At 66.0% G+C, this 55,319-nt stretch carries 55 protein-coding genes, 1 tRNA gene and 2 pseudogenes (2 of these 58 only partly in view); 33 read left to right on the top strand and 25 right to left on the bottom strand.

The window, feature by feature from the left end:
• Together IM776_RS04460 and groL are read left to right on the top strand one after the other, a co-directional pair.
• Window positions 1-429 carry the 3' portion of a LytR C-terminal domain-containing protein gene (locus tag IM776_RS04460; protein ID WP_228479908.1) on the top strand. The gene continues 129 nt to the left of window position 1, outside the view, so only the last 429 of its 558 coding nucleotides appear in the window; its start codon lies beyond the left edge, outside the window; it ends in the stop codon at window positions 427-429.
• A 112-nt stretch (window positions 430-541) separates the two neighbouring features.
• The gene (gene groL, locus IM776_RS04465) at window positions 542-2,161 is read left to right on the top strand and encodes a chaperonin GroEL (RefSeq protein WP_194421823.1); all 1,620 of its coding nucleotides are present in this window, start codon (window positions 542-544) and stop codon (window positions 2,159-2,161) included.
• 51 nt (window positions 2,162-2,212) lie between these two features.
• Here the strand turns inward: groL and IM776_RS04470 are convergent, their stop codons facing one another.
• From IM776_RS04470 to IM776_RS04495, 6 genes are all read right to left on the bottom strand, one after another.
• Window positions 2,213-2,503, bottom strand: a complete 291-nt coding sequence (locus IM776_RS04470) for a WXG100 family type VII secretion target (RefSeq protein ID WP_194421824.1) — start codon at window positions 2,501-2,503, stop codon at window positions 2,213-2,215.
• A 111-nt stretch (window positions 2,504-2,614) separates the two neighbouring features.
• Window positions 2,615-4,312, bottom strand: coding sequence for a sensor histidine kinase (locus tag IM776_RS04475; RefSeq protein ID WP_194421825.1), 1,698 nt, complete (start codon window positions 4,310-4,312; stop codon window positions 2,615-2,617).
• A gap of 18 nt (window positions 4,313-4,330) precedes the next feature.
• On the bottom strand, window positions 4,331-5,017 hold the full coding sequence (locus tag IM776_RS04480; protein WP_194421826.1) for a response regulator transcription factor: 687 nt from the start codon (window positions 5,015-5,017) through the stop codon (window positions 4,331-4,333).
• 74 nt (window positions 5,018-5,091) lie between these two features.
• Window positions 5,092-6,735: a DNA repair helicase XPB gene (locus IM776_RS04485; protein ID WP_194421827.1), complete on the bottom strand. Its 1,644-nt coding sequence runs from the start codon at window positions 6,733-6,735 to the stop codon at window positions 5,092-5,094.
• Window positions 6,736-6,756: 21 nt separating this feature from the next.
• Window positions 6,757-8,466, bottom strand: a complete 1,710-nt coding sequence (locus IM776_RS04490; RefSeq protein WP_194421828.1) for a helicase-associated domain-containing protein — start codon at window positions 8,464-8,466, stop codon at window positions 6,757-6,759.
• Between the two features lies 1 nt (window position 8,467).
• Window positions 8,468-8,743 (bottom strand): multidrug ABC transporter ATPase, encoded by a 276-nt coding sequence (locus IM776_RS04495; RefSeq protein WP_194421829.1) that lies wholly within the window; start codon window positions 8,741-8,743, stop codon window positions 8,468-8,470.
• A 94-nt stretch (window positions 8,744-8,837) separates the two neighbouring features.
• On the opposite strand from IM776_RS04495, the gene IM776_RS04500 reads away from it, so the two are divergent.
• Together IM776_RS04500 and IM776_RS04505 are read left to right on the top strand one after the other, a co-directional pair.
• A complete protein-coding gene (locus tag IM776_RS04500) occupies window positions 8,838-9,218 on the top strand; it encodes a cold-shock protein (RefSeq protein WP_194421830.1) in 381 nt (126 codons plus the stop codon).
• Window positions 9,202-9,786: a DUF3027 domain-containing protein gene (locus IM776_RS04505; RefSeq protein WP_194421831.1), complete on the top strand. Its 585-nt coding sequence runs from the start codon at window positions 9,202-9,204 to the stop codon at window positions 9,784-9,786. The genes IM776_RS04500 and IM776_RS04505 overlap by 17 nt, the downstream gene beginning before the upstream one ends.
• Before the next feature lie 86 nt (window positions 9,787-9,872).
• Here IM776_RS04505 and serC read toward each other — a convergent pair whose 3' ends face one another.
• Window positions 9,873-10,985 carry a phosphoserine transaminase gene (gene serC, locus IM776_RS04510; protein ID WP_194421832.1) on the bottom strand — a complete coding sequence of 371 codons (1,113 nt, stop codon included), beginning with the start codon at window positions 10,983-10,985 and terminating at the stop codon, window positions 9,873-9,875.
• Window positions 10,986-11,086: 101 nt separating this feature from the next.
• On the opposite strand from serC, the gene IM776_RS04515 reads away from it, so the two are divergent.
• The 4 genes from IM776_RS04515 (at window position 11,087) to IM776_RS04530 (ending at window position 13,793) form a co-directional block, all read left to right on the top strand.
• Window positions 11,087-11,788 carry an iron-dependent transcriptional repressor DtxR gene (locus IM776_RS04515; protein ID WP_194421833.1) on the top strand — a complete coding sequence of 234 codons (702 nt, stop codon included), beginning with the start codon at window positions 11,087-11,089 and terminating at the stop codon, window positions 11,786-11,788.
• Window positions 11,789-12,033: 245 nt separating this feature from the next.
• Window positions 12,034-12,855: a M23 family metallopeptidase gene (locus IM776_RS04520; protein ID WP_228479909.1), complete on the top strand. Its 822-nt coding sequence runs from the start codon at window positions 12,034-12,036 to the stop codon at window positions 12,853-12,855.
• Between the two features lie 317 nt (window positions 12,856-13,172).
• The gene (locus tag IM776_RS04525) at window positions 13,173-13,670 is read left to right on the top strand and encodes an HNH endonuclease (RefSeq protein WP_194421834.1); all 498 of its coding nucleotides are present in this window, start codon (window positions 13,173-13,175) and stop codon (window positions 13,668-13,670) included.
• A gap of 51 nt (window positions 13,671-13,721) precedes the next feature.
• Window positions 13,722-13,793 (top strand) — tRNA-Arg (locus tag IM776_RS04530).
• 189 nt (window positions 13,794-13,982) lie between these two features.
• On the opposite strand, the gene IM776_RS15855 is transcribed toward IM776_RS04530, so the two are convergent.
• Entirely contained in the window at window positions 13,983-14,357 is a 375-nt protein-coding gene (locus IM776_RS15855; protein WP_228479910.1) for a tyrosine-type recombinase/integrase, read from the bottom strand.
• A gap of 343 nt (window positions 14,358-14,700) precedes the next feature.
• Window positions 14,701-14,985 (bottom strand): annotated as a pseudogene (locus IM776_RS15940) (tyrosine-type recombinase/integrase); the annotation flags it as partial.
• Between the two features lie 848 nt (window positions 14,986-15,833).
• On the opposite strand from IM776_RS15940, the gene IM776_RS04540 reads away from it, so the two are divergent.
• From IM776_RS04540 to IM776_RS04565, 6 genes are all read left to right on the top strand, one after another.
• Window positions 15,834-16,100, top strand: coding sequence for a hypothetical protein (locus IM776_RS04540; protein WP_194421835.1), 267 nt, complete (start codon window positions 15,834-15,836; stop codon window positions 16,098-16,100).
• Between the two features lie 77 nt (window positions 16,101-16,177).
• Window positions 16,178-17,401 carry an IS256 family transposase gene (locus IM776_RS04545; RefSeq protein WP_194421519.1) on the top strand — a complete coding sequence of 408 codons (1,224 nt, stop codon included), beginning with the start codon at window positions 16,178-16,180 and terminating at the stop codon, window positions 17,399-17,401.
• Window positions 17,402-17,660: 259 nt separating this feature from the next.
• Window positions 17,661-18,071 carry a helix-turn-helix domain-containing protein gene (locus IM776_RS04550; protein WP_194421836.1) on the top strand — a complete coding sequence of 137 codons (411 nt, stop codon included), beginning with the start codon at window positions 17,661-17,663 and terminating at the stop codon, window positions 18,069-18,071.
• Window positions 18,071-18,508, top strand: coding sequence for a hypothetical protein (locus tag IM776_RS04555; protein WP_194421837.1), 438 nt, complete (start codon window positions 18,071-18,073; stop codon window positions 18,506-18,508). Before IM776_RS04550 ends, IM776_RS04555 begins: the two co-directional genes overlap by 1 nt.
• A 426-nt stretch (window positions 18,509-18,934) precedes the next feature.
• Entirely contained in the window at window positions 18,935-21,667 is a 2,733-nt protein-coding gene (locus IM776_RS04560; RefSeq protein WP_194421838.1) for an AAA family ATPase, read from the top strand.
• Window positions 21,668-21,795: 128 nt separating this feature from the next.
• Window positions 21,796-23,055, top strand: a complete 1,260-nt coding sequence (locus IM776_RS04565) for a Fic family protein (RefSeq protein ID WP_323741052.1) — start codon at window positions 21,796-21,798, stop codon at window positions 23,053-23,055.
• 278 nt (window positions 23,056-23,333) lie between these two features.
• Here IM776_RS04565 and IM776_RS04570 read toward each other — a convergent pair whose 3' ends face one another.
• Window positions 23,334-24,674, bottom strand: coding sequence for a ComEC/Rec2 family competence protein (locus IM776_RS04570; RefSeq protein WP_194421839.1), 1,341 nt, complete (start codon window positions 24,672-24,674; stop codon window positions 23,334-23,336).
• A 355-nt stretch (window positions 24,675-25,029) separates the two neighbouring features.
• On the opposite strand from IM776_RS04570, the gene IM776_RS04575 reads away from it, so the two are divergent.
• The 6 genes and pseudogenes from IM776_RS04575 to IM776_RS04595 all read left to right on the top strand — a co-directional run bounded on the left by IM776_RS04575 (window position 25,030) and on the right by IM776_RS04595 (window position 30,790).
• A complete protein-coding gene (locus IM776_RS04575) occupies window positions 25,030-26,340 on the top strand; it encodes a ComEC/Rec2 family competence protein (RefSeq protein ID WP_194421840.1) in 1,311 nt (436 codons plus the stop codon).
• A pseudogene (locus IM776_RS15945) lies at window positions 26,337-26,747 on the top strand (hypothetical protein); the annotation flags it as partial. The gene IM776_RS04575 and the pseudogene IM776_RS15945, both read left to right, overlap by 4 nt.
• A gap of 33 nt (window positions 26,748-26,780) precedes the next feature.
• Entirely contained in the window at window positions 26,781-28,772 is a 1,992-nt protein-coding gene (locus tag IM776_RS04580; protein ID WP_228479912.1) for a ThiF family adenylyltransferase, read from the top strand.
• Window positions 28,769-29,827 (top strand): patatin-like phospholipase family protein, encoded by a 1,059-nt coding sequence (locus IM776_RS04585; protein WP_228479913.1) that lies wholly within the window; start codon window positions 28,769-28,771, stop codon window positions 29,825-29,827. The genes IM776_RS04580 and IM776_RS04585 overlap by 4 nt, the downstream gene beginning before the upstream one ends.
• A 162-nt stretch (window positions 29,828-29,989) precedes the next feature.
• A complete protein-coding gene (locus IM776_RS04590; RefSeq protein ID WP_194421843.1) occupies window positions 29,990-30,307 on the top strand; it encodes a hypothetical protein in 318 nt (105 codons plus the stop codon).
• A 9-nt stretch (window positions 30,308-30,316) separates the two neighbouring features.
• The gene (locus IM776_RS04595) at window positions 30,317-30,790 is read left to right on the top strand and encodes a hypothetical protein (RefSeq protein WP_194421844.1); all 474 of its coding nucleotides are present in this window, start codon (window positions 30,317-30,319) and stop codon (window positions 30,788-30,790) included.
• A gap of 105 nt (window positions 30,791-30,895) precedes the next feature.
• Here the strand turns inward: IM776_RS04595 and IM776_RS04600 are convergent, their stop codons facing one another.
• Window positions 30,896-31,078: an excisionase family DNA-binding protein gene (locus tag IM776_RS04600; RefSeq protein WP_228479914.1), complete on the bottom strand. Its 183-nt coding sequence runs from the start codon at window positions 31,076-31,078 to the stop codon at window positions 30,896-30,898.
• A gap of 113 nt (window positions 31,079-31,191) precedes the next feature.
• Between IM776_RS04600 and IM776_RS04605 the strand changes: the two genes are divergently transcribed.
• Window positions 31,192-31,803, top strand: a complete 612-nt coding sequence (locus tag IM776_RS04605) for a hypothetical protein (RefSeq protein ID WP_194421845.1) — start codon at window positions 31,192-31,194, stop codon at window positions 31,801-31,803.
• Between the two features lie 459 nt (window positions 31,804-32,262).
• Here the strand turns inward: IM776_RS04605 and IM776_RS04610 are convergent, their stop codons facing one another.
• Window positions 32,263-32,838 (bottom strand): TetR/AcrR family transcriptional regulator, encoded by a 576-nt coding sequence (locus IM776_RS04610; RefSeq protein WP_194421846.1) that lies wholly within the window; start codon window positions 32,836-32,838, stop codon window positions 32,263-32,265.
• Window positions 32,839-32,882: 44 nt separating this feature from the next.
• Between IM776_RS04610 and IM776_RS04615 the strand changes: the two genes are divergently transcribed.
• Window positions 32,883-33,938, top strand: coding sequence for an NAD(P)-dependent alcohol dehydrogenase (locus tag IM776_RS04615; protein ID WP_194421847.1), 1,056 nt, complete (start codon window positions 32,883-32,885; stop codon window positions 33,936-33,938).
• 22 nt (window positions 33,939-33,960) lie between these two features.
• Here the strand turns inward: IM776_RS04615 and IM776_RS04620 are convergent, their stop codons facing one another.
• On the bottom strand, window positions 33,961-34,122 hold the full coding sequence (locus IM776_RS04620; RefSeq protein ID WP_194421848.1) for a hypothetical protein: 162 nt from the start codon (window positions 34,120-34,122) through the stop codon (window positions 33,961-33,963).
• A gap of 115 nt (window positions 34,123-34,237) precedes the next feature.
• Between IM776_RS04620 and IM776_RS04625 the strand changes: the two genes are divergently transcribed.
• A complete protein-coding gene (locus IM776_RS04625; protein WP_194421849.1) occupies window positions 34,238-34,510 on the top strand; it encodes a hypothetical protein in 273 nt (90 codons plus the stop codon).
• Between the two features lie 71 nt (window positions 34,511-34,581).
• Here IM776_RS04625 and IM776_RS04630 read toward each other — a convergent pair whose 3' ends face one another.
• On the bottom strand, window positions 34,582-35,880 hold the full coding sequence (locus IM776_RS04630; protein WP_194421850.1) for an FAD-dependent oxidoreductase: 1,299 nt from the start codon (window positions 35,878-35,880) through the stop codon (window positions 34,582-34,584).
• A gap of 83 nt (window positions 35,881-35,963) precedes the next feature.
• On the opposite strand from IM776_RS04630, the gene IM776_RS04635 reads away from it, so the two are divergent.
• Complete coding sequence (locus IM776_RS04635; protein WP_194421851.1) at window positions 35,964-36,302, top strand: ArsR/SmtB family transcription factor; 339 nt, start codon at window positions 35,964-35,966, stop codon at window positions 36,300-36,302.
• 33 nt (window positions 36,303-36,335) lie between these two features.
• Here the strand turns inward: IM776_RS04635 and IM776_RS04640 are convergent, their stop codons facing one another.
• From IM776_RS04640 to IM776_RS04650, 3 genes are read right to left on the bottom strand one after another with little or no spacing between them, the layout of a single operon-like run.
• Complete coding sequence (locus IM776_RS04640) at window positions 36,336-37,208, bottom strand: alpha/beta hydrolase (RefSeq protein WP_194421852.1); 873 nt, start codon at window positions 37,206-37,208, stop codon at window positions 36,336-36,338.
• A 6-nt stretch (window positions 37,209-37,214) separates the two neighbouring features.
• Complete coding sequence (locus IM776_RS04645; RefSeq protein ID WP_194421853.1) at window positions 37,215-37,454, bottom strand: hypothetical protein; 240 nt, start codon at window positions 37,452-37,454, stop codon at window positions 37,215-37,217.
• 27 nt (window positions 37,455-37,481) lie between these two features.
• Window positions 37,482-38,657 carry a zinc-dependent alcohol dehydrogenase gene (locus IM776_RS04650; protein ID WP_194421854.1) on the bottom strand — a complete coding sequence of 392 codons (1,176 nt, stop codon included), beginning with the start codon at window positions 38,655-38,657 and terminating at the stop codon, window positions 37,482-37,484.
• A 205-nt stretch (window positions 38,658-38,862) separates the two neighbouring features.
• Here IM776_RS04650 and IM776_RS04655 point away from each other — a divergent pair, with 205 nt between their 5' ends.
• Window positions 38,863-39,792, top strand: a complete 930-nt coding sequence (locus IM776_RS04655; protein WP_194421855.1) for a YihY/virulence factor BrkB family protein — start codon at window positions 38,863-38,865, stop codon at window positions 39,790-39,792.
• 55 nt (window positions 39,793-39,847) lie between these two features.
• Window positions 39,848-41,209 (top strand): APC family permease, encoded by a 1,362-nt coding sequence (locus IM776_RS04660; RefSeq protein WP_194421856.1) that lies wholly within the window; start codon window positions 39,848-39,850, stop codon window positions 41,207-41,209.
• Here the strand turns inward: IM776_RS04660 and IM776_RS04665 are convergent.
• The gene (locus IM776_RS04665) at window positions 41,160-42,137 is read right to left on the bottom strand and encodes a cation diffusion facilitator family transporter (RefSeq protein ID WP_422730934.1); all 978 of its coding nucleotides are present in this window, start codon (window positions 42,135-42,137) and stop codon (window positions 41,160-41,162) included. The genes IM776_RS04660 and IM776_RS04665 overlap by 50 nt on opposite strands.
• Entirely contained in the window at window positions 42,134-42,646 is a 513-nt protein-coding gene (locus IM776_RS04670) for a type 2 periplasmic-binding domain-containing protein (RefSeq protein ID WP_228479915.1), read from the bottom strand. The genes IM776_RS04665 and IM776_RS04670 overlap by 4 nt, the downstream gene beginning before the upstream one ends.
• Before the next feature lie 136 nt (window positions 42,647-42,782).
• Here IM776_RS04670 and IM776_RS04675 point away from each other — a divergent pair, with 136 nt between their 5' ends.
• Window positions 42,783-43,727 (top strand): helix-turn-helix transcriptional regulator, encoded by a 945-nt coding sequence (locus IM776_RS04675; RefSeq protein ID WP_228479916.1) that lies wholly within the window; start codon window positions 42,783-42,785, stop codon window positions 43,725-43,727.
• Between the two features lie 146 nt (window positions 43,728-43,873).
• On the top strand, window positions 43,874-44,188 hold the full coding sequence (locus tag IM776_RS04680; RefSeq protein ID WP_194421857.1) for a DUF7882 family protein: 315 nt from the start codon (window positions 43,874-43,876) through the stop codon (window positions 44,186-44,188).
• A 2-nt stretch (window positions 44,189-44,190) separates the two neighbouring features.
• Here IM776_RS04680 and IM776_RS04685 read toward each other — a convergent pair whose 3' ends face one another.
• Both IM776_RS04685 and IM776_RS04690 read right to left on the bottom strand, forming a co-directional pair.
• A complete protein-coding gene (locus tag IM776_RS04685; RefSeq protein WP_194421858.1) occupies window positions 44,191-44,412 on the bottom strand; it encodes a hypothetical protein in 222 nt (73 codons plus the stop codon).
• Window positions 44,413-44,432: 20 nt separating this feature from the next.
• Window positions 44,433-44,639 (bottom strand): hypothetical protein, encoded by a 207-nt coding sequence (locus tag IM776_RS04690; RefSeq protein ID WP_194421859.1) that lies wholly within the window; start codon window positions 44,637-44,639, stop codon window positions 44,433-44,435.
• A gap of 112 nt (window positions 44,640-44,751) precedes the next feature.
• Between IM776_RS04690 and IM776_RS04695 the strand changes: the two genes are divergently transcribed.
• Entirely contained in the window at window positions 44,752-45,132 is a 381-nt protein-coding gene (locus IM776_RS04695; protein WP_194421860.1) for a hypothetical protein, read from the top strand.
• Window positions 45,133-45,153: 21 nt separating this feature from the next.
• Here IM776_RS04695 and IM776_RS04700 read toward each other — a convergent pair whose 3' ends face one another.
• Window positions 45,154-47,325 (bottom strand): MMPL family transporter, encoded by a 2,172-nt coding sequence (locus IM776_RS04700; RefSeq protein ID WP_194421861.1) that lies wholly within the window; start codon window positions 47,323-47,325, stop codon window positions 45,154-45,156.
• A gap of 72 nt (window positions 47,326-47,397) precedes the next feature.
• On the opposite strand from IM776_RS04700, the gene IM776_RS04705 reads away from it, so the two are divergent.
• A complete protein-coding gene (locus IM776_RS04705; RefSeq protein ID WP_194421862.1) occupies window positions 47,398-48,006 on the top strand; it encodes a MarR family winged helix-turn-helix transcriptional regulator in 609 nt (202 codons plus the stop codon).
• Between the two features lie 6 nt (window positions 48,007-48,012).
• On the opposite strand, the gene IM776_RS04710 is transcribed toward IM776_RS04705, so the two are convergent.
• Window positions 48,013-48,354 carry a histone-like nucleoid-structuring protein Lsr2 gene (locus tag IM776_RS04710; protein ID WP_194421863.1) on the bottom strand — a complete coding sequence of 114 codons (342 nt, stop codon included), beginning with the start codon at window positions 48,352-48,354 and terminating at the stop codon, window positions 48,013-48,015.
• Window positions 48,355-48,439: 85 nt separating this feature from the next.
• Entirely contained in the window at window positions 48,440-49,258 is an 819-nt protein-coding gene (locus IM776_RS04715) for a LuxR C-terminal-related transcriptional regulator (RefSeq protein ID WP_422730935.1), read from the bottom strand.
• Between the two features lie 161 nt (window positions 49,259-49,419).
• Here IM776_RS04715 and IM776_RS04720 point away from each other — a divergent pair, with 161 nt between their 5' ends.
• Complete coding sequence (locus tag IM776_RS04720; protein WP_194421864.1) at window positions 49,420-49,767, top strand: DUF485 domain-containing protein; 348 nt, start codon at window positions 49,420-49,422, stop codon at window positions 49,765-49,767.
• Window positions 49,764-51,398 (top strand): solute symporter family protein, encoded by a 1,635-nt coding sequence (locus IM776_RS04725; RefSeq protein WP_194421865.1) that lies wholly within the window; start codon window positions 49,764-49,766, stop codon window positions 51,396-51,398. The genes IM776_RS04720 and IM776_RS04725 overlap by 4 nt, the downstream gene beginning before the upstream one ends.
• Before the next feature lie 77 nt (window positions 51,399-51,475).
• On the opposite strand, the gene IM776_RS04730 is transcribed toward IM776_RS04725, so the two are convergent.
• Window positions 51,476-52,012, bottom strand: a complete 537-nt coding sequence (locus IM776_RS04730) for a methylated-DNA--[protein]-cysteine S-methyltransferase (protein ID WP_194421866.1) — start codon at window positions 52,010-52,012, stop codon at window positions 51,476-51,478.
• Between the two features lie 211 nt (window positions 52,013-52,223).
• Here IM776_RS04730 and IM776_RS04735 point away from each other — a divergent pair, with 211 nt between their 5' ends.
• Window positions 52,224-55,319: the 5' portion of an AAA family ATPase gene (locus tag IM776_RS04735; protein WP_194421867.1), read on the top strand. The gene runs 567 nt beyond the window's last position; 3,096 of the gene's 3,663 nt are visible here — the first part of the coding sequence; it begins with the start codon at window positions 52,224-52,226; its stop codon lies beyond the right edge, outside the window.

The raw sequence follows: 55,319 nt of genomic DNA on the forward strand, positions 1-55,319 counted from the left end.
GTCCTCATCGTCGTCGGCATCTTCGTCGCTCTCGTGATGATGGGGCGCATCACTCTGTTCCCGGCGGCGGAAGAGGTGATCACTCCCGCTCCGGTGCAGACCGGCGTCGTCGACACCAGCTACTCGGTGCTCGTGCTCAACGCCACACCGGAGGAGGGGCTCGACGTCCAGCTGCGTGACACCCTGATCAACGCGCAGTGGCCCGCAGAGCTCATCAACTACGGCGATGCCGGATCCCAGAATTTCGCCGACACGACGGTGTACTACGTGTCGGACGCGGATCAGGATGCCGCGCTCGGACTGGCGAATCTGATCGGCGGAGCCCAGGTGGAGCAGAGCGATTTCTACGCGGACCCGAACGCCCCGGAGCAGAAGCAGCTCGTCGTCATCATCGGGCTCGATCGCGTGACCGCCGCACCCGCGGAATAGCCGTCATCCAGCGGCTTGCACTCGAAGGGGTCGAGTGCCAGAATGGGCGTTAGCACTCTCTTACTGTGAGTGCTAATCAGAACGTCTACGTCCAGGAGGGACGACAAAACTCATGGCAAAGATCATCGCTTTCGATGAGGAGGCCCGCCGCGGCCTCGAGCGTGGCCTGAACATCCTCGCCGACGCTGTCAAGGTGACCCTCGGCCCGCGCGGTCGCAACGTTGTGCTCGAGAAGAAGTGGGGCGCCCCCACGATCACGAACGACGGTGTGTCGATCGCCAAGGAGATCGAGCTGGACGACCCGTACGAGAAGATCGGCGCGGAGCTCGTCAAGGAGGTCGCCAAGAAGACCGACGACGTCGCAGGTGACGGAACCACCACCGCGACCGTGCTCGCCCAGGCGCTCGTCCGCGAGGGCCTCCGTAACGTCGCCGCCGGCGCCGACCCGATCTCGCTCAAGCGCGGCATCGAGAAGGCCGTCGCGGCCATCACCGACGAGCTGCTCTCCAGCGCCAAGGAGATCGAGTCCAAGGAGCAGATCGCGGCCACCGCATCCATCTCCGCGGCAGACACCGAGATCGGCGAGCTCATCGCCGAGGCGATCGACAAGGTCGGCAAGGAAGGCGTCGTCACCGTCGAGGAGTCGCAGACCTTCGGCACCGAGCTCGAGCTCACCGAGGGCATGCGCTTCGACAAGGGTTACCTGAACCCGTACTTCGTCACGGATGCCGACCGCCAGGAGGCCGTGTTCGAGGAGCCCTACATCCTCATCGCGAACTCGAAGATCTCGAACATCAAGGACCTCCTACCGGTCGTCGACAAGGTGATCCAGGACGGCAAGGAGCTCGTCATCATCGCCGAGGACGTCGAGGGCGAGGCTCTCGCGACTCTGGTGCTGAACAAGATCCGCGGCATCTTCAAGTCGGCTGCCGTCAAGGCTCCCGGCTTCGGTGACCGTCGCAAGGCTCAGCTGCAGGACATCGCGATCCTCACCGGTGGTCAGGTCATCACCGAAGAGGTCGGCCTCAAGCTCGAGAACACCACGCTCGACCTCCTGGGACGCGCACGCAAGGTCATCATCACCAAGGACGAGACGACCATCGTCGAGGGTGCCGGTGAGACCGAGCAGATCGAGGGTCGCGTGACCCAGATCCGTCGCGAGATCGAGAACACCGACAGCGACTACGACCGCGAGAAGCTGCAGGAGCGCCTCGCCAAGCTCGCCGGCGGCGTTGCCGTCATCAAGGCGGGCGCGGCCACCGAGGTCGAGCTCAAGGAGCGCAAGCACCGCATCGAAGATGCTGTTCGCAACGCGAAGGCAGCCGTCGAGGAGGGCATCGTCCCCGGTGGTGGCGTGGCGCTCATCCAGGCCGGCACCAAGGCCCTCGACGCTCTCTCGCTCTCGGGCGACGAGGCGACTGGCGCGAACATCGTCCGCGTCGCCATCGAGGCTCCGCTCAAGCAGATCGCGCTCAACGCCGGTCTCGAGCCGGGCGTCGTGGCGAACAAGGTGTCGGAGCTGCCGACCGGTCAGGGCCTCAACGCCGCGACCGGCGAGTACGTCGACATGTTCGGTGCGGGCATCATCGACCCCGCCAAGGTGACGCGCTCGGCGCTGCAGAACGCAGCCTCGATCGCCGGTCTCTTCCTCACCACGGAGGCCGTCGTCGCCGACAAGCCCGAGAAGAACCCGGCCCCGGCCGGCGACCCCACGGGTGGCATGGACTTCTAAGCCCATACAGCAAATAGAAACGCCCCGGCCTCGGCCGGGGCGTTTCTGCGTTCACTGACGGAACAGGCTCGCCGAGTACTGGTCGGCATCGGAATACTGCGTCGCCGCAGATCCTAGCGCCGTGCCGATCGAATCCAGCACCTGTTCGACGTGCAGCTGCGCCGCGGCCCACTGATCGCTGCAGCCCTGGAACGCCGCGGACGCGGCGCCGGTCCAGGATGACTGCAGCTGCGTAAGCTGCGCCTTCAGTGCCTGCGATTCGCTGCGCAGCCGTTCGATCGTGGCTCTGGCCGCACCGTGGGCGGCGAACACGGCCTCGGTGTCGACGGTGTAGACGGACATGGGGACTCCTCTCGTCGGAGTTCACACGTTAGGCGGCGCGGCCGCTCGGTGAAGCGTCCGGGATAGGCATCCGTGGATGACGCTGGAGATCCGCGATCTGTGCAGAACGGGTCAGATGTCGTCGAGATCGATGCGCTCGAGCGGCTGGGTCTCCTCGAGCAGGTGCTCCGGTGTCGCCTGTGCCGGTGCCAGCGGAAGAGTGACGGTGAAGGTCGCACCTCCACCGGGCGTCTCGTCCACCCGCACCTTGCCGTGCAGAGCGGCGACGATCGAGGCGACGATTGCGAGTCCCAGACCCGATCCGCCCGTCTCGCGAGCCCGGGAGGTGTCGGCCCGCCAGAATCGCTCGAAGATCTGCTCCCGGATCTGCGGCGGGATGCCCTCGCCGTGGTCGACGACCGCGATGCTGCCGGTGCCCGCGGCCCGATCCGAATCGACGACGAGCTCGATCGGCGCGTCGTCCGTGGAGAAGCGGCGCGCGTTGCCGAGCAGATTCGCAACGACCTGGCGCACCTTGTTCTCATCGCCGAGGACGATCGGCGGCGTACGCACCGGGGTGTCCTCGGCCTCGCTGAAGTCGATCTGCGGCATCGGCTCGGTGTTGCGCGACCGGCGCCTCAGCCGGGCGAGCGCACTCTGGCGGGGCTTGGACGCCGGCGTCTTCAGTTCCGGCAGGGCCGGCATCGGCCGCGTCGTGGGGGCGGCGTGGGCCGTGCTGTCGACGACGGTTATCGTGCGTCCGGGCGCCGCGGCGCGCACGTCCAGGGCGGCGTCGCGTGCGATGGGACGCAGATCCAGCGGCACCAGTTGCAGCTCGGGTTCCTCGTCGAGCCGTGCGAGATCGAGCAGGTCCTCGACGAGTACGCCCATCCTGATCGCCTCCTTCTCGATGCGCTCCATGGCTCTCGCGGTGTCCTCCTCGCCGCGAATGGCGCCCATCCGGTACAGCTCGGCGTACCCGCGCACGCTCACGAGCGGAGTGCGCAGCTCGTGGCTCGCGTCGCCGATGAACCGGCGCATATGCTGCACCGTGCGGTCGCGCTGCGCGAGCGAACGGTCGATGCGCTCAAGCATCGTGTTGATCGCGAAGTTGAGCCGCCCGACCTCTGTACTCGGCTCGAGATCGGTCAGACGCTGGCTGAAGTCGCCCGAGGCGATGAGCATGGCCGTGGACTCGACCTGGCCGAGGCGCCGGAACGTGAGCGTCACCAGGCCCCGGATGAGGAGCGCGGCCACCAGGATCGTGACCAGAGCGACCGTCGTGTACACGGCCAGGTACTGGCTGATGACGGTGTCGGCCTCTTCCAGCGGCAGCGCGACGAATTGCGTGTAGAGCGTGCCGTCATCGCCCGGCACGACTGCGACGGCGCCGTGGAAGTCGTGCCCGTCCGCGCTGGTGAGCGGTATGGCCTGTCCTTCGAGCGCATGAGCCTGATCGAGGGCGAGCGACGAGTAGAACGCCGGCGCGGATGCTCCTGTCGCACCGCCCGCCTGCGCGAGGAAGGAGCCGTCGGCCGCGTACACGGCGAAGCTGTAGTCGGCCGAGCGCGGGGCGCTCTCGGACATGACGAGCCTCTGCGCGCCGTCGACGGTCTCGACGTCGAACCACCGGCTCACCAGATCGCTGGCGGCGAGGGAAGGCAGCTGCGCGTCGATGTTCCTGATCAGCGAATCGCGCAGCAGCGGCACTGTGCCGATGCCCGCGACCACGAGTCCGAGCGCGAGCACGGCGACCGTGACGCCCGTGACCTTGGCGCGCAGGCTGATGCGTCGCCACCAGCTGGTGACCGCGTCAGGCTTCTGCGCCATGCGCGCTCCCTTCGCGGACTACTTGCCCACCTTGAGCATGTAGCCGAAGCCGCGCTTGGTCTGGATGACGGACTCCTCGGTGTGCGGGTCGATCTTGCGGCGGAGGTAGGAGATGTAGCTCTCCACGATCCCGGCGTCGCCGTTGAAGTCGTACTCCCAGACGTGATCGAGGATCTGCGCCTTGGACAGCACCCGGTTGGGGTTCAGCATCAGGTAGCGCAGCAGCTTGAACTCGGTGGGGCTGAGTTCGATCGGCTCCTTGCCGACGAAGACGTCGTGGGTGTCCTGATCCATCGACAGCTCACCGGCACGGATGATGGACTCCTCGTCCGCCTGCATCGTGCGCCGGAGGATCGCCTGCGCGCGTGCGACGATCTCGTCGAGCGCGAACGGCTTGGTCACGTAGTCGTCGCCGCCGGCGTTGAGCCCCTCGATCTTGTCCTGCGTGTCGTCCTTCGCGGTGAGGAACAGGATCGGCGCGGTGAATCCCGCGCCGCGGAGCCGCTTGGTGACGCTGAACCCGTTCATGTCCGGGAGCATGACGTCGAGGATGATGAGGTCGGGTTCCTCCTCGAGCACGGCGGAGATCGTCGCCGCGCCGTTCGCCACTGTCTTGACCTGGTACCCGGCGAAGCTCAGACCGGTGGACAGCAGGTCACGGATGTTCGGTTCGTCATCGACGACCAGGATGCGTGCATCAGTCATGACCCCATTATGGTGACTTCAGCCATGCCGCGGCTGATGATCTTGCGGAGCGCCCCGATTGTCGTCGACGGCGGCTACGCCGCGGCCAGGGCATCCGCATCAAGAATCGTGTAGCTGTAGCCCTGCTCGGCGAGGAAGCGCTGGCGGTTCTGCGCGTAGTCCTGGTCGACCGTGTCGCGGGCGATGAGCGTGTAGAAGCTCGCAGTGTGGCCGGACTGCTTCGGTCGCAGCAGGCGTCCGAGACGCTGCGCCTCCTCCTGCCGCGATCCGAACGACCCCGACACCTGGATCGCGACCGATGCTTCGGGCAGGTCGATGGAGAAGTTCGCCACCTTGGAGACCACGAGCAGCTCGATCTCGCCCTCCCGGAACTGCCGGTACAGCTCTTCGCGCTCGTCGACCGGCGTCGCTCCGGTGATCTGCGGGGCGTTCAGCGCTTCCGAGAGCGTCTCGAGCTGGTCGAGGTACTGTCCGATCACGAGGACGCGCTCGCCGGGGTGCTTGGCGATCAGTTCGCGCACGGCGTCGATCTTCGCGGGGGCGGATGCCGCAAGCCGATAACGCTCGTCGTCGGTGGCCGCGGCGTACTCCAGACGGTCGTCCGCCGGCAGATCGACGCGCACCTCGTAGCAGGCGGCGGGGGAGATGAACCCCTGCGCCTCGATCTGCTTCCACGGCGCGTCGAAGCGCTTGGGCCCGATGAGACTGAAGACGTCGCCCTCCCGGCCGTCCTCCCGCACCAGCGTCGCGGTGAGGCCGATGCGTCGGCGTGCCTGCAGATCGGCGGTGAGCTTGAACACCGGGGCCGGCAGCAGGTGTACCTCGTCGTAGACGATCAGGCCCCAGTCGAGGGCGTCGAGAAGCGCCAGGTGGGCGTACTCGCCCTTCCGCTTCGCGGTGAGGATCTGGTAGGTCGCGATCGTGACCGGCTTAACCTCCTTGGACTGGCCGGAGTACTCGCCGATCTCCTCCGCGGTGAGCGAGGTGCGCTTGAGCAGCTCGTCGCGCCATTGCCGGGCGGAGACCGTGTTCGTCACGAGGATCAGCGTCGTCGTCTTGGTCGCGGCCATGGCGCCGGCGCCGACGATGGTCTTGCCGGCTCCGCAGGGGAGCACGACGACGCCGGAGCCGTCCTTGGAGAACGCGTCGACGGCATCCTGCTGGTAGGGGCGGATCTGCCACTCGTCCTCGGCGAGCTCGATCTCGTGAGGCGTGCCGGGGGTGTAGCCGGCGAGGTCCTCGGCGGGCCAGCCGATCTTCAGCAGCTCCTGCTTGATCTGACCGCGTGCCCACGCGTCGACCACGTAGGCGTCGGGGTTCGGGCGTCCGATCAGCAGCGGCTGGATGCGCTTGTTGTTCGCGACCTGGGCGAGTACGGCCGGGTCGGTGGATCGCAGGATCAGGGTGCCCTCGTCGTCGCGCTCGATCACGAGGCGCCCGTACCGATCCACGGTCTCGCGCAGGTCGACCGACACGGACGGCGGCACAGGGAAACGCGACCAGCGGTCGAGCACCTCGAGCATGTCGTCTGCGGTGTGTCCTGCCGCGCGGGCGTTCCACAGGCCCAGGCGCGTGATCCGGTAGGTGTGGATGTGCTCGGGCGCGCGTTCGAGTTCGGCGAAGATCGCCAGCTCGTGGCGCGCCGTCTCGGCGTCCGCATGCGCGACTTCGAGGAGCACGGTGCGGTCGCTCTGGACGATCAGTGGGCCATCAGACATAGCGGTCCAGTTTACCGGTCTCTACTCGGAAGAAGGGTCGATGACGCGAGCGGACCGGATGCTCCTGACCGGAAGCGTCCGCTCGACATCCGCGGCACGGTCCCTTCCGCGCAGCCTGCCGCCGCCCAGGCCGCTGGCCTCGAGCTGCAGCTCGCGCATCGAGCCGTCCGGCATGAGGATCTCCACGTGCAGCACGGCCTTGGTCCGCACGGCCGCTTCGAGTTCGCGGTCCAGCCAGGCGGCGTCGGCGTCCGGACCCTGCTGTGCTCGGAGTCGCGCGATGAGCGCGCTGTAGTCGCGCACCGCAGACGGTTCGGATGCCGCGACAGGATTGCGATCGACGACGAGGGGCTGCCCGTCGGACCCGACGATCATCGCCGGGTACCGCGCGTCGGTCAGCGTCCAGTAGACGGTGTCGCGCCCTACGCGCGAGCTCAGACCCTCGGCATCCCGTGACAGCGCGAGCGGACGCAACGACTGGTCGACGCCCATCGCATCCAGCAGGGTGGCGTCCGCGCTCGCCACGCGCGTGCGGCCCGACCAGTCGGTGAACACCCGCACGAGCCCGTGGCGCTGCGCGGTCTGCATCACGAGGTACTCGAGCGGCTGGGGGATGCCGGTGAGTGAGATCTCGCCGAGGAGGTCGAGGATCGACGCCGCTGTCTCGCCCGTGGTCAAGGCGTGTGCGATCGACTCGGCCGTGAACCGGTATGACGAGGCCTGCGCCGTCGATTCGCGGGCCGCGATGCCGCGAAGCCGCACATCCAGCGCGGGCTTGAGCGGTCCGGGCGCGATCGCGGTGAGGTCGTTCTGCAGAAAGATCCGGTCGACCTCCGCAGGGAGCATCCGCTCGAGCGCAGTGGCGTCGGCCGGCTCGCCGAGCCGCAGCGGCACGGCCCACTCGGGCTCCGTGTCGTCCGCGGCGATCAGCCCGAGCAGCGTGGCGCGGGCTCTGATCGTCGCGCATCGCTCGCTCCACGACGGGTCCCAGGGATGCTGCCGCGGCCAGCCGGCGACCGGAAGCCAGCCGCCGTCGTCGGTCCGCAGTCCACGGGGGAGGGATGCCCGGAAGGCCTCGGCCAGTGCGATCCACCGATCGGATGCCGCAAGCCGCAGCCATGCCTCGCCGACAGCCGTCGATCGGAGTTTGCGGTCGCCGGTCGACAGGATGCCGGCGGCGACGGCGATCGCGACGAGGTCGTCGAGGATCTCGGCGGGCGTACCGGACTCGGCGATGCGGCGCTTCTCGCCCGCGGCGAGGTTGCCGCCGGTGAGCAGCGCCAGCGGCGTCTCCGCGGCGAGCAGGAGGAGGTCGGCGATGGCCCCGACGCTCGTGAAGGAGCGTTCCGCGGCGCGCGCCGCCGTCCGCTCGTCCGCGGGGATCGGGTCGGTGAGGTCGTTCTCCTCGGGCAGCTCCCGTGCGGCGACTATGTCGGCGACCGGGGGTGGCGGGGTGCCGTCGGGCCGCAGCAGCGCGAGCGCGATGAGGGAGGAGGCCTCCTCCCCGGAATCCTCTCCCTCGACCGACCCACGCAGAGCGCGGGCTTCGGCCAGGGTCAGACGGGGCAGCATCCGTTCGATCGAGGCAGGGTCGAGCAGCGCTTCGGCAGCATCGAAGAAGTCCGCCCAGGCGACGTCTTCGCGCACGCCGCGCGCTTCGAAGAGCGCGGCCAGCTGCGCGTCGGGCGCAGCTGCCAGCCACACGGCGAGCGGGCGGGCGTGCGTGCTCATGTCAGAGGCGCTTGGCGGCGCGGCCCTTCCGCGCGAAGCTCATGACGAGCAGGGTGATGATCATGACGAAGGCCGCCGGAAGGCCCCACATCGGGACGGCGGCGACGATCGGCCAGACCCCTTCGGCGAAGGCATCCTGATCCATCCCAACGGCGCTGCCGATGATGATCGCGAAGAAGCAGATGACCGAGAGCGCGGCGAGCGTCAGCGCCGCGAAAGCGAGGATGCGATCCAGCCGACGGACGGGAACCTCGGGACCGGAATTCTGCGTGCTCATCCGTCTCAGCCTAGTCCCTGGAACACCGGTAGGCTGGGGGAGGCCGCGAATACGCGCGCCGCATTTCGGCTCCATCACACAGCGAGGTTCTCCCATGCCCACCGGCAAGGTCAGGTTCTACGACGACGAGAAGGGTTTCGGCTTCATCGCCAGCGATGACGGCCAGGACGTCTTCCTGCACGCCTCCGCCCTGCCCACCGGCGCCACGGTCAAGTCGGGCGCCCGCGTGGAGTTCGGCGTCGCCGATGGCAAGCGCGGACTGCAGGCGCTCTCGGTGCGCGTCCTCGAGGCGCCCGTCAGCCTCTCGAAGGCGAAGCGCAAGCCCGCCGACGACATGGCGATCATCATCGAGGATCTCGTGAAGCTCCTCGACGACATCGGCGGCGACCTGCGTCGCGGCCGCTATCCGTCCAGCAGCCATGGCCGCAAGGTCGCCGCTGTGCTCCGCAAGGTCGCCGATGACCTCGACGCCTGAGCCCGATGAGCGCCTGATCGGCGCGCATGATGTCGCGCTCGCGGCGCTGCAGGAGATCACGCCTGCGACGACGATCGGCCCTGCGGCCGGTTACACGGTCGAAGAAGACGGATCCGTGTCGCTGCGGTTCGAGAACCGTCTCCCTGGGTACCCGGGCTGGTACTGGACTGTCACGGTGGCGCGCGTCGACGATGCCGACCCCACCGTCCTCGAGGTCGAGCTGCTGCCGAACGAGGGTGCTCTGCTCGCGCCCGAGTGGGTGCCGTGGGCCGAGCGTCTCGCCGAGTATCGAGCGCATCAGGCCGAGCTCGCAGAGCAGGCTGCTGTTGCGGCCGAGGAGTCCGGTGAGGGTGACGACGCCGATTCCGCGGATCAGACCGAAGAGGACGCGGACGACGACCTCGATGAGGACGACGACTCGGACGAGCCCGACATCCTGCACGCCGGTGATCTGGACGGCGTCGACATCGACGAGCTCGACGACTCCGCCGAAGACCTCGACGATGACGACTCCGATGAGGATTCCGACGACGACACCGACTCTGACGGCGACGCCGAAGAGGAGTAGTTCGCGCTGCTCATTCCTGCGACGCGCTGCTGAATCTTGTCGACGCTGCTGACAGCGCTAACAGGGAATGACCGCGTGCCCTGCGCTCAGGCTCCGCTGTTCTCCAGCACGTAGTCGATCGACCGGATCAGTTGGCGCACGTCGTCGGGCTCGATCGAGACGAAGGTCGCAACGCGCAGCTGGTTGCGGCCGAGCTTGCGGTACGGCTCCGTGTCCACGATGCCGTTGGCGCGCAGCGTCTTCGCGATCCCGGCGGCGTCGATGCTGTCGTCGAAGTCGATCGTGACGACGACGGGGGAGCGGTGTGCGGGGTCGGCGACGAACGGCGTCGCCACCGCGGACGCCTCGGCCCAGTCGTACAGCGCCTTCGACGACTCCGCGGTGCGCGCTCCGGCCCAGGCGAGACCGCCGTTGTCGTTGATCCACTGCAGCTGGGTGTCCAGCATGTGGAGCGTGGCGAGAGCGGGCGTGTTCAGCGTCTGGTTCAGGCGCGAGTTGTCGACCGCGTTCTTCAGGCTGAGGAACTCCGGGATGTAACGACCGGATGCCGCGATCCGCTCGATCCGCTCGACGGCGGCGGGCGACACGGCGGCGAACCACAGTCCGCCGTCGGAGCCGAGGTTCTTCTGCGGTGCGAAGTAGTAGACGTCGGCCTGGGTCACGTCGAAGTCGATGCCGCCCGCGGCGCTGGTCGCGTCGATCACCGTCAAGGCGCCGTCGGCTGCGACGCGCTCGACGGGGGCCGAGACACCGGTGGACGTCTCATTCTGCGGCCAGGCGTATACGTCGATGCCCTCGACAGCCTCGGCGCCGACACGCGAGCCGGGCTCGGCGCTGCGCACGTCCGGCGCCTCGAGCCACGGAGCCGCGGCGGCCTTGGCGAACTTTCCGCCGAACTCGCCGAACGTGAGGTTCTGGCTGCGACGTTCGATGAGGCCGAAGGCTGCGGCATCCCAGAACGCGGTCGAGCCGCCGTTGCCGACGATGATCTCGTAGCCGTCTGGCAGCCGGAACAGGTTGGCGAAGTGCTCGCGGACGCTGCCGACGAGATTCTTCACGGGCGCCTGGCGGTGCGAGGTACCCAGAATGCCGGCACCGGCTGTGACGAGAGCCTCCAGCTGCGCCGGGCGCACCTTCGAGGGGCCGCAGCCGAAACGGCCGTCGACGGGCAGGAGGTCACGGGGAATCTCGATCGCCATGCGTCGATTCTAGAGGCGCTCCGAGGCGGCGAATTCCACTGTTTCCCCGTCTGACGTCGCCGGGGGAATGTAGGCTTGCCTAAGAAGACCCGGAGGGCCAGATGACCGACTTGATCGACACCACGGAGATGTATCTCCGCACCATCCTCGAACTCGAGGAAGAGAACATCGTTCCCCTGCGCGCGCGCATCTCCGAACGTCTCGGTCACTCCGGGCCCACCGTCTCGCAGACGGTCGGCCGCATGGAGCGCGACGGTCTCGTCGTCGTCTCGGAGGATCGCACGCTCGAACTCACGGATGCCGGTCGCCGCAAGGCCGTCGACGTCATGCGCAAGCATCGGCTCGCCGAGCGCCTGCTGTCCGACGTGATCGGTCTGGACTGGGCTTTCGTGCACGAAGAGGCGTGCCGCTGGGAGCACGTGATGAGCGAGCAGGTCGAGCGTCGCCTCGTCGAGCTCCTCGGGCACCCCACCGAGTCGCCGTACGGCAACCCGATCCCCGGGCTCGACCAGCTGGGCGATCTGCCCGCCCGCACGTTCGATGAGGGCGTCGTAGGGCTGGTCAAGAAGCTGAACGACGCCGCCGAGCCGATCGAGGGAACGGTGCGTCGCCTGGCCGAGCCCGCACAGGTCGATCCCGAGCTGCTGCAGCAGCTGCGCGAGGCGGGCGTCGTCCCCGGCGCACGTGGCAACTACCGATACAGCGAGGGCTACGTGCTGATCCAGATGGACGGCAACGATGAGGGGCTCGAGCTCCCCGTCGAGCTGGCCTCACACATCTTCCTCGTCGGCGAGCCCGCCTGATTTCAGGCGCTGGCCCCCTTCCCGGATGATTGTCAGCCTGTCAGGGTGACATGATCGTTATCTTCCGGTAACCTCGGTCAGGTCGTCAGCGAAGAAGCCCGCCGTCGACATCCCCGTGAAGATTGCCTCCCCGGCTCGTCGTCTCCGCGGTCAGATCGCACAAAGTACCCCGAGCTAGTGCCACGAGAAGCAGAGTGCCGACGAGCCAGCGCACCCGAAGCGCCGAGGCGCAGGAGGATCACCTTTTGGCCGCAGACATCGAACCGACCACGACATCTGAGAAGACCCTGAAGCGCAACCGCATTACGGCGCCGCGCGACGCTGCTCGCAAGATGATCAAGCCGATCCGCTCGATCGCTATCTTCGGCGCCGTCGGGGCTCTTGTCGCCGCGGTCGCCCTTCCCGCTTACGCCGCCTCGTCCAGCCCGCTAGACGCGACGGCGACGCTGCAGCAGGTCGCCGCGGACGACGCCCAGTCGCTGGTCGTGGCTTCCGAGGCGACGGCCACCCCGATGAAGCGCTCCACGTACAGCGCCACCACGCCTGAGGAGATCGAGAAGAAGAAGGCCGAAGAAGCAGCAGCCGAGGCGGCAGCCGCAGCGGCCGCCGCGGCCTCTGCTTCGGTCTCGACCAGCGTCGACGTCAGCAACTACGCGATGACTGCACCCGGGTCGGGCGAGGTCCGCTATCCGCTTCCTTCCGGTTCCTACACCCAGGGCCGCAGCATCGGGGGCGGTCACAACGGCGTTGACATGCTCGCCCCTGCAGGCACCCCCATCTATGCTGCGGCCGCGGGCGTCGTCCGTGCGTCGGCCGACAGCATCGGCGGCTACGGTGTCGCGATCATGATCGACCACGTCGTCGGCGGACAGAGCGTCTCCACAACATATGGACACATGACGTACGGATCGCGTCAGGTCCAGGCGGGGCAGAGGGTCGCCGCCGGGCAGCTCATCGGACTCGTCGGAAGTACCGGTCGATCGACTGCCAACCATCTGCATTTCGAGGTGTGGGTAGGTGGCTCGCTGCTGGAACCGTACTCCTGGCTCGCGGCGAACGCCGGCTGAGTCTCCGCGGCATCCGACACACGTCTGAGCGTTCACCCGTCGTTTCGTCATCCTTCGGCGGGATGGGCTAACCTGATCCCGTCGTCGCACGGACGGGAGAAGCTGATGGAACGAATACCGGGCATCCGCACCATGGATGCACTCGGTCGTTACGTCCTTCGGCATTGCCCGCAGGGATGCACTGAGCTTGTCGTGTGCAGAAGGCGCTGTCCGTAGGACGGCGCCTTTCTTCGTTTCTGCGTATCGTCTGTCGTCCGAGTGGCGGCGTGTGAGTCGAGAGTGCCGGGAAGCCGTCCCGGCGGATCGAGAGGATGACGATGCGCACACTTGTTCTGAACGCCGGGTACGAGCCACTCGCCGTGGTGTCCTTCAAGCGAGCCCTGGTACTCGTGATGAATGACAAGGCCACTGTGGTCGAACGCGTGGAGGGCGATCCCGTCTGGGCCGCCGCCGGTGCCTATGATCGCCCTGCCGTCATCATCCTGTCGAGATATGTCCGCATGCCGATGAGCAGACGCGTGCCCGTCACCAGGCGCGGGGTGCTGCGCCGTGACAACCACCGCTGCGGATACTGCGGCAAGGCGGCATCCACGATCGATCACGTGCTGCCGCGTTCGCGCGGCGGAGCGGATTCGTGGGAGAACCTCGTCGCCTGCTGCCTGCGTTGCAACAACGTCAAGAGCAACCGCACACCGCAGGAGATGCGCTGGGAGCTGCGGTTCACCCCGCGGCCACCGCACGGCGGCGGCTGGACTGTGCGCGGCACGGAGCGCAGCGACCCCTGCTGGGAGCCGTACCTCGCGCTCGCCGCGTGAGGCCGCGCGATTGCTGGAGTCCGCACGTGACTGGCTAGACTTGTGGAGCCAGCCTCTGTAGCTCAATGGAAGAGCAGTTGCGTCCTAAGCAAACGGTTGGGGGTTCGAGTCCCTCCAGGGGCACAGTCTATTTTTCGCTCTGACCAGGCGTTTCTTCTGTGGTCAGACCACACAAAGCCCGTTTTTGGCCGCTTTTGGCCGCATTTGAAAACGCTATGAGCCCGAAACGGGCCGAGCGTCTTCAGACGCCAAAAGCGAGCGTTTCGGCCATCGCTCGCACGGTCGGAGAACTGAGCAATCTGCTCTCGGCGCTCACTTCGGTCGGGCATAGCGGGTCTGCGGACCCGTCGGCAGCGCGATCAGCGGCATGGCGGCGTTCAGCCGAGACGCGACGGCATCCAGATCGTCGTCGAAGAGATCGGCGTAGGTGTCGAGCGTCATCGCCGCCGACGCGTGCCCGAGCATCCGCTGCACCGCCTTCACGTTGGCACCCGCGCTGATCGCGAGCGAGGCGGCGGTGTGCCGAAGATCGTGCGGGGTGAGCCGCGGGATCGACGGGTCCATCGCCTGCGCGCGGCGGACCGCGTTCGCGAACCAGCCCTGCGCGCCCGAGTTGCGCATGTGATTGATCCCGTCGCCGAACAGCAGCCCTTCCGGGCCCTTGCCGGCGCACGCCGCCTCGATCATCGCGGTCAGACGCTCGGGGGTAGGGCACGGAGCGCTTCTCGTGCGTCTTCGGCGTGCCGACATGGATCTCGTACGCGATCATCACCGCGTTCTCCTCAATGACGAAGCGCCGGCGCAGCCGGTTCACGCTGCGCACCCGCAGCCCCGTCGCCTCGCCCCAGCGCAGGCCGGTGTACGCCAGCGTCAGGACGAGCGTCGGATGTGCCGAGCACGCCGCCAGCGTCGCCACCTGGTCATGCGTGAGGTACACGCGGCGCTTGCCCGGTCCCTTCCGAGGAAGGCTGCGGATGTGACGGGCCGGATTGCTGGCGAGACGGCGATCGTCGATGGCGACGTCGAGGATTCCGGCAAGGACTCCGAGTGCGCGCAGGACGACGGTGCGGGACTTCTGGGTCGCGAGGTCGGACACCCAGTCTTGGACTTCCGAACGCCGGATCGACCAGATCTCCCGGTCGGCCCAGACCGGAGCCACGTGGTTCTTCCACGCCCGCTCGAGCGTCATGGAGTACGACGGTTTCGTCATCGGCGGCCGCTTGGATCGCAACCAGCTGTCCGCGAACATCCGCACCGGAACGCGCGACGCGGATGGATCGATGTACTCGCCCTTCGACTTCGACGTCGTGACCATCGACAGGTACAGCTGCGCTTCCGCATCGTCGTGAAGCCGCGCTTCTGAGTCTCGGAGCGATCCGGCTTCTGATAGCGCACGCGGTAACGGCGACCGTTGACCGTTTCGTACGGCGTGATGGTGCCCATCTCGACCTCCGCTCGATACCGGTTGACGGTAAGTATCGGCCTAGTGTCGGACATTGGCGGGCCGCCGTCAACGCCGCCGACGACACATGTGGATAGATGAAGGAAGACGTCGTCAACTGGCGTTGAGGTCGAGGGGCGCCTCCCTCCGTCGCCGAGAGTGTAGCGATCGGCCGCGGCTCCGTTCTCGCCGCTCACTCCTTGCAGACTCCGCGCTGGCGCGCTCCGCTTAGCAGCCGTTCGACGACGAGCACTGCGCCGCGCCCGATCGCTAGATTGGCTAGATGTCGGAGGGAAGGCAATAACTGGCACAACCCGCGCAAGATCGATCACCGGTTCGCGAACAGTTCGAATGTCTATCCCGACGGCGAGACTGACGAGATCGATCTTGTCCGGTGCAGGAGTCGTTCGATCAGCTGCCAACGATCCAGTAGGTCGCGAAGCGCGGAGATATCGCAGCGCCAGGTGCAGCGGTGGGCCCGAGAAGGACATCCTGCCAGTCGCGCGACACCGTGGCCCGTACGGGTCGGTCATCAAGTGCGTCAACGCCTCGGTCGTCGACGCGGCTGCGCAGGTGATGCACGAGAAACAGTGAGCAACGCGATTCCCGGCCGTTGCGAGTGAGCGTGGTCCATAAGTGTCGCGAAACCTCAACGATCATCGCGTGCCGGTACTGTCGGAGACAGACTTCCAGCTACTTCCTCGACGATTGTGTGTAAAGTTATGACCGAACAGCGCGTCACGCCAACGCCGGTGTTCGATGGCAGTGATGTGGTGTTCACGGTCAGTAACGCCAAGGGAGAGGATGAGGGCCTTGAGTTCATCAGTTCGCTTGAAATCCGCGATCAGGCAAAGTTTCAGCGATACCTGGAACGCCTGAGAGACGGTCACCACATCAAGTCGCCCGAGAATATGCGACACATCGTGGCCAAAGACCCGGTGACGTCCCGTGGAGTGGTGGAGGTTCCGGCAGGGTCGCCCGCGTCGTAGACGTGGGTGAGCCATCGTGCGATGGTCAGTGAGAAGTACCGATCAAAGTTCTCTCTCACAGGAAGACACAAAGCACGATGGCTCTAGACCAGTCTGCCCTCCTCGAGCTGCTCGGGGAACTGAAACTCACCGATGTCACCGACCGGATCCGCGTCGCGACCGAAGCGCTCTACCAGGAGCTGATCGACGCGGAAGCGGCCGCGTTCATCGGCGCCGCCCCCTTCGAACGCACCCCGGACCGTGTGACGCAACGCAACGGCACCCGTCCCCGCACGCTCACGACGACAGCGGGCGAGTTGGAATTGCGGATCCCGAAGCTGCGACAGGGATCGTTCTTCCCGTCGTTGTTGGAGCGGCGCCGTCGCGTTGATCAGGCGCTGTTCGCGGTCGTGATGGAGGCGTATGTTCACGGCGTCTCCACCCGCAAGGTCGATGATCTGGTGAAGGCGCTCGGCGCGGACACCGGGATCTCGAAGTCCGAGGTGTCGCGGATCTGCGCGAACCTGGACGAGGACGTTGCCGCGTTCCGCGACCGGCCCCTCGCGGACACTTCCTACCCGTATGTGTTCCTCGACGCGACCTACTGCAAAGCCCGCGTCGGCCGGCGCGTGGTCTCCCAGGCGGTCGTCGTCGCGATCGGTGTCGCCGCCGACGGGCGCCGGGAAGTGCTCGGGTTCGAGGTCGGAGAAACAGAATCACAGCCGTTCTGGACGACGTTCCTGCGGTCATTGAAGGCTCGAGGGCTCGGCGGGGTCAAGCTGGTGATCTCCGACGCTCACACCGGCCTGATCTCCGCGATCGAGACGGTGTTCGCTGGCGCCAGCTGGCAACGCTGCCGGGTCCATTTCATGCGCAACGTGCTCTCGAACGTCCCGAAAGCGTCCGGTCCGATGGTCGCGTCGATCATCCGCACGATCTTCGCCCAACCCGACACCGAGCACGTGTTCGCACAGTTCCACGAGGTCGTGCGCATGCTGACCCGCTCACATCCGAAGATCGCGGACATGCTCGAAGACGCGAAGGACGACATCCTCGCGTTCTGCGGATTCCCACAGCAGCACTGGCGGCAGATCTGGTCCACGAACCCGCTCGAGCGGGTCAACAAGGAGATCAAACGACGCACCGACGTCGTCGGCACCTTCCCCAACCCCGCCGCGCTCCTGCGCCTCGCCGGGCACGTGCTGATCGAGCAGCACGACGAATGGGACGGCGCAGACCGCCGCTACTTCTCCGAACACTCCATGAAACTCCTCACCGCCATCGACGAGGAGGTGGCCATCCCAGAACTCAACGCGGCATAATCACAGAAGCTGATCCCGCACGGTGTCGAGAAACTCCACCATTCAGCGGGACGTCACCCAAAGACCCCATGGACCGGGGTGCCGAGGTGCACGAACTGAAGAGCCACAACCGGGGCGGACTACGCCTATACCTTGTGCGCTTCCAGAGCCGTTGGTACGTCACTCACGGTGAGCGGAAGGGTAGCGACAAGCAGGTTGTGAAGAACGCTAGAAAGGCATTCGCCATCTTCTGGGATGGCGACATTGAAGGAGAAACCTGATGGGACTCTTCCCAACCGATGACCCGCAGTACAAGGCGGTCTACGCCGAGGAAGCAGCCATGGTGGATGCATCCGAGATCATTGCGCGCGCGCTTGAGGCTAGCGGACTAAGCCGCGCTGACCTTGCTCGCTCGTTGAACGTGACGCGCAGTGAAGTCACAGAGCGACTTCGGGGCGATCGCAACATCACTATTCGAAATCTGGCTGCCACGCTCCACGCGCTTGGAGCGGAGCTTCAGGTGGGCGCCCGGATCCCGGAAGCGCACGCCGTCGCCGAACCCATTGACCTTGCGAAGTACGCCGGATGGGAAAGCCCGTCCGTCCATGCGGCGCATGAGAAAGAACTTCCCTCAGTCTCTTCTTATCGTCGACCCGCGGCTGCGCGTTACAGGAAAAGGGTCGGGGCCTGATGGTCACCGATTCCTCTTTGGAGCTCATCGGCCCAGAGGTCATGGGGGTCCGAGCGTTGCGCACGGAAGTGGAGGAAGTCCACCTCGACTGGCTGGTCGGATACGCTCCAGAGCGCGACGAAGACGATATGGGCCGTGTTGTGTTCGGTACGGTCCACGCTGGCGGCGAAGGCGGCGTTGGGGAGGTAACTGTGGCATGCCTCATGGTCATCCCTGCGAAGGACGATCCGGGAGCGGAGGCTTTTGGCGAATTGCTGTTGCGGTCCACGGCGCTTGAGACGCTGTGGGACGTGGCGAGGATGGCCTTCCGATCGGCGATCTCCTCGACTGAGATCGAGGTGTCTTTGCCGGCCAAAGCGCCGGAGGCTGAGGTCAGTCAGCTTGTGCGCTCGGGGCAGGAAAAGGCTGGCTTCACCGAGGAGTCACCGACCGAGTAACCGCGCGACTTTTACGAAGCGGACGTGGGTCGTAAGAATGATGCGGTGGGTCGCCAGTCGGTGTTGCACCTGAAGCCGAGTCACCGCCCTGATGCTCAGAGCCTCGCATGCATTTGGCAAGACTTCGCGGGAGAGCGACGTACGAGGGCGGAGAGCCTGCCCTGTGGTTTCGCCTGGCCGTCTTGGTGGGGATGCGGAGACCGATCGACACCCAATAGTCACCGATTCTCCGAATGCCTTTCATACATTACTAGGTAGGCGCGAGCATAGAACGAGAACTTGGAGTACCCAGAGCGAGAAACAATCGAGGAACAATGCACGCAGGCACCCTCGGTAAGCGACACCCTTTAAAAGCACTCGCCTACACAGACCTACAGGCCAGAAAAATACCTGGATAACTGACAAAACGCACCCTATTCTGGCGGCATGCGTGGAGGCCTCGAGCGCTGGAAGCGAGGTGTCGATTCCCGCGGGGTTCGACAGGCGATCTCCTACGCGCTTGAGGGCACGTGCGACGCCTACCTTCATCACACGACCGGCGTCAATGCGCTCGAGGCGTACAGCGGGGCATCCGATTCCACCGTCTCGCGATTCATCGTCGACAACGGCGTCATCACCTCCAACGAACTCACGGCCGGCGGCCTTCGTGTCTGGCTCACTGGGCATGACCCGGTCACAGGCGAGGAGCGCGGCCACCAGCGGCTGAGCCCCGACGCCGACCTCTTGCTCGACGGGACGCTCAACCATCCGAAGTCGTACAGCGTCGCCGCACTGTTGCATCCCGAGCTCGCCACCGAGTTCGAAGCACTGCAAGACCGGCTTCGTGAGCGCATCCTCCTCACCTGGCAGACCGAGCTCAACGCGCGGCGCGGCCACGGCGGTCTCCTCCGTGAGGAGATCACACGCATCGAGGTCGTCGAACTGCAGCATCGTCGCTCGCGCGCCCTCGACCCGCACATCCACCGTCACCTCTGGCTGAACATCAAGGTGCTCGGCGCGGACGGCAAGTGGTCGAACCTCGACTCGCGTGTCGCGATGAAGCTGCACACCGTCATCAACGCCGAGGGTGATCTCGCAGCTCGCACCGATCCCGCGTGGATCTCCGCCCTCGCGCGCTACGGCTACACGCTCGACGAGGCGGGTGAGATCGCCGAGCTCGCCGGTGCCGTGCGTCCCCTCTCCCGTCGATCCGCGCAGATCGAAACGAACCGTGCGAGCCTGATCGCGGAGTGGTCGGCGACTCACGGAGGATCAGCGCCAAGCGTCGAGGCACTGCAGCAGATCGACCGGCGCGCATGGGCCGTGGCGCGTCCGAACAAGCCATCCGACCTCGATGAGACGTCGTGGGAGGCGTACGTTCGCCACGAAATCGCCGCTGTCGATCCGAACCTGATCACTCCGCGCGCACCCATCGCCGCCGCTGGGACCGACCTGGATGCCATCGATCTCGACCTGCTGGTTGCACAGGCAATCGTGGACGCGGACGAGCGGTCCACATACCGCGGAGGGCGTTTCAGCATCTTCGACATCCGCGCGGGTGCGATACGCGCGCTCTCGCGTACGAGGGTGGTTGCGGAACGCGACCAGCTCGATGGCGTGATCACCGAGATCACGGCGCGCGCCATCAGTGCCGTGCATCGACTCGTTCCGGACGATCCGCCATCGCACGTCAAAGCTTTCATGGCGACCGAGACCGTGCGCGCCAAGGTGCGTCTCGCCGGCCGCTTAGACGTGCTCGCGCAGCCGGGGCGCGCACTGCTGCCGAACGAGCTGCACCGGCTCACGCCGAGCGAGAATCTCTCCATACTGGATGCCTCGCAACGCGCTGCAGCGTGCGCCATCGCCGGCACGGACGGGCTCGTGACGGTCACCGGCCCCGCGGGCGCGGGCAAGACGACGATGCTGCGCGCTGCGTTCGCGGCGCTCACGACGCAGCGGCGGCGGATGCTCGTCGTCGCCCCCACACGGAAGGCGGCGTCGGTGGCATCCCGCGAGATCGGCGCCGTGGCATCCAGCCTTCACGCCCTCCTCTCGGACCACGGCTACCGGTGGGGCGCTGATCAGGCTGGCGCGATGGTCTGGACGCGTCTTCGCGTCGGCGAGACCGACGCCGACACGGGCGTCGTGTACGCCGGCCCGGCACGATCCCTTCTGCAGCCGCGCGACCGGATCGTCGTCGACGAGGCCGGCATGGTCGACCTGCAGGCGGCGAACGCCCTCGTCGAACTCTCGATCGAGCACGGCGTCGGGCTGGTGTTCGTGGGTGACACGCATCAGGCGCTGCCGGTCGGGCATGCGGGCGCGATGGGTTCTGCGATCCGACATGCGAACGCTGCGGTCGAACTCGACACGGTGCATCGGTTCCGCGATCCCGACTACGCGGCGCTCACCCTGCGGCTACGGGACGCGGCCGATCGCGAGCACGCGCTGGCCGTTGCGGCTGAGCTTGCCGAACACGGTCACGTCGACAGGGTCGATCATCACGATGCGGCGCGTGAGCGGATGATCGAGGCGTACTTCGAGTGGCACGCGCGCGGCAAGAGGGTGACGCTGGTGTCCGGTACGAACGCTGAGGCGGATGCGATCAATGACGCCATCCAGCAGCGGCGAGTGGATCAGGGCGAGGTCGATGCCGGGGTCGTCGCGTGGGGAATGGGCGAGCAGCGCATCCTCGTCGGCGATACCGTTCAGACCCGTCGCAACGACCGTCGCACAGGCGTCGAGAATCGTGCGCAGTGGATCGTTCGCGGCGTCCGCGATGAGTTCGTGTCGCTGGTCTCGGTGGACGACAGTGGCGAGTTGGCGCGCGTTTCCGCGGACTATGCGCGCGAGCATCTGCAGCTCGCCTACGCGTCCACCGTGCACGGGGTGCAGGGTGACACCGCGGATGCGTCGGTGGTCGGGCCGGACGTGGATGCCGCGGGGCTCTACGTCGGACTCACGCGCGGGCGGACTCACAACGTCGCGATTGTCGTGGCGCGAACGGATGCCGCGGCTCGCGAGCGTCTCGCCGAGTCGATGCAGCGCGGGACACCGGAGTTGACGATGCAGGATGCCGTGCGCGCGGCGGCGGCGGAGATGCGGCGCGCGGCACGGAACACGGAAGCGACGGGGCCGGTCGTCGAGACGCTGAGTTCGGTGAGTGACATCGGGATCTAGCGTCGAGCGCACCGGCTTCGCGCAGGGGGCTTGTGACGACCGCCGTGTTGGCATCGAGATCTCAGCATCTGTGGGTAAGAATCTCGCTTACTAACACTTATAGATATATCTGTTGGTAATCTGTGGAAGTGGCCACACCTACTGGCAGTCTCGTCCCCATCGATGCGGTGACCTACGAGACCTACGATTGGGTGCCGCGTGCGCCCGCGATGCACTCGCGCGCCGAGGTGGAGCGACAGACCGGACCCTACGACGCCGCGGTCACGCCGCCGATAGCAGACTGGTCGCCCGTCATCTCGAGCGAGAGCTCGGCAGACGTCGAGGACGCGACTCGCCAGCTGGTCGAGTTCGACTATCACGCGCAGCGGAAGCTCGGTACAGGCAATCCCGCGCTGGGTCCGATGACCGCGATCCTGCTTCGCACCGAATCTGCCTCCAGCTCGCAGATCGAGCAGTTGACGACATCGGCCAAGCAGCTCGCCCTCGCCGAGATCGGCGAGGGCGACAAGGCGAACGCGCTCACCGTCGTTGGCAACGTCCGCGCCATGGAAGCTGCGCTGCAGCTCGCCAATGAAATCAGCGAGGACTCCATTCTCGCGATGCACACAGCCCTGATGCTCCACCAGACAGGCTTCCCGCCCGAGGACGCGGGACGGTTCCGCACGGAGCAGGTCTGGATCGGGAGAGGCGAAGCCGGCCCCCGCCTCGCCGACTTCGTCGCACCGCATCACGACCGCGTTCCCGGTGCGATCGGGGACCTCGTCCGCTTCGTGAAGCGTCAGGACGTACCGGTGCTCGTGCAGGTAGCCGTCGCGCACGCACAGTTCGAGACGATCCACCCGTTCCCGGATGGGAACGGTCGAACGGGCCGCGCACTCGCGCAGTCGATCCTGCGAAACAAGGGCCTCGTCGACTCGACGGCTGTGCCGATCTCGGCTGGCCTCCTCGTCGATGTGCCCCGCTACTTCGCTGCCCTCGGCTCGTTCCGTGAGGGTGATGCCGGCCCGATCATTCGCGGCTTCGCAGGCGCGAGCAGGATCGCCGCGATGACGGGCATGCAGCTCGTCGACGCTCTCGTCGAGCAGTTCGAGGAGTCCCGCGCGAAGATGGCGGGCATCCGTGCAGATGCCGCGGCGTGGAAGATCCTGCCCACACTGGTTGGCCAGCCTGCGGTGAACGTCAAGTACCTCAAGAGCGCGCTGGGTCTCGGGGAGATGACCGCGCTTCGCGCGCTCGATTCGCTCACCGAGTGCGAGGTGCTTACTGAGACCACGGGGAAGAGCCGCGGCCGCGTGTGGCAGCATCGCGGCATCTTCGATGCCCTGGATTCGTATGCATCGGTGATGGCTTCATCCGGCCACCAGGCCAGATCTTCGATTCGCGAGTGACGGTCAACAGCTACGGCGCCGCCATGCGAGAGAACAGTCCGTCCGCCGATTGTCAGGCGTTTAGGCCGTGCATGAAGCCATGTCATGCCCGACACGCGCACCGACGAACTAGGGTGTGCCGCGAAAGCCGGAGTGATCTTTCCCCAGCTCTCATGATTCCCAAGTGGCACTAACACGGTGTCGATGTCAGTGCGATGTCGAGAGCGTTCAACGGCGATCCGCCTCACCTGGAGCCACGCACCCTCGATGAGATAATCCCTGCGGGTACTGCCATCGCCCTACCGGATGCGCTTGTCTCTCCAAAAGAAGTCGTTGTCGTCTGTGCACACGTGAAACGGTACGTTCCGGTGCGAGAGTTCGTTCAGGACTTGTAAGTGAGGATGAGCGTTCCCGGCGCCGCCTTTCGCATTGTGCGCTTCGACGGTGACTCTGCGTACGTTCGGCAGCGCGTCCCAAAGTGGAGCCGCGGAATCTAGACGAGAACCGTGATGCGGCGCTGACATGATGCCCACCCTATCCAGCCGATGTTGCGTCAGCGCGGTGCGGAGTCCATCTACATCCTGCCCTCGGCGAAGACCTGCGTCACCCGTTCCGAGCCACGATGGGGCGATAGGGATCGCTTCAGGTGTTGCCGACAGCGGCTTCCATCCTCCGCGGAAATGGCACCACTCATACGGTGAAGCGGGTCCCGAGTAGAGACAAAGGGACGACAGGTTTGGTCCGCTTCGGGCGCTGGACGCCCGTGCAGATCTCGAGAGGCGGCGATGATGAGCCCGAACAGCGTCATGAAAGGCGGTGGTAAGCGAAGCGTGGTTCATGAGGGTGATGAGATCTTGGAGAGTGCAGTCCTCGATCGGCTTTCCGAGGCGGCGACGGAGAAGTTGGCGAGCTTGGGTTGCCCCTTTGAGAACGGACGGGATGACGTATGGCTGGATCTCCCATAGAAACTCCCGTGCCTTCGCGCCGCCGCGACGGGCGAGCAGGCCTCGCCCCCCTGTCCCAGCTTCGAGAACTATCTTTTCGTCGCCTGGGTCCTGGTCGCCATCGGGATCGCCGACTTCAGAGGCGGGAGGGAGAGGCAGCGGCTCGGTATCCGTCGGAATAAGGGAAACCTCGGCATCAGCGAAGAGCTCCCCGAGAGCGGTGGCAGGATCGTATAAGAAGCTCGCGTACGTTTCCAACTCCGTGTCGCTGAGGTCTGAGTCGGTCATGGCGTATAGCGCTTCGATCTTCGACAGAATCGGCGCCCACACTCGCGTGACGTCGATGTCCTTTTCTCCGAGCTTCTGGGCCAAGTGCTCGAGGCCGTTGATGTGATCGCGGTCGAAGTGAGAGACGACGAGGAGGTCGATGGTCGAGCCGTCGGGCACGTCGTCCAGCATCCGCTCGACAGCACTCGGAAGCGCCGCTCGGGGCTTGAGGCCCCGGCCTGAGCCGCAGTCGTAAACAATTCGGAACATCGACCCGTCGTCTGCGGGCCTAGTAGGGCCACGATGAAGCTGCTGGAAGAACAGCGACTGGGAATGGAAGCCTCCGTGTCCAACTCCCCACTGGTTTACCGTGAACTCGTATGACCCCTGCCACATGGCGGCCCCCGACTCTGTGATCTCTTCACCCATATAAGCAGAGGTCATCGAAGCCCGACGCGCGCACGTGGCCATGTGTCTCACGGCGTTGCTGCCTGGAATCCATCTCAAGCGGCGACTCCTATGTTGCAAGGATGGGCGCCGTGCGGGAGGTGATTCGGCTGTTACGCGCAGGGATCCCGCTGGAAGCGCTGTGATGAACATTCTCGATGTCGGCGGCCGCTCGTACACTGAACGCAGCTGCAACAGCAGTGAGGTAGACAGTGGCATTGGCGAGTCTGCCGGCCTGGGGACCATGGCCCGCATTCGGGGGAACACGTGCCAACACAGAACTTCCTCCGCGGCAAGCCATTCCTGAACAGGCTGTGACAACAAGGAGGACTATTAAATGACCGACACGCTCCCTACACGAGGCGCCGTGTTTTGGCCGGTTGGCACCGGAGACAGCACGACTCTCGTCATCAGCGAAGAGTTGGTCATGCAGATTGACCTGAATGACTTGGCGAAGGCCGATTCGGCCGACAATCCAGAGCGCCCGGTGGTGGACGAACTCGCAGCGAGCTTGCCGCTCCGGGATGGACGCCCGTACCTGGCGGTATTCGCGCTCACGCACGCGGACAAGGATCATTGCCGTGGCTTCGCCGACCTCCTTGAGAAGGTGACCATCGGGGAGCTGTGGGCGACACCTCGCATGTGGCGCGAGTACCTCGATGGCGCCGAGGACGACCTATGCGAGGACGCACGCGCCTTCCAAGAAGAGGCAGAGCGGCGCGTGGCCGCAGTCCTCACCGACGTCGCGAACGGGAAGGAACCAGCGAGCGGCGATCGAGTCATCGTCTTCGGTTATGACACCGACCACGACAAGCATGCATACGACGAGCTGCCTGCGGAGTTCAAGAGTGGCCCCGGAAAGCCCATCACCGCACTCGACGGCATCGATTGCAGCGATGTCTTCGAGGCGTTCATCCACGCCCCCTTCAAAGCGGATGCCGCCGCAGCCCGGAACGAGACATCGCTCGCGATGCAGGTAACGCTTCGCGATGAGTCTGGCGTCAACGGCAAACTTCTTCTCTTCGGCGACCTCGCTCACGACACCATCATGAAAATCATGAGCTACAGCGAAGAAAAGGAGCGAACCGAAAAGCTGGAGTGGGACCTGTTGCTTGCTCCGCATCACTGCTCGAAGAAGGTGATGTATCTGAAGTCTGTCGATGGGTCGGAGCAGCTTCTCGATGACGTTCTGGACAAGTTCGTCGAACACCAGCGGGATGGCGCTGTCATTGTGTCAAGCAGCCATGTCATTCCCGAAGAAGACAGCGACGGCGCCAATCCTCCGCACAAGATGGCGGCTGACAGGTATCGCGAGATCGCAGAGGAGTTCCTCGTCACCATGGAATGGCTCGATGTCAACGAGCCGTCGCCCATCGTCTTCGGCGTGTCTGCGTCAGGCGCTGGCATCGTGCGCGATGAGACGGTCGAACTGGCTGCATCCGCGAATCTCTCCAAGGAGGCCGTGTTCGCGCACGCAGAATCGAGGCTGGCAACCGTGCTTGCTCGCGCAAGCATCGTCGCAGGCGCTGTGGCAGCCACCGCGGCGACCACAGCGGCCGCTTCCGGGCCCGAGCAGGTGCGTGAGGCCACAGCTTCGGACCGCGGTGGAGACGCCGCGCCGGAGACCGCCATCGGTTTTGGTCAGTGAACGACTTCGCCGTCGGGCAGATCGAGGCGCTCTCGACCCCCGACGGGCCCATTCAGCTGCTGTCCACCTCGGAGAAAGACGGGTGGACGTACCTCGACGTCTCGCTTGACACCCGAGGCATCACGCACGCACCCGGAGGTATTCGGGTGCGTGCGCGCGAGCGATTCACCATCATGGTGCCCGACTCCTTCCCGTTCGCAGCTCCCAGCATCTCGTCACGTCACCGGCGTTGGGCGGGAACTGCTCACGTGCAGTGGGGAAGGCATCTCTGCCTCTACGCTGCGCCGTCCGTCGAGTGGAACCCCGGAGACGGTATCCGCGGTTACCTAGATCGGCTGATGAGCTGGTTGGAGAACGCCGCCGCAGGAACGCTGGACCCGGAGGGACAGCCTCTCCATCCGCCTGCCGTGTACCCCACCGCGTCCGCTGGCCACCTCTTGGTGAAACCCAACCTCGGACACCTCGTGCCGTGGGCGCGCGATGGCTCAGTCCAACGCACTCAGATCCTGTACGCGTGGTGCGTGATGCGGGCTCATCGCAGCGAAGTGGTCGAGTGGTTGACGTGGCAAGAGACACTCAACAGGGTTGTTGATGACGACTTCGAGCCACTGAACGCGGATGGTGATGTCTTCTTCCTGGCAACCACGGCGCTCATCTCAGACCAGATCGCATTCGAGTTCCCCAACGGCGCGAAGCCGCTCGTCGACGCCCTTGAGCTCAGCGGAGTTGGCCGAGACGACCTGCTCAGCGAGCTCTCGAGAGTACGGCTCGTCAATCGAGCCATCGAAGAGAAGCTCGCGCGCACCGAACAACTGCCGGCCATCGTCATCGTCGGGACGCCGGCACGTCGAATCGATGAGGCGCTCCTCGCTCACCTGAGTGCATGGAGGCTCGATGACACCGGGTCCAAAGTCGCGGACCTTCTCAGCGACGGGGACTTCGGCGTCATGAAAGACAAGCGCGAGGAGATGTACAAGCTCGGACGTCTCTGGATCGAGCATTCGAAGGTCGCCTGGATGCGTGTGTGGGAAGGACGCTCCGAGGTCACCCGTGCTCGCGATGCCGAATCGGATGCAGCGAGCCTTCGCGGCAAGAGAGTGCTCATCCTTGGATCAGGCGCCCTAGGGGCGTCCATCGCTGAACATTGCGTGCGGGCCGGGGTGAGCGAGCTGACGGTGGCCGACAAGGGTCGCGTAAACCCGGGAATTCTCAGTCGGCAGCCGTACACAGATGCGGATATCGGTCGATTCAAAGCTCAGGTGCTCGCTGAGCGCCTGAGCGGGATTCGCGGAGACCTCATCGTGCAATCGCTCGTCGGCGATGTCGTGACGAGCTTGCTCTCCGTGACGGCTCAGGAGCCTGATGTCGATCTCGTCATCGACGCAACAGCAGACGTGGGCGTGCGCAACGCAATCGAACGCCACCGCATGGCCCGCCGGGAGCACTGGCCAAACCTGCTCAGCGTCGTGATTGGTCACGACGCGAAGAACGGAATCGGAACGGTGGCCACTCGAGGAGTTTCGGGTGGGCCGGTAGACATTCTTCGTCGGTTCGCCATCGAGGCTCTCGCCTCGCCCAGCCTCGACGACATCGCCGACGACTTCTTCCCGCGCGAGCCCCGCACCGCGCTCTTCTTTCCCGAGCCCGGATGCTCGTCGCCAACGTTCGTCGGATCGCACGCTGACGTCAGCGCACTTGCCGGTATGCTCCTGAACGAGGCCCTCGCCGCATTCGCGACGCACTCCGATGAGATGTCAGCGGTGGTCGTGCGCCGCTCGAGCCGAACGAAACCTGCTGTGGACGTGCGGACGTGGGCGTCGGATCTCATACTGCCGGACAGGAGCTCCGGAGCGTACGAGATCCGGTTGTCTCAGCACGCCCTTGCCGAGATGCGGACAGAAGCCCGTCGTGGGCGACGACTTCGAGGCCAGCGCATCGAAACCGGCGGGATGATGCTCGGTGCGTTCGATGACGCCTGCCTGATTCTCAACGTCGACCGTGCAGTCGGCCCCCCACCCGACAGCACTCTGTCGGCCAAGTTCTTTGACCACGGGATCGTGGGCACGCAGGAGCTGGTCGACCACCGCCGCGAGGTAACGCACAACCGGCAGAGTTTCGTCGGGCTCTGGCATTCACACCCGCACGGAGCCGCACACCCGTCTGTGACGGACAACGAGGGGATGTGGCGCCTGGTCAATCGGGAACGCATCGGCAAACGGGCCCTCATGGTTATCCTCGGAGGTCAGACCTGGGAACAGTGGCTCGACGAAGGTGTGGAGCCATCGATCTACGCGCGCCTCTCCACGCTGAGCGGACAGACCTCCGAGATGCCGATGATGTTCGGCGTTGGCTCTCACGGCGCGGACCGGGCCTTCGCCGGAGGCTTCGCCTATCCACAAGGATTCCACTCAGACCCTGGAGCGACATCGTGACTGCCTCGTCAAGGAAGATTGGACTTGCGCTGTCCGGCGGAGGGTTCCGAGCGATGGCGTTCGGACTCGGCGCGATGCGCGCTCTCCACGACCAGGACTTGCTGAGCTCCGTGCGGGTTGTGTCCGGAATCAGCGGCGGCAGCGTGCTCGCTGCGATGTGGGCATATGGCCCGAGCGACTTCGACGCGTTCGATCTCAACGTTCGTCGGCTTCTTCGAAAGGGTCTGCAGGCGGAGCTCGCGCGTCGCGCGTTCAACCCGGCGGCCGTGGCACGTTCAACCGCAGCCGCCGTGGAAGGTGCGTGGCTCGGAAGGCCTCGGGCCTTCTCTCGGACGGAGGCCCTGGCAAGGGCGCTGCGCGGACGAGGGCTCGACGTTGCGATGGACGCGGTGAACCGCACCGACCTCGACACCGTCATCACGGCGACCGACTTGAGTCGCGGACATGCGGTACGGTTCGGCAGCAAGGCGAGTTCGAGCTGGTCGTTGGGACGCATCACAGACGACGTCACGGTGGCGGATGCCGTGGCCGCATCTGCCGCATTCCCCTTGCTGCTGCCGGCCCTGGTGCGACGCTACGAGTTCGAGGACCGTAATGGTGCGAAGACTCGGACGAAGCTCGCCCTCACTGACGGAGGCGTCTACGACAACCTTGGAGTGACGCCGCTGCTGCCCGGCCGCTCGGCGGATCACACCGCTCACGTGTACGACCTCGACACTGTCATCGTCGTCGACTCCGGACGCGGACAGTACCGTCGTACACCAGCCAGCCACCTCCCGCGCCGTGCGGCCCAGACTTTTGGTATTGCCCACGGTCGGGCGCAAGACGGGACGCGTAGCCGACTCCACCAGCACGCCGCCGACCTCGACGGCATGTTGCACATCTATCTGGGCACCCACGACCGGAAGCTGCCGCCCATCGCTGACCTGGTCCCGCGAGACACAATCGCGCATTACCCGACCAACTTCGCGAAGATGCCCGGGGACAAGCTCGAGGCGCTCTCGGTGCGAGCGGAGCAAGTAACGAGGACCCTCGCGGCAGAGTATCTGCGCTGACTCCGAGCGGCGTCACAGTGAACTTGGTACCGCAGACTCTGAGATGGCGATGGGGGACTGTCGCACGGATAGGTGACAGCTCGTAGTCGCGTCGCCAGTGCGACGGTCGTGTTCTGATGATTTAACTCGATTGGCGTCAACGGGCGAGGCAGCCTGGCGTCAATGGGAGGTCCGTTCGATCCAGGTCGCTATCGCGATCCGCAGTTGCTCGCGGGTGGTGCAAGAGGGGCGGTCGAGGATGTTCTTCTCCAGGCGAGCGAAGAACGATTCCGTGGCCGCGTTCTCCTTGCTGGAACCGACTCTGCCCGTGCTCCGGACCATGCGGTGACGGGTCAGCTCGCGGAGATACTTTCGGCTTCCGAATTGAGATCCTTTCTCGCGGTGGACGATGCATCCGGCGACGTCACCGCGCATCGCGGCGGCGTTTTCGTGCGCCCGTATACGGATCGGCTCTGCGCCGGTGTCGTCCGTCGCGGCTAACCTGCTCCTATGACTTGGGAGCAGTTCTGGGCGTCGGTTTTCCCTGCCTACCTCGGCGCCATCGGTTCGATCTCGGCAAGCGCCGTGGCCGTCGTCGCCTTCATACGCGAGATTCGGACTCGCAAGGGATTGACGGAGGTTGCTCAATCAACGACCGAGACCGTCACAATCTCGACTTCGCCACAGTCGGTCACGCCGCTAAGGACACCGGTCGGCGGAACTGAGCCGCTTGAATTAGTCACTCATGGTCGGCAGACGGTCGTGCGCAATCTCACTCAGCTGCCCGTGGAGATCATCGACATCCGCGTACCCTCAGGTGGTAAAGCGCTCACGCTCCGCAGCGCGTTTCCAGGGACGGTCGAACCCGGAGAAGGATTCGGCTTTATTGTCCACGACCTTCTTGGAGGTCCCGCAATCGCCGCACTCCTCGTCGAGTGGCGGGCGCCCGACGGAGCAACGCGCCTGAGTAAGTTCTTCATTTAGTGGCTACGCCCGGGCTCTCGCCCGATCCCTGAACGCCTGTGGTACGCATAGGGATCGCGCTGTGGCGCCGACTCCTGGGCGTCAGGCAGCACCCTCGTGGCGCGGCTACCTGGCGTCGACACCGAAGGCGCGCAGCAACGGCACGCGGGGAATCATCCGGCGCGACCCGAGCTGGACCGTGGGGATGGTCCCGCTCTCGATGCCGAGCTTGATTGTGCGGTAGTCGACGCCGACGAGCTTAGCGGCATCCTTCATCGTCAGGGCGAGTGAAGTGTCTGTCTTGTTCATGTCCTTCTCCTCTCGTGAGCAATGCATGTCATCACTTGCCCACACCGTACTCCCCTCGTGAGCAATCCGCGACATGTATTGCTCACGCCGCGAATCTGTGAAAGGCTCACGGCATGAGTGACGTTGCAGTCGAGGTGACCGACAGCGAGCGAATCGATGTCGGCGACGGAGTGAGCATCCCGAAAGCGTGGGACGTCACCGCAACGGGTGAGGCGAACGTCGCAGGAACCATCCGCATGCACGTGGTGTTCGACGAGCGGTTGCGCCGCACCGTAGCGGCATCGGTCGGCGTCGATCGCGCGGAGGAGGGTGCGGAGGTGACAGCTGCCGCGCTGCGCGACGTGCGCGTGCAGTACCTCGTCGCGGTCTCATCGATGCGCGTCGTCGAAGTGACTCGCGAGCAAGGCAAGCCCGAACCTCTCCGCGAGTACTTGGCAGACGTGAGATCGCGCACCGATCGCAGTTACGAGGAAACGGTGCGGGAAGCGGTGGCGCTGTACCGGATCGCGGCGACGGTGAACCTCGCGCCGCTCAAACTCGTCTCCGAGCAGCTCGATGTGAGCGTCAGCACGGCCACGCGGATGATGGCTCGCGCGCGCGAAGGCGGCCTCGCTGTCGACCTGATCACCCGCGAGACACACAACAGGCTGCGGACCGGAGACGAGGATCGGGCGCGCCCGCACCAGGTTCCGGGCTCGCCGTCCGGCCCGTCGATCGGGCGGTGACGGCAATCTGGCGCATCCGACACCGTTTCAGCACATCGCTAAGCGTGAACGTACAGCAGCGGCAAATTGCTCAAATTCGCGGGTCTAGCCGCGCGGCGAATTCAGATTGGCCGCATCCCATTTCGGCATGCGTCTGAGAGCCACTCCATGAGTAACATTTTTGGCCGTTCTTTGGCCGCATCCTGTTTCCAACTGGCTGTTTTCGGACGTCGCTGGATGTCGACGAGATCTCGAAAACCCGCACAATTACGCGGAATCTGTCGTTGTATGCCGGTATGCGAATTGCTCAATTCGCGTTCGAGTCCCTGAGGCCGCTCAGCCCCCAGTGAACGCGTTCGTTACTACTTGAAATCGTGGCTATGTCTCGAACGGCAGGAGCGCGATGGCATACGCCGCGACACTCATCACGAGGCGGGGCCGAGCAAGAAGAGTGAGCCCGACCAACGCAGCGTAGCCGGTCTAGGACACTGGTGAAAGGGCGGCCGTCATGAACTCGATGAGCGCAGACTTGCGGCGCTGGTGGTCGGTGGAGCGTTCGCTGGTCATCGCGACGTTCGTGATGGAGTTTTGCGCCCACGTTGCGGCAGTGGCGATCAGGAGGGACCACACGTCCTCGGCTTTGAGGTCGTCCCGAACGGTTCCGATGCGCTGCTGCCCGACAATCTCGCGCAGGTGCTGAGCATCGATCTCCTCGAGCCCGGGGTACAGGTACCCCGTTGCCTCGCGCTCAAGCCGTTTCCACATCAGCAGACGCATCAGTGCCGGGTCGGCGAGGTAGTCATCGTAGAGTCGCGACGCGTAGCCCGCCAGATCGTGAGCGGTGAACGGCACCCTCTCACTGTTCCCGATGACGTGCACTTCGAAGACGGCATCGAAGAGCTTGTCCTTCCCCCCGAAATACGCGTAGATCATCGGCTTGCTCATGCCCGAGCGCTCTGCGATGCGATCGACACGGGCCCCCGCGATGCCGTGCGCGGCGAACTCCTCGGTGGCCGCGTCGAGGATGAGCGCGCGTGTCTTATCTGCCTTGCTCATCGGTCAACCCTATCAAGCTACCAACTAGTAGGTAACATGGTCACATGATCACTACCGCGCTGTCCGCCACGGTTCACGGACAGGCCCTCCACCCGACCCCGATCGCTCGACGTGAGCTCCTGCCCGATGATGTTGACGTGCGTGTGACGTTCTGCGGGGTCTGCCACAGCGACCTCCACGCCCTGCACACCCCGCCGGAGCAGGGAGGCATCTTTCCGCTCGTGCCCGGTCACGAGTTCGTCGGCGAGGTAGTGGCTGTCGGCTCGAGCGTCATCGACTTCGCGCCAGGTGATCCGGTCGCGGTCGGCAATATCGTCGATTCCTGCGGAACATGCCGGATGTGTCACGCAGGGCAGGAGAACTTCTGCACGGAGTTCCCGACATTGACCTACGGCGGACGAGACCGCGTTGATGGAACGGTGACTGCAGGAGCCTACGCTGGCCGGTATGTCGTCCGCGACCGGTTCGTCTACCACCGCCCGACAGCCTTGGACCCTGCTGCGGTCGCTCCGCTCATGTGCGCCGGTATCACCGTTTGGGAGCCGCTGCGCACGTCCGGAGTCGGTCCGGGCACTCGACTCGGCGTCGTCGGAATCGGCGGCCTCGGACACCTCGCTATCCGACTCGGGCGGGCGCTCGGTGCCGAAGTCACCGTGTTCACGACAACCCCCGCCAAAGTCGCGGACGCACAACGGCTGGGTGCCGAGCATGTTGTCATTTCGACTGACGACGGAGCCATGGAAGATGCGCGGAGCTCACTTGACCTCATCCTCGACACTGTCGCGGTCGCACATGACCTCACCCCGTATCTCCGGTCGCTGGACCTGGACGGCACGCTCTTCAATCTCGGACATCTCGGGCCAGTCAGGGTGCAGGCTACAGATCTGCTCATCGGCCGCAAACGACTCGCTTCGGCCGGGAGCGGCGGACACCGCTGGACACAGGACCTGCTGAACTTCTGCGGCGAGCACGGCATCACAGCCGACATTGAGGTGCTTCCCGCCGCGGAAGTCAACACCGCGCTCGAACGCCTAGCCCGCGGCGATGTCCGCTACAGATTCGTGCTCGACCTTAGTTCCCTTCACGAGCCTCGCCAATAGATACCGCGTGCGAGGCGGGTGCCTAGTCTCCGTCGCCAGATGCGCCGTCGTCGACGGCCGAGTCGCCGTGCTCTGGATGCACCGTCGAAGCAGTTGAATCTCCCGGCCGAAGATTGGCTGCCTCGAGTGCGCGGTCGATTGCGGCCTCCGTCGCCGGATCGATCTTCGGGTCCTTCGCTGACATGGCTACACCATATCCGCGCGTGTCCGCTTCGGGTAAGGCCATATCCCAGTACTCTCTGGTGCGCGCATCGCGCAAGCCCCTCAGCGCCGCCTGGTCCCCGACTTAGCCTGCTGGCATGGGCGGGAACGAGAAGCACACCAGCACGTACGTCGAGATCGACGGCAGAGAGTTCCTGTTGGGACGCGATCGCGATCTTGTCGACGTCATGTCAAGGATCGAGGAAGCCGCGCGATCCGAACCCGCGTTCGTCGACCTTTCGGATGGCGACCGTCATGTCTCCGTTCTCGTCTCGCATCAGTCAAGGGTCGTGATCACCGTGCGGCACGAGTCGTCGGCGCCTGCCGAGCATTCCCCACTGGGGGCCTCGATCGGTGACTGGGACCTGTAGCCGGACGAAGGCGCGTGCCCTGACGGGCGGCGGAACGACGGAGACGCAGTGAAGGACGACCGCACGCTGCGTCACCCGATGCTGAGCGGCGCGCGGCCGATCTGAAGCACTGTCGGCGCGGCACAGCATCCGCCCCCTGCCTCGTCGAAGTCGCCGGCACCGCCGCAGACGCCGGTCTCCGGCAGCACCAGTTCGTTGCGTGCTGCGGCCTCATGATCGCCGCCGAGGTGGGCTGCGACGCTCCGAGCCTGCTCGTAGCCGGTCAGCGCGAGGAACGTCGGCGCGCGCCCATACGACTTGGCGCCGATGATGAAGAAGCCCGGCTCGGGTTGCGCAAGCTCTCGCACGCCCGTGGCGGGAACGGAACCGCAAGAGTGCAGGTTCGGGTCGATGTGTGCGGCGATGCCGGACACCGCCTCCAGCGCGGGATCGAGATCGGTGCGCAGTTCACGCAGCATCCCGATGTCCGGCCGGAAGCCGGTCAGCGCGAAGACGTGGGCTACGCCGGCGACCTCGTGCCCGTCTTCGGCCGTGACCGTCAGTGCATCGTTAGCCTCCCGGAACTCGGCGATCCGGAATCCGGTGGACACGTCGACCAGACCCGCATCGATCACCTGCCGGGCCCGCGAACCGAGTGCTGCCCGCTCCGGAAGATCATCCCCCGCGCCCCCGCCGAAGACATCCGCGCCGCCACGACGCCGTAGCCACGTCACGCGCGTGCTCGGAGAGATGCGCGCAAGGTCACTGAGACGCAGCACTGCATGAATGGCGGAATGCCCGGCTCCCACGACGACGATGTGACGACCGGCGAACTCTGCCACGTCGTCGGGAATCCGGTACGAGATCCGGTCGGACGCGCGCGATTCGCCGCGCGCAGGCCAGCCGTCGGCGCCGGCGGGGTTCGTATGCGTCCAGGTGCCGCTCGCGTCGATGACGACGCGGGCGAGCACGCGGTCCTCACCGCCTGCGGCATCCGCCGTGTGCACGACGAAAGGCTGCTGGCCTCTCCCGCCGTCGACAACCTTGTCGCGTCCTGCCCGCGCGACGCCGGTGACAGTCGTGCCGTAGGTGATGCGCTCGCCGAGCGCAGCCGCGAGCGGTGCGAGGTACCCGCTGACCCACTCCGCGCCGGTCGGGTGACCGGACCCCGGCGCGCTCCAGCCGGAAGACTCCAGGAGGCGCCGCGAGGCGGAGTCGATGAGCTCCGGCCATCCGGAGAAGAGCCGCACATGACCCCACTCTGCGACCGCCGCCGCGGCACGATCGCCGCGTTCGATGACCGCGACGTCGATCCCGCGCTCGGTCAGGTGGGCGGCGACGGCGAGACCCTGCGGGCCCGCACCGATGACGACGACAGGATGCTCGGACATGTCTCTCCTCGAATTGACGATCTTCAATGCGTCCAGCGTGGAGGACCTATCGAACTTTGTCAATACATGCCACACTGAACACCATGACCCTTCCGGCGACGATCGATGCGACCTGCTGCGTGCCCCGCGTGACCTCCGTGGTCTCGGCCGAGGATGCCGCGCGCGCCGCGCAGGTGTTCAAGGCGCTCGGCGACCCCACACGGGTGCGACTGCTGTCGTTGATCGCGGCGGGAGACAGCGGCGAGGCGTGCATCTGCGATCTCACAGAGCCCGTCGGACTCTCGCAGGGCACCGTCTCGCATCACATGAAGCTGCTGGTCGAGGCCGGACTGGTCACGCGCGAGCAGCGTGGACGATGGGCGTACTTCGCGCTCGACAAGAACGCGCTGGGTGCCGCCGCCGACGCGCTGCGCATGCCCTGACGGCGCGGGCTGACGCTCGACAGCCGACCCAGCTCATCGTTCACCGCTGATGAATCCGCCCACGGCCGCCGCGACAGCCGGGGCGGCTTCTTCCGCCATATGATGGCCGCTGTCGATCCCGAAGCCGGTGACGGAGTGGGCCCAGTCGTTCCAGATCGCCAGTGGATCACCGTAGAGCGACTCCAGGTCATCCTGTCGAGACCAGAGAATCAGCGTCGGCGACTCGATCTTCCTGCCGATGCTGCGATCCGCCTCCTCGTGGTCTCGGTCGATGGTCAGCCCGGCTCGGTAGTCCTCGAGCATCGACCGCACCACGCTGTGCGTGCGCACGGCGTTCATGAGTTCGGCATGGTTCTCATCGCCCATCGACGCCGCGTCGGCTTTCGGCCGGTACCACGCCTCCGGATCGGCGTTGATCACCCGTTCAGGAGTCTCCGGCTGCGCGAAGAAGAACCAGTGCCACCATGCAGTGGCGAAGCGGGCATCGATGCGTCGAAGGTGCTCGCTGATCGGAATGCAGTCCATCAGAACCAGGCGGTCGACCGCCGCGGCGTGGTCGAGTGCGAGCCGCATTGCGACATAGCTCCCGCGGTCATGGCCCACGAGATGGAAGCGATCGTGGCCGAGGTGGTGAGCGACAGCCAGAACGTCATCCGCCATCGCCCGCTTCGACTGCTGGGAATGATCTCCGCGCGGCGATGGGCCGATCGATCTGCCGTATCCGCGTAGATCGGGGCAGATCACCTGGTATCCCCGATCGACGAGAAGCGGGGCGACGCGATGCCATGTCGCCGATGTGCGAGGGTGGCCGTGCAACAGCACCACCGGCTCGCCCGCACCTTTGTACCGGACGAAGATCTGCGCCGCGCCGGTGTCGACGACTGTCGTGGAGAACCCGTCGAACACGCTCGTCTACGACTCGGCGTCGCCCTCGGTCTCTGCCTCCGGCTCGACCTGTGGCCGCCCGATGATGCCGATGCCGACCGCCTCGTGGCTGGGTTCAGGCTCCTCCCTCGACGGCGCCTTCGGTTCTTCGCCCGGAGCCTTCTCTGTGCTCGGCTCCTCCATCTCCTCGGCATCCGGCATCTGCTCGGGATCGGGAAGCTTCGGCTCGTCGGGGTTCTGAGCGGTGGTCTCTGCCGAATCACTCATGGCGTGTTCCTTTCGTTGAGCGGGGGATCAGGGATTGAGCACGACCTTGATGCAGCCGTCTTCCTTGCGCTGGAAGGTCGAGTACAGGCCGGGTGCATCATCGAGCGGAGCATGATGCGTCGCGAGATCCATGACGCCGATCGGGTCGGCCGGATCCTCCACGAGAGGGAGGAGTTCGTCGATCCATCGTTTGACGTTGCACTGGCCCATGCGCAGGTTCAGCTGCTTGTCGAACATCGTCTTCATGGGAAGGATGTCGGCGTCCCCGGCATAGACCCCGCTGAGGGAGACGGTTCCGCCGCGACGAACGACGTCGATGGCGGCGTAGAGCGCGGTCAGCCGATCGACGCCCGCCTTGTCGAGCGCCACCCTCGCCACGGCATCCGGAAGCAACCCCACCGCCTGCTGCGCGAACTTCACGCCGGCGGCGCCGTGCGCCTCCAACCCGACGGCGTCGACGACCGAATCCGCACCGCGGCCCTCCGTAAGGTCGCGCAGCTCATCGACGATCGTGTCCGTCAGGTCGTAGGTGAGGATGCCGTGGCGCTCGGCCATGGCCCGACGCTCAGGTACCGGATCCACCGCGAGCACGCGGTACCCGCGATAGGTGCCGATGCGCGAGACCAGCTGCCCGACAGGGCCGAGACCGAGCACCGCCAGAGTGCCGCCGTCGGGCACATGGGCGTATTCGACGCCCTGCCAGGCCGTCGGCAGGATGTCGCTGAGATACAGATAGCGATCGTCAGGGAGCTCTCGTCCCACCCGCACGTGGTTGTAGTCGGCGAGCGGCACGCGAAGGTACTCGGCCTGGCCGCCCGGAACCTGACCGTAGAGCTTCGTGTATCCGAAGAGCGCTGCGCCGCTGCCGTATTCGCGCACCTGAGTGGTCTCGCACTGAGACTGCAGGCCCCGGCGGCACATGAAGCAGTGGCCGCAGGCGATGTTGAACGGTATGACCACCCGATCTCCGATGGCGAGCTCAGCGACCTCGGAGCCGACATCCATGACCTCGCCCATCGGCTCATGGCCGAGGACGTCTCCTCGATCGAGGAACGGGCCCAGCAACTCGTAGAGATGCAGATCCGACCCGCAGATCGCTGAGGAGGTGACGCGGATGATCGCGTCGGTGGGTTCAAGAATCGTCGGATCGTCGACCTCGTCGATGCGGACATCGCGCTTTCCATGCCAGGTGAGTGCCTTCATGCGCTCACCCTCGCTCACAACGGCATCCGACCGAACCGGGTTGACAAACGAACCGCGGTATCCAACGGGCGATGTCAAGGGGAGTGCTCCACACGCTGCGGATCGGCACACTCGTGGGGAGAGTCAGGAGAGCACCATGACGGCCGAGGAAGCTGCCAAACCCCATAGCCCCAGTGCGGTCGAGGCCCGATCCTGGAGGTTCGCGGTGCGTCGTACGCTCCGCGCGTTCGGAACCGACGAATGCCCTGACGTCGCCGCGAGCCTGACGTTCTACGCCGTGCTCGCTCTCGTGCCAGCGGCAATGGTCTCCTTTTCAGCGCTGAGCCTGCTCGGGCGCGGAGAGGAGACCGCGCGCATCGTCATCGACGTGGTGCATGCCTGGGCGCCGGACGCCTCGATCGCCGCATTGCAGGATGCCGTCTCGCAGATCGCCGAGGCGCGGCTGTCCGGCATCCTTCTCGTCTTCGCGCTCGCGCTGACGCTGTGGGCCGTCGCGCGCTATGTGGCCGCTCTCGGCCGGGGAATGAATCGCATCTACGGCGTCGTCGAGGGTCGTCCCGTCTGGCGCTTGAAGGCGGGACAGCTTCTGATCGCCCTGGTCGTCATCGTGTGCACCGCCCTCGTGACGGCGCTTCTGGCCGTGTCCGGAGGCGTCGCCGAAGCGCTCGGTCAGGCGCTCGGCTTCGGGGAGACCGCGCTGTTCATATGGCGAATCGTGCGCTGGCCCCTGCTCGCCGCGGTCGTCGTGTTCCTGCTCGCCTTCCTGTACTACTTCGCCCCGAACGTGAAGCCGCCGGGTTTCCGATGGATGAGTCTCGGCGCCGCAGCAGCGCTCGTCGTTCTGCTGCTCGCATCGCTCGGCTTCTGGCTGTACGTGTCGAATCTCGCGGATTACGACCGCATCTACGGAGCGTTCGCCGGGGTCATCATCTTCGGACTGTGGCTGTGGATCGCGAACATGGCGATCCTGGTGGGAGCGGAATTCGACGCCGAGGTCGAGCGCGTGCGTCAGCTGCAGGCGGGGATCCCCGCTGAGACCCAGGTCCAAGTGCCGTTGCGCGATGCCCGTCGGATCGGCAAGAACGTGCGGCGCGACCGCAAGGACGAAGCTCAGGCCCGACGGATCCGGCGTTGACCGGCGATTGTCAAGCCCGGTGCCTCCATGTGCGGGGCATCGCTAGGTTCGCGCAATGACGAACGATACGAAGGCGCCCTCCCGCTTGAGGCGCGCCATCACCGGGCCGCTGCTGTTCGCCTTCATTCTCGGGGATGTCCTCGGTGCCGGGATCTACGCCCTCATGGGCGTGCTCTCCGTCGAAGTGGGCGGGATGCTGTGGGCGCCGCTCCTGCTCGCGCTGCTGCTGGCATTGCTGACCGCCGGCTCCTACGCCGAGTTGGTGACGAAATACCCGCGCGCGGGGGGCGCCGCCGTCTTCGCGGAACGCGCATTCCGCAGCCGCATCGTGTCATTCCTCGTGGGCTTCAGCATGATGGCCGCCGGAGTCGTCAGCGCCGCCGGACTCGCGATCGCCTTCGCAGGCCAGTACCTGCAGACCTTCTTCGCGCTGCCCGTGATCCCTGTGGCGATGGTGTTCCTCGTCATCGTCGGCGCTCTCAACGCTCGCGGCATCCGGGAATCGATGGGTGCGAACCTCGTCATGACGGCGATCGAGGTCAGCGGCCTGGTGATCGTCATCGTCGTCGTCGGCGTCTTCGTCACCGGCGGCGGAGGCGATGTGTCGCGCGTCACTCAGGCGCCGGAGGGGACGAGCGTCGCCGTCGCGGTGCTCGGCGGTGCGATCATCGCCTACTACTCGTTCGTCGGGTTCGAGACGTCCGCCAACGTGATCGAGGAGGTGAAGAACCCGACCAAGACGTATCCCAAGGCGTTGTTCGCCGCGCTCATCACCGCTGGGGTCGTGTATGTGCTGGTCGGGCTGGCGAGCTCGATCGCGCTTCCGCCGGAAGAGCTGCAGGAATCGAGCGGCCCGCTGCTCGCCGTCGTCGAGGCGACCGGCGTCGGCGTTCCGTCCTGGCTGTTCAGCCTGATCGCCTTGATCGCCGTCGCCAACGGCGCGCTCCTGACGATGATCATGGCCAGCCGCCTCGCATACGGGATGGCCGAACAGGGGCTGCTGCCCGATGCTCTCGCGCGTGTGCTGCCCCGAAGGAAGACCCCGTGGGTCGCGATTCTCGCCACCACCGTCGTCGCGATGCTCCTCACCCTCATCGGTGACCTTGCGACTCTCGCCGAGACGGTCGTCCTTCTGCTGCTGTTCGTGTTCATGAGCGCCAATGTGTCGGTGCTCGTGCTGCGCCGCGACAAAGTCGAGCACGACCATTTCCGGGTCTGGACCTTCGTTCCGTATCTCGGAATCGCGTCCTGCATCCTGCTGCTCACACAGCAGCGGCCGGAGGTCTGGCTGTTCGGGGCGATCCTGTTGGCCGTCGGCGGGGTGCTCTACCTGCTCGCGCAGTGGGGGCGCCGCCGGGACAAGGACGTCAACGCCCAGGATCCGCCTCGTCCGGAAGACGATCTGACGGCACGATGACGACGTCCTGCACCTTCCAGTCGAGAGCCGCGATGCGCTCTGATGCGTCGTCGACGTGCCTCAGAGACACACGGCGCCTGCGCGGCACGACGAACGCCTCGACGTGGAAGACATGGCCCTCATCCCGCATACGGACTGCGGCGTCGCGCACCCACGGCAGCGTCCGCAGCATCTCGACGATCTCGTGTGCGAGGGGGTGCGGTTCCTTGTCGTCGTACGTGGTCGCGCGCTGATCCATGAGATCGACGACCGCTGATTTCGTGTTGCGGAACCCGTCGTGGATGATGCCGAGCGAGATGAACAGCGCCGCCACACCGTCCAGCCACCACAGGCCGACGCCGATCCCGAGCACGCCCACGATCGAGGCGGCGTTGGTGTGCCAGTCGGCCTTCGCCATGTCTGCGTCGGTGTAGAGCAGCTTGTTGTGCAGCACGGGCGCGAGTTTCTTCTTCGCCGGCCCGTAGATGAACACCGGACCGATGACGATGGGAATCATGACGGCGACCATCAGCCAGCCGAGCCAGATCGTCTGCCCGAACAGCTGCACGGTGCCTATCGTCGGGTGCTCCGCCGCGAACAGCCCGGTGACGGCCTCGACGGCGAGGTTGAGCCCGACGACGAGAAGTGCGACTCCCGCGACGAGGTGGCCTACGCCCATCGCCCGATGCATTCCATACGGATGCGTCCGGTCCGGGCGGCGACGGACGAAGATGAGCGCGACCAGGAACGCGACCTGTGGGATGAGGGACAGCATGTCCTCGATCCACGCCGTGCGCATGGCCTGCGAGTTGCCCACCACGAACGCCACCAGGGTGATGGTGCAGAGTGTGTAGCCGATCGTGAACCACTCCCAGAAGACGGCCTTCTTCAGAGCATCCTGCTGCTCCTGTGGGAGGTCGGCACGACCGAACTGGTGGATCGGGGTCACGATCCGACCTCCTCGTCGAGGAATGCTTCGAGCTCGGAGAGGAACGCGTTCTCTCCGAGCGGTACGAGGAAGACCAGGCTGCGACCGTCGGCCCCTTCGATGTTCTTGAAACCCCTTGTGACGCCTGCGCGATCGGCCCACGGGCTCTGATCGGTGAATCCTCCGATGGCCATGTCGAGCTCGCCGGCCTCCAGCTCGCCGACCAGTGTCTCCTCGGCGCCCACGGTCCATTCGATGCGCGCATCGAGCGATGCCGCGAAATCCTCGGTCAGATCGACGAGCGGCCCCGTGGGCTCCGCTCCGCTGACGTCGACGAGTCCGGAATCGGGAGAGACGCCGACCCGCATGGTCGCCCCCGTGACGGAATCCAGCGTGCCGTCGGGGTCCGTCGGCACGGTGAGTCCGCACGCGGATACGAGTGCTGCGACGAATATGAGGACGGTGGCGGCCGCTGCTCTTCTGAGACGGGACGGCAGACGGCCGCGGTTGGGCGGCGTGATCACGGTCATGAGAATCAGTGTGCGTACGCGTTCGCGAGTCAGCAAGATGCTTGACCGCCGCCGGCCTCGCAGGTATGGCGTTCGAGGCATGAATCCTGGGCTAATGTCCGAGAGGGGCCCGACTTCAGAAGAGAGAGCGAGCAGGATGCTGTCCACACTGCGTTTCGAGTCGAAAGACGTCACGCGCGTCGAAGAGACCTGGAAGCAGTTCGTCCCGTCGGCCATTCTCCAGAACGTCGACCCTCGGCGATTCCGCTTCGAATGGCTTTCGGCGGAGCTCGAGGACATGACGGTGGTGGAATACGAACTCGCAGCAGAGGTGCGCTCGGTGGTCGAACCGGAGGATCAGCTTCTGGTCTGCAGGGTGCAATCGGACCGCGTCGATCTCGGTTCAGGCCACGTCGGCATCGACGCCGGTCATCCGTGGTTGACCGACGGCCGGCAGGTGTGGGGACGCTGGGAGGACGACGCGAAGGTCCGGGCGCTCATCTTCGACCGCACGACGGCGCAGACGCTTGCGCGGCGCATGAGCGGGAATGACGCCTACCGCGTGCGCGTCAAAGGCCTGGCGCCGACCGACCAGGGTGCGGCCGAGCAATGGGAACGATCTTTCGCGTACCTTGGAGCTTCGTTCGCGCACGCCGGAGCGGAGGACGAACTGATCCTCGCCGGACTTCGACGCCACGCCCTGTGGGTGACGCTCACGTCGTTCGACACCGGATTCCGGGAGGCGCTCGAAGGCGCGGTGCAGTTGCGCCCGGCGACGACCACGGTCCGGCGGGCTATCGACTACATCGATGAGAACGCGCATCGCGCGATCACGATCGACGACATCGCAGGAGCCGTGCACATGTCCACGCGGGGGCTGCAGTACGCGTTCCGCCGTTCTTTGGACACGACGCCGGCCGAGCAGCTCCGCAGAGCGCGACTGGACGGTGCCCATCGCGAGCTGCTGCACGGACGCGCAACGACGGTCGGCCAGGTCGCACGACGATGGGGCTTCGCGCATCCCTCTCGGTTCGCCGCCGCGTACAGAGCGGCGTATGGCGTCGCACCGTCGGATACCCTGCGCCGCGGAAAGGGTGACTGAGAGCGCACGGGTTGTGCGCCGGATGCACTCGTGTTGCGCCCCGCTCGGTGTATCTCGTCGCGGTCGATTAGATTCATGAGTGGCGCAGGGCCCCTTCGGGCCGGCAGATGTGCAGCGCCGGTGAACTGTCAGGAGAGCTGCGAGACATGGGGAGCCTCTACTACGGCGATTCCGCCGAACCGATCAACATCGAGGACCGTGCGCTGGCACACCTCAAGATCGTCATCGCGACCAAGCTGCGGCGCAATGAGAGCTTCACCCTCTCATGGCGACACCCGGATGCTGAGCCAAACGGACGCAGCACGATCTGGCTTCACCCGTCGATCCCGCTGCGCTTCGTTTTCGATTCGCCAGAGGCGCCCGAGATCAGCCGCCAGTGGGTCGAGGATCTTGCGAACTCGGCGAGTTCCAGCGGGGGAGTGACGCTGGTCGACGAACACGTCGAAGCGGCTACGGTCTAGATTCAGCTCCTGGGTTTTCCCGGGCCGACTCCCGGTTCGTCGTTCATCTCCGAGGAATCGGGGATCTCGGCGTCGTCATCGGGGTCGATGCGCACGGCATCCGCCGACCCGGAGTCGGCACCGGCCCGTCCTGCGGGCACCTGTTCGGTCTCCTCCTGCTCGGCGGTCTCCTCTGCATCGGTCTCGTCATCCGTCGGCGCCTTCTCCACGCCGGCGGGGCGCATGCCCTGATCCTCGATGCCGCTCACAGCGCATCTCCAGCGGTCTCCGCGCCTGACGCAAGGCGATCGGCGTCTGCGCTGTCGATCTGATCGTCGTCGACGTCCGGATCGATGCTGCGCTCGCCGTCGCGCTCCACGGTCACGGGATCGATTCCCGGCTCGGACGTGACGTCGTCGGTCGCGCGATCGTCATCGGGAAGGGGCAGTGGGGGAATGAGTGGATTCGACATGGCTCAACCTTTCGTCATTGCTGCGGATGCTACGGCGCACGGCCGCCGGCGCAGACCCGGTTGACCCGGCCGAACGCGCGGACTATAGGACCTGCTCTCCTAGACTGAGCCAGTGGATCTGATCGACGCTTTCGCCGTGGTGGGGGAGGTCGTGTCGTGGATCGGTCTGGGCATCGGCATCCCGCTTCTCGTGATCGCCGGAATGATCGCGCTTGCGGAAGGGCGCTGGGACCGTGCCGACATCGCCGTGATCGAACGCGCAGACGAGAGCATCATCCGCTGGTTCGCCGGCGGCGACTTCCATGAGCGCCCTCTCGCGGCTCGCGAGGACGCCGGTGACGGGTGGCATCGCGGTTTCGTGAGCGCACGCAACCCCGGTCACGCGCGATTGAATCCACCTGTGCTGCGCAGGCTCTTCCTCACTCTCGGCATCGTCTTCACAGCCCTCGGAACCGCCGGATTCGTCCTGTCGATGATCCCGGCGTTCATCTGAGGATAGCGCCCGTGCGAGCCGTCAGCGCTTGCTGCGCCCCAGTCTCGAGGGCCACCAGATCGCGCGTCCGATGTCGTACGACAGCGCCGGCACGAGCAGGGACCGCACCACGAAGGTGTCGAGGAGCACGCCGAAGGCGACGATGAACGCCAGTTGCACGAGGAACAGGATCGGGATCACCGACAGCGCCGCGAAGGTGGCGGCCAGCACGAGTCCGGCTGAGGTGATCACGCCGCCGGTGACCGAGAGCCCGCGGAGCACACCTGCACGGGTTCCGTGCTTCAGCGTCTCCTCGCGCACGCGCGTCATCAGGAAGATGTTGTAATCGATGCCGAGCGCGACGAGGAAGACGAAGCCGTAGAGGGGCACCGCGGGATCGGCGCCGGGGAAATCGAAGACGCCGTTGAACACCAGCGCGGAGACCCCCATCGCAGTGCCGAAAGACAGCACGGTGGTCAGGATCAGCAGCACGGGAGCGAGGATCGACCGCAGCAGAAGCATCAGGATGACCAGGATCACGGCGAGGATGATCGGAATGATCAGGTTGCGGTCATGGATGGATGCGTCGTTGGTGTCCACCGACGTCGCCGTCACTCCGCCGACCAGGGCGTCGAGGTCGTTCAGTTCGACGCGCAGCTGCCGCACAGTCGCGGCTGCTTCCTCCGAATCCGCGGCATCTGTCAGCGTGGCCTGCAGCATGACGTCGCCGTCGACCGCTGTCGGCTCGGGTGCCGGCGTTCCCGGAGGGCCGAATGCCGCCACCCCGTCCTCTGTCACGCTCGCCGTGCCGCTCGGAGAATCCGCAGCGGTGACAGCCACCGATTCGATGCCGTCGTTGTCGAGGAGCAGGTCTGCCGCGTCCTGGAGCGAGTCCTCAGCGACGACCACGTACGCGGGGCTGCCCGAACCGCCGGGGAAGTGCTCGCCGAGCGCCACCTGACCGTCACGTGCCTGGGACTCACCCAGTACCAGGTCGGATTGCGGGACGCCGGAGGCGTTGAGCTGGGTGACCCCCGCCGCGCCGGCGACGAGCACGAGCGTGGTGAGGATCCAGATCAGGCGTGGACGGCCCTTGACGCCTGCTGCGAGTCGTGCCCAGAGGCCCGTGGTCGCCATGCCGTGCTCGGCGACCACAGCTTCCGGCTCGAACTTCGGGCGTCGCGGCCAGAACACTGCGCGGCCGAAGGTGAACAGCAGTGCCGGCAGCAGCGTGAGCGCGGAGAGCATCGCGAAGACGATGCCGATGGATGCCACCGGTCCGAGCGTGCTGTTCGACTTCAGGTCGCTCAGCAGAAGGCACAGGAGGCCCGCGATCACCGTTCCGCCCGAAGCGGCGATCGGTTCGACCGATCCCTTCCACGACGCCATGGTCGCTGCTCCCTTGTCCTTGGTGGAGCGCAGCTCCTCCCTGAATCTCGCGACGAACAGCAGGGAGTAATCCGTCGCCGCGCCGATCACCAGGATGAACAGGATGCCCTGGGTCTGACCGCTCAGCAGCAGGATCTCCCACTTCGCGAGCCACCACACGACCAGCAGCGCGACGCACAGCGCGAACAAGCTCGTGGACAGGACGACGATCGGCAGCAGCAGCGACCGATAGACCAGGATGAGGATCAGGAAGACGGCGAGCAGCGCGACTCCGAGCAGCAGCCCGTCGATCCCTGCGAAGCCGGCCACGAGATCGGCCGAGAATCCGGCGGGGCCCGTGACGTAGACGGTTACGCCCGAGGGGGCGGCGTCGCGCAGTTCGCCGTCCAGAGCGGCGACGGTGTCCCCGAGGTCGGCGTCACTCGAGATCGGAACGAAGGCCTGCACGGCTCGCCCGTCCTCAGAGGGGATGGCGGGTGACACCTCGTCTGCGATTCCCTCGACGTCCACGGTCCCGGCGATCGCGTCGTCGATCGCCGCGAGCTGCTGCTCGTCGAGCTCGGCATCGCCGACGAAGACGACGATTGCCGGAACCGCGTCCGAGTCGTTGAACTCGCCCAGCAGCTCCTGCACCTTGGTCGCGTCGGCCGATGAGGGCAGGTAGCTGGTCTGGTCGTTGGAGGAGACCTCGCTCACCTTTCCGAACAGGGGTCCGCCGAGGCCCGCACCGACGAGCCACGCGAGGATGAGAACAGCGGGAATGAGCACGCGAGCCCAGGATCGGCGACGCACGCGCACTCGGGTCTGGGAAGCACTCTTCGACATATGGTCCTCATTTAGCTAGCCTGGCTAGATGAAAGCTTAGCATGAAGTATTGTTGCGAGTAGCATCGTGATCATGCCCGAACTCCCCTCGGATCCTGAGCCCCTTGACGCGGGCGCTCAGCAACCGTTCTCGTCCGGATCCGCGATCTATGACGTGGACGTCAGCGATCCCGACGGCGAGCTCATCGACCGCGGTTCGCTGTCGCCCGCGGACGTCCGGCAGATCAGCGCGCTGATGCGCGCGCTGGGAGGGCTGCGGGATGCCGAGCAGAAGCTCTCGGCGGCATCGCTGCGCTACATGAAGCTCAATCAGACCGACATGCGCGCGCTGCACTTCCTCATCGCGTGCGAGAACAGCGGAGCGGTCGCGACTCCTGGCGCGATAGCCGCCCACCTCGGCATCTCCACGGCATCCACGACCAAGCTCCTGGATCGTCTCGAGCGTGGAGGCCACATCACGCGATCCCCGCATCCATCGGACCGCCGGGCGCTCGCGATCGCCATCACGCCGACGACGCGGCGGTCGGCGATAGAGACGGTCGGACGTCAGCACGCCCGCAGGTTCACCGCGGCGGCCCGGCTGTCGCCGGCAGAGCGCGAGATCGTCACCCGGTTCCTCGCCGACATGACGACGGAGATCGCCCTCGGCGATGAACCGTGGGCGATCTCCGCAGAAGAGTGACAGGGGTCAGTGCGCGGCGCGATAAGCCTCGATGACCGTCGCCGGAATGCGACCGCGTTCGGACACCTTGTGCCCATTCTCATTCGCCCATTCGCGGATCGCCGCGGTCTCGGGAGAAGCGGCGGAGCGCTTTCGCGAGGAGGCGCTGCGGCCAGGCGACGCCGAGGCGCGTCGGGCCCCTGCGATGTAAGGCTCGAGAGCCTTACGGAATGCATCCGCATTCTCGGTGGTCAGGTCGATCTCATAAGCGGTGCTGTTCAGCGAGAAGTGAACGGTCTCACCCTCACCGATTCCGAGAATCGTTCCATCGATGTCGTCAACCAACTGGTGCACAATGCGTCGGGCCATTCCGTCAGCATACGCATGATGAATACCGCGCGACAATGATCACGCAATCGTGGCGAAAGAGTGCGCGAGGAATTCAGGACGGAATTCAGGGAAGAATTCCCGCTCGCCGGGCCCGTGCGACCGCCGCGTGCCTGGTGGAGGCATCGAGTTTCGACATGGCAGTTCCGAGATAGGCCTTCACAGTGCCCTCGCGCAGACCCAGCTGAGCGGCTATCTCGGCGTTCGTGCTGCCGAGTGCCGCACACGCCAGCACATCGGTCTCGCGAGGGGAAAGGCGCACCGTGGGAATCGGGCGCGTGACCGAACCCGTTCTGGGCTGAGAATCCTCCCCGGCGAATGCGAGAAGCCGCTTCTCGATCTGCGCCAGGCGGGTCCGCAGCTGTGCGTCGGAGATCTCGGCGGAGATGCTGCGCAGTTCGGCGAAGCTCTCCCGCAGCTCCTCGCGATCGACCGGTGAGACCGCTTGCGCCTGCGGCGCCAGGGCGCGCACGCGGCGGTCGACCTCGTCACGGATCCGCAACTCGGATGCGATGGTGTCTGCGACGGTCATCGCCGGTGCGGTCGTCACCCCTCCGACCGGAGACTCCTGCCATGCGCCGGCGTAGATCACGCCCCGGGGGCGACCGTCGACGACGATCGGCAGCGCCAGCAGGGTGCGCAGCCCCTCTCCGAGGATGAACCCGTCGTAGTCGTGCGTGATGTGCTGCGAGGTGCCGTAATCGCTCGTCATACGGGGCCGCAACTCGGTCATCGCACGGCCTCCCAGGCCGCGATCGGGACGGACCTTGAGGCCCTCGATGCTGCGGGTACGCGCACCCAGGATGCTGGTCACCGAGACGGCCCCGTCCTCGAACAGGCCGCCGAACGCCACCGGAAAGCGGGTGCGCTGAGCCAACTCGCGCACTGCCTGTGCGACGAGGTCAGCGTCCGGATCACGCGCGATCGTTGGGCTCCTCGGGTACCTACTTTCGGGGGTGATGGCAACGTCCCCCGTTTCGTAGCGTCGACCCTACCACTCGCCCGGCCCCCGCCGCGCGAGGATCCGACATGAGGCAAGGAGGCCCCATGACTGACCGAATCCCCGATGAATCGGCGGGCGCGATCGACTACGTCGAGGTCGAGGAATCCGCACGATTCCAAACGCTCAAGAGAACCCAGCGCTCGTTCATCTTCCCTTTGGCGGCTCTGTTCCTGATCTGGTATTTCGTCTACGTCCTGCTGGGCGCCTATGCGACGGAATTCATGGGCCAGCGCGTATGGGGCGACATCACCGTCGGGCTGCTGCTCGGACTCGGGCAATTCGTCACCACCTTCGCGATCACGATGGCCTATGTCGCTTTTGCGAACCGAAAGCTCGATCCCAAGGCGCAGGAGATCCGCGAAGAACTCGAGAAGGTGCAGGCAGGCGCATGAATATCGTTCACATGGCCGCCGTGCCCGCCGGTGAGAACAATCCGGTCCTGAACATCTCGATCTTCGCGGCATTCGTCGCGGTGACGCTGTTCATCGTCATCCGCGCGAGCCGCAACAACAAGACGGCAGCCGATTACTACGCGGCGGGACGTTCGTTCACCGGCCCGCAGAACGGCTTCGCCATCGCCGGCGATTATCTCTCGGCCGCATCATTCCTCGGGATCTGCGGCGCCATCGCGGTCAACGGCTATGACGGATTCCTCTATTCCATCGGATTCCTCGTCGCCTGGCTCGTCGCCCTGCTGCTGGTCGCGGAGCTGATGCGCAACACCGGCAAGTTCACGATGGCCGACGTGCTCTCGTTCCGCCTGAAGCAGCGCCCCGTGCGGATGGCGGCAGCAATCACGACGCTGGCCGTCTGCTTCTTCTATCTGCTCGCGCAGATGGCCGGCGCCGGTGGCCTCGTCTCGCTGCTCATGGGCATCGAAGGCCGCATCGGCCAGTCCATCGTCATCGCGGTGGTCGGCGTCCTGATGATCATCTACGTCCTGATCGGCGGAATGAAGGGCACCACCTGGGTGCAGATCGTGAAGGCGTTCCTGCTCATCGGCGGCGCCATCGTGATGACGGTATGGGTGCTGGCGATCAACGGGTTCAACCTGAACACGCTGCTCGAGTCCGCCGTCGAAGCCTCCCCGCAGGGTGAGGCGATCCTCGCACCGGGACTCCAGTACGGAGCCAACCCGCTGGATTTCGTGTCGCTCGGTCTGGCGCTGGTGCTCGGAACCGCAGGTCTGCCGCACGTCCTGATGCGCTTCTACACCGTGCCGACGGCCAAGGAAGCACGTCGTTCGGTGGTGTGGGCCATCTGGCTGATCGGCGGGTTCTACCTGCTCACCCTGGTGCTGGGCTATGGCGCGGGTGCACTCGTCGGGCCCGAGGTGATCCAGGCGGCACCCGGCGGGGTGAACTCCGCCGCGCCGCTGCTGGCGCAGTACCTCGGCGGCCCGCTGCTGCTCGGATTCATCTCGGCGGTCGCATTCGCCACGATCCTGGCCGTCGTCGCCGGACTCACGATCACGGCTGCGGCATCGTTCGCGCACGACATCTACGCGAACGTCATCCAGAAGGGTCGTAAGAAGGCCGACGGCACGCCGGTGGACGCCGACCCCAACGCTGAGGTGAAGGTCGCGCGCCGGACGGTGGTCGTGATCGGCATCCTGGCGATCCTCGGCGGTATCGGCGCGCAGGGCCAGAACATCGCGTTCCTCGTCGCTCTCGCCTTCGCCGTGGCGGCGTCGGCGAACCTGCCGACGATCCTCTACTCGCTGTTCTGGCGCAGGTTCAACACCCGCGGCGCGGTGTGGAGCATGTACGGCGGGCTCGGCTCCGCGATCATCCTCATCGCGCTGTCGCCGGTGTTCTCTGGCTCGGAGACCTCGATGATCCCGACGATCGACATCGCGATCTGGCCCCTGAACAACCCGGGCATCGTCTCGATCCCGCTCGGGTTCATCCTGGGATGGCTCGGAACGATCACGAGCCGCACGGCGGAATCCCGCCAGCTCGCCGCCGAGATGGAGGTGCGGTCGCTGACCGGTTTCGGAGCTGAGAAGGCGGTCGAACACTGAGCGGGGCATCGATCATGCCCTGAGCCCACCGAAGAGCACGAGGACCCCGGCGGCCCACTCGCCGGGGTCCTCGTCGTCTAGGTCGCCGCGACGTGCTTCGCGGGGTTCTTCTCGAGGTCGAGCAGGTACCGCTTGTGCTCGGGGTGCGCTCCATACTGACCAGGGGTGCCGTCCGAGCGCACCACGCGGTGCACCGGCACGATGATGGAGAACGGCGTGAGACGGCACGCTGTGCCGACAGCGCGCGCTGCTCCTGGGCTCCCCGCGAGCACGGCCACCTCGCCGTAGCTAATCGTCTCGCCCCATTCGATCGTGGTGATGGCCTGCAGCGCGGCCCGATGGAAGCCCTCCACCAGTCGCCAGTCGAGGCGTACGTGCTCGTCGAAGCGCATAGGGACGCCCGCGAAGTAGTCGTCCAGCAGATGTGCGAGCTCATCGGCGGCTCCCGGATCGGGCAGGGGGACCTCACCCAGTCGTGCCGACACGTCTTCGAGCAGCCACGGCACCGACGGATCGGCGGACTCGGACAGGTCGAGGCGGACGATGCCGTCGTCGGAGAAGACCACCAGCGCATCACCGAAGGGGGTGGGTGCGAAGTCGTAGCGGAATGTCATGAGCCCATCCTGAACCCTCTGCGGATCGCGCGAACCGTCCGAATCCACGAGTGGGGGAGAAGCCTCGAAACGCCTGCCGATGTGGAGGAAAAGTGGGCCAATCCCGTGAAACCCGCCCAGGATACAGGGTGGGCGGCTGTCCGGAGCCTAGTCTGTCTATGTGTGGCGACGTGAAGACAAAGCTGCGGATACCGCGGCAGCGGAAGCCGCGATGACGCTCGATGATCAGAAGGATGATCCCGGCGCTGTCGTCGTGGCACACATCGCCGACGCCGAGCGCACCCGCCTCCGCGCCGAGGCCGCCGACCTCGGCGGCCGTTCCCCTCTCGTCACCTATCGCGACACCGTCGAGGGCGGCATCGACATCTCCAAGGCCCACCCCGGAAGCCTGCCGCAATTCATCACGGGCAAGTCGACGCTGCTGTCGAATCTGTTCCGCGACGAGGTGGGTCTGCGCACCGCACGTCTGGCTGCGGAACGCATCACTGCGAAGAACACCGAGCTGCGCACGGTGCGCGGGATCGACGCCGTCCATCTCGCGGTCGGACTCGCCGGCTGGCGCATAGGCGGCGCAGACTTCGCCGCTCCCGTGCTGCTGCGACCGCTGGCGATCCGGCGGCATCACACCGACTACGAGCTGAAGCTCCACGGTGCGTTCCTGGTGAACCCCGAGCTCGTGCGGGTGGCCAGGGAGCACTTCGGGATCACGATCGACGCCGAGGCGCTGGCTTCCCTCGCGTACGACGGCGGCATCTTCAAGCCCCAGCCGGTCATCGACCGCCTGCGTGCGGCGGCCCAGTCCATCGACACGTTCACCGTGCTGCCGAGACTGGTCGTCTCGACGTTCGCAGACATCGGCGCCTCGATGGCACGTGACAGCCGCACTCTCGACCACCGGCTGCTCAACGCCCTCGCCGGCCACTCCGCGGACCGCGAGCAGATCATGGCAGTACGCCCGCAGCCTCCCGTCACGAGCCCGGACGACCGCGCACCGGCATCCGACACGCTGCTGCTCGACGCCGATGCGGAGCAGGAGTCCGTGCTCGCGCGCATCACCGCCGGACATTCGCTCGTCGTCGCGACGCTGCCGGGAACGGGCGGAACGCAGACCGTGATCAACGCCCTCGGCGAACTGGTGCGTGCAGGAAAGCGCGTGCTCGTGGTCTCCGCGCGACGCTCCACTCTGGACGGCGTCCGTCACCGCCTGAGCGGCATCGGCCTCGACAGCCTGGCGGTCTCTCCGGGCAGCATCCGTCGCGATCTCGTGCGAGCGATCGGCCGCAACGAGAAGGCGACCGCGCCCAAGGTCAACGACGTCGATGACGCACTCGTGCGCCTGCGCAGCGTGCTCCTCGACTACCGCAAGGCTCTCACCGCACCCGTCGACGGGCTCGACGCGACGATCCTGGACGCCACGCGCCACCTCACTCGCCTCGCCTCCCTGCCGACGCCGCCGTCCACGACCGCGCGGCTGAGTTTCGACACTCTGCGCAGGCTCGCGGCAGGGCGCAGCGACGCCGCTGCCGCTCTCGTGCAGGCCGCGCGCCTCGGTGAGTTCCGGTTCGGGCCGAACGACTCGCCCTGGTACGGAGTGAACTTCCGCAGCACGCAGGACGCCCGCTCTGCGCACGACCTCGCAGGCAGGCTGCACACGACGAGCGTTCCCTCGCTCCTCGAGCGCGGGTACGCCCTGATCTCGCAGACGCGGATGCGCCCGTTCGCCACGATCGACGAGCTCGGCGAGTACCTGCGGCTGCTCGAGGGCATCCGCGACTCCCTCGACCGGTTCAGCCCCACCGTGTTCGAGCGCCCGCTGGGCGAGTTGATCCAGGCGCACGGCTCCCGTCGCGACGCGCCGGCGATGTCCGGCGCGAATCGCCGCCGGCTGCGCAGGCTCGCCAAGGAGTACGTCCGACCCGGCGTGCACATCTCCGAGATGCACGAGGCGCTGCTGCGCATCCAGCAGCAGCGCACGCAGTGGCAGCGGTTCGTGGACGCAGGCGTCGCGCCGGAGATTCCGCTCGGCATCGGAGATGTGTACTCGTCGTGGCAGCGGGTCACGGCGGAGCTGGCAGAGCTGGACGCCGCACTCGGCCGGCGTGAGCCCCTCGCGAACCTGCCGGTGGAGCGTCTCGTTCGCACCCTCGCAGGCCTCGCCGCCAAGTCGGACGTGTTCGACAACCTCGTCGAGCGTGCGACGATCCGCGACAAGCTCGCGACCTTGGGGCTGGAGCCGCTGCTGGCCGAGCTCTCGGTGCGCCACGTCGCCGAGGACCAGGTCGCGGAAGAACTCGAGTTCGCCTGGTGGCAGTCACTCCTGGAGCGGGCGCTGCAGGACAACCGTGCGCTGCTCGGCGCGAATACGGCGGTCGTCGATCGCCTCGAGCGAGACTTCCGCCTGGTCGACGAGGCTCATGCGGCGCTGGCAGGTCCGCTGCTGGCCTGGCAGCTCGCGAACCAGTGGCGCATCGCGATCGTCGACGAGCCGAGCGAGTCGCAGAATCTGCGTCGTGCGCTCACACAGGGGACGCCGACCACCCCTGAGATCGTCTCCGCCGCGCCGATGCTGATGGACGTGCTCGCACCCGCCTGGATCTCGTCGCCCTATCTGGTGCCGGAGATCCCGGATTCGGTGGAGTTCGACACCGTGCTGCTGGTGGATGCCGCAGCCATCAACCTCGCCGAGGCCGCCCCTGCGATCCGCCGCGCGCGACAGGTGGTCGCCTTCGGCGACCCGGTCACGCAGCGGCCGACGCCGTTCGAGATGGCAGTGGATGCCGGTGACGAATGGGATGCCGAGGTGCCGTTCGACGAAACCTCGGTGTTCGAGCGTCTCGCCGAGCTGCTGCCGGTGATGACGCTGACGCGTAGCTACCGCGCCGGGGGCGAGGACCTCGCCGAGCTCATCAACGACGCCTTCTACGGCGGAGAGATCGTCTCGCTGCCATGGGCCGGCTCGTACCTGGGCCGCGGCAGCCTCACCGTCGACTACGTCGAGGGCGGTGTCGGCGCGCCAGACCCGGTCTCCGGTGCCGTCGAGAGCCCGGACGCGGAGGTCGCGCGGGTCGTCACGCTCGTCGTCGAGCACGCGGTGCATCGCCCGTCCGAATCGCTCATGGTCATCACCGCCAGCGCCCGTCACGCCGAGCGCGTGCGCGCCGCGGTCACCACGGCATTCGCCGGCCGATCGGACGTCGCCGATTTCGTCGGCCGCGACACGGCCGAGCCGTTCGCCGTGCTCACCCTCGAGGAATCAGTGGCCGAGAGCCGCGACCGGGTGATCTTCTCGCTCGGCTACGGACTCACC

The organism is Microbacterium abyssi (genome assembly GCF_015277895.1).
Lineage (GTDB): Bacteria > Actinomycetota > Actinomycetes > Actinomycetales > Microbacteriaceae > Microbacterium > Microbacterium abyssi.

Excerpts from the sequence above, each read along its gene's own strand:
- groL (WP_194421823.1), top strand. The coding sequence starts at position 542 with ATGGCAAAGATCATCGCTTTCGATGAGGAGGCCCGCCGCGGCCTCGAG.
- IM776_RS04470 (WP_194421824.1), bottom strand. The coding sequence starts at position 2,503 with ATGTCCGTCTACACCGTCGACACCGAGGCCGTGTTCGCCGCCCACGGT.
- IM776_RS04475 (WP_194421825.1), bottom strand. The coding sequence starts at position 4,312 with ATGGCGCAGAAGCCTGACGCGGTCACCAGCTGGTGGCGACGCATCAGC.
- IM776_RS04480 (WP_194421826.1), bottom strand. The coding sequence starts at position 5,017 with ATGACTGATGCACGCATCCTGGTCGTCGATGACGAACCGAACATCCGT.
- IM776_RS04485 (WP_194421827.1), bottom strand. The coding sequence starts at position 6,735 with ATGTCTGATGGCCCACTGATCGTCCAGAGCGACCGCACCGTGCTCCTC.
- IM776_RS04490 (WP_194421828.1), bottom strand. The coding sequence starts at position 8,466 with ATGAGCACGCACGCCCGCCCGCTCGCCGTGTGGCTGGCAGCTGCGCCC.
- IM776_RS04495 (WP_194421829.1), bottom strand. The coding sequence starts at position 8,743 with ATGAGCACGCAGAATTCCGGTCCCGAGGTTCCCGTCCGTCGGCTGGAT.
- IM776_RS04500 (WP_194421830.1), top strand. The coding sequence starts at position 8,838 with ATGCCCACCGGCAAGGTCAGGTTCTACGACGACGAGAAGGGTTTCGGC.
- IM776_RS04505 (WP_194421831.1), top strand. The coding sequence starts at position 9,202 with ATGACCTCGACGCCTGAGCCCGATGAGCGCCTGATCGGCGCGCATGAT.
- serC (WP_194421832.1), bottom strand. The coding sequence starts at position 10,985 with ATGGCGATCGAGATTCCCCGTGACCTCCTGCCCGTCGACGGCCGTTTC.
- IM776_RS04515 (WP_194421833.1), top strand. The coding sequence starts at position 11,087 with ATGACCGACTTGATCGACACCACGGAGATGTATCTCCGCACCATCCTC.
- IM776_RS04525 (WP_194421834.1), top strand. The coding sequence starts at position 13,173 with ATGCGCACACTTGTTCTGAACGCCGGGTACGAGCCACTCGCCGTGGTG.
- IM776_RS15855 (WP_228479910.1), bottom strand. The coding sequence starts at position 14,357 with ATGATCGAGGCGGCGTGCGCCGGCAAGGGCCCGGAAGGGCTGCTGTTC.
- IM776_RS04540 (WP_194421835.1), top strand. The coding sequence starts at position 15,834 with ATGACCGAACAGCGCGTCACGCCAACGCCGGTGTTCGATGGCAGTGAT.
- IM776_RS04545 (WP_194421519.1), top strand. The coding sequence starts at position 16,178 with ATGGCTCTAGACCAGTCTGCCCTCCTCGAGCTGCTCGGGGAACTGAAA.
- IM776_RS04550 (WP_194421836.1), top strand. The coding sequence starts at position 17,661 with ATGGGACTCTTCCCAACCGATGACCCGCAGTACAAGGCGGTCTACGCC.
- IM776_RS04555 (WP_194421837.1), top strand. The coding sequence starts at position 18,071 with ATGGTCACCGATTCCTCTTTGGAGCTCATCGGCCCAGAGGTCATGGGG.
- IM776_RS04560 (WP_194421838.1), top strand. The coding sequence starts at position 18,935 with ATGCGTGGAGGCCTCGAGCGCTGGAAGCGAGGTGTCGATTCCCGCGGG.
- IM776_RS04570 (WP_194421839.1), bottom strand. The coding sequence starts at position 24,674 with ATGGGTGAAGAGATCACAGAGTCGGGGGCCGCCATGTGGCAGGGGTCA.
- IM776_RS04575 (WP_194421840.1), top strand. The coding sequence starts at position 25,030 with ATGACCGACACGCTCCCTACACGAGGCGCCGTGTTTTGGCCGGTTGGC.
- IM776_RS04590 (WP_194421843.1), top strand. The coding sequence starts at position 29,990 with ATGGGAGGTCCGTTCGATCCAGGTCGCTATCGCGATCCGCAGTTGCTC.
- IM776_RS04595 (WP_194421844.1), top strand. The coding sequence starts at position 30,317 with ATGACTTGGGAGCAGTTCTGGGCGTCGGTTTTCCCTGCCTACCTCGGC.
- IM776_RS04600 (WP_228479914.1), bottom strand. The coding sequence starts at position 31,078 with ATGAACAAGACAGACACTTCACTCGCCCTGACGATGAAGGATGCCGCT.
- IM776_RS04605 (WP_194421845.1), top strand. The coding sequence starts at position 31,192 with ATGAGTGACGTTGCAGTCGAGGTGACCGACAGCGAGCGAATCGATGTC.
- IM776_RS04610 (WP_194421846.1), bottom strand. The coding sequence starts at position 32,838 with ATGAGCAAGGCAGATAAGACACGCGCGCTCATCCTCGACGCGGCCACC.
- IM776_RS04615 (WP_194421847.1), top strand. The coding sequence starts at position 32,883 with ATGATCACTACCGCGCTGTCCGCCACGGTTCACGGACAGGCCCTCCAC.
- IM776_RS04620 (WP_194421848.1), bottom strand. The coding sequence starts at position 34,122 with ATGTCAGCGAAGGACCCGAAGATCGATCCGGCGACGGAGGCCGCAATC.
- IM776_RS04625 (WP_194421849.1), top strand. The coding sequence starts at position 34,238 with ATGGGCGGGAACGAGAAGCACACCAGCACGTACGTCGAGATCGACGGC.
- IM776_RS04630 (WP_194421850.1), bottom strand. The coding sequence starts at position 35,880 with ATGTCCGAGCATCCTGTCGTCGTCATCGGTGCGGGCCCGCAGGGTCTC.
- IM776_RS04635 (WP_194421851.1), top strand. The coding sequence starts at position 35,964 with ATGACCCTTCCGGCGACGATCGATGCGACCTGCTGCGTGCCCCGCGTG.
- IM776_RS04645 (WP_194421853.1), bottom strand. The coding sequence starts at position 37,454 with ATGAGTGATTCGGCAGAGACCACCGCTCAGAACCCCGACGAGCCGAAG.
- IM776_RS04650 (WP_194421854.1), bottom strand. The coding sequence starts at position 38,657 with ATGAAGGCACTCACCTGGCATGGAAAGCGCGATGTCCGCATCGACGAG.
- IM776_RS04660 (WP_194421856.1), top strand. The coding sequence starts at position 39,848 with ATGACGAACGATACGAAGGCGCCCTCCCGCTTGAGGCGCGCCATCACC.
- IM776_RS04670 (WP_228479915.1), bottom strand. The coding sequence starts at position 42,646 with ATGACCGTGATCACGCCGCCCAACCGCGGCCGTCTGCCGTCCCGTCTC.
- IM776_RS04675 (WP_228479916.1), top strand. The coding sequence starts at position 42,783 with ATGCTGTCCACACTGCGTTTCGAGTCGAAAGACGTCACGCGCGTCGAA.
- IM776_RS04680 (WP_194421857.1), top strand. The coding sequence starts at position 43,874 with ATGGGGAGCCTCTACTACGGCGATTCCGCCGAACCGATCAACATCGAG.
- IM776_RS04685 (WP_194421858.1), bottom strand. The coding sequence starts at position 44,412 with ATGCGCCCCGCCGGCGTGGAGAAGGCGCCGACGGATGACGAGACCGAT.
- IM776_RS04690 (WP_194421859.1), bottom strand. The coding sequence starts at position 44,639 with ATGTCGAATCCACTCATTCCCCCACTGCCCCTTCCCGATGACGATCGC.
- IM776_RS04700 (WP_194421861.1), bottom strand. The coding sequence starts at position 47,325 with ATGTCGAAGAGTGCTTCCCAGACCCGAGTGCGCGTGCGTCGCCGATCC.
- IM776_RS04705 (WP_194421862.1), top strand. The coding sequence starts at position 47,398 with ATGCCCGAACTCCCCTCGGATCCTGAGCCCCTTGACGCGGGCGCTCAG.
- IM776_RS04710 (WP_194421863.1), bottom strand. The coding sequence starts at position 48,354 with ATGGCCCGACGCATTGTGCACCAGTTGGTTGACGACATCGATGGAACG.
- IM776_RS04720 (WP_194421864.1), top strand. The coding sequence starts at position 49,420 with ATGACTGACCGAATCCCCGATGAATCGGCGGGCGCGATCGACTACGTC.
- IM776_RS04725 (WP_194421865.1), top strand. The coding sequence starts at position 49,764 with ATGAATATCGTTCACATGGCCGCCGTGCCCGCCGGTGAGAACAATCCG.
- IM776_RS04730 (WP_194421866.1), bottom strand. The coding sequence starts at position 52,012 with ATGACATTCCGCTACGACTTCGCACCCACCCCCTTCGGTGATGCGCTG.